Here is a 57,671-nt window from a genome sequence, read left to right on the forward strand (position 1 = left end):
CGCTTTTGAAGTGATTGTGGTAAACAACGACCCGAAAAACCGCGTGCCTGATAATTATACTTTGCAGCCTAATGTACAGGTACTGACAGAGGCTAAAACAGGTTCTTATGCAGCACGAAACCTGGGCTTAAGTATAGCCAAAGGCGAAGTGATCGGTTTCACGGATTCGGATTGTATTCCAGCCGTTAACTGGATCGAAGCAGCTGTTTCATACTTTAAAGCCAACCCGACTTTTGACAGGATAGGAGGAAAGGTAGAGTTATTTATAGCCGGCAAAAAACATACGCTGGCAGAAGCTTACGAAGTGGTATACGCTTTCCGGCAGGAAGATAATGTATCCAGGAGCACATCGGTTACGGCCAATATGTTTACCAAACGCAAGGTATTTGATGCAGTGGGCCCGTTTAATGCGGATATGTTTTCGGGTGGCGACTTTGAATGGGGGATGCGTGCCGGTGCCAAAAATTACAGGATCGGGTTTAGTGCCGATGTTGTTGTGAAGCATCCTGCGCGCCGGGAACTGAAGCAGCTCATCAACAAGATCAAGCGTGTGGCGGAAGGAAAAGCAAACGAGGGTACCCGCAGCCAGCAACCTGTTAAACGTTTCCTGGAGTTTTTGTACGAAGCCCGCCCGCCGGTAAACGAACTAAAGCAGATATATGCGCGGGGTAGCGCGTTAAGCTTTGCTCAAAAGATGCAGGTATTTATACTTCGCTACCGGATACGGGTACAGCGCGCGTACGAAGAAATGAAAATCTATAATGGCGCAAAGCCTTTCAGAGATATTGTAACATCTTAACATACCGTAAACGGGCAAATCTTGTGTGGAACTATACTTTGGCTCAATGAAAATATAGTTCTGCTAAAGTACAATATACGTGTGTTTAATATTATTTAATTTTAATCAGAATTACACTATTTAATTATCGTTAAGTGCCTTATTCAGCTTAATTTAATAGGTTGTAACACAAAAGAGAGTATATGGCTTAATAGCCTTTGTTTTAACTTTTTAAGGGAAAGTTTATAATTCAAATTGGGCCTTAACCTGTTAAAATGCTGTACTGCTTAACTAAATGTTGTAAGTCTACTTAAACTTTAGCTTTATGTTAAAACTTTTAGGAAACCTTGTTAGTACCATCACCAAAACTGGAAATGTAAAATATCATTCAAAATTCTCTGACCGGATCAGAAACAGGCACCGGCAGTTTTGGGAGGCAGCAGATGCTGAAATTGTTCGGAACACATTATTGCATGCACACGATCCGATCGAGAAATGGAAAGATGCAGAAAACTGGCAACGGAAGCTAAGCAACAAGTATAACTCCAGAGAGTTTGCCAAAAAGCATGGCTGCAAAGTAGCGGAACTGTATTGGAAAGGCAGAAACATAAACGAACTGCCTTTCGATAAATTACCTGATCATTACGTTATCCGGCCCACGATCGGGCATTCGTGCCAGCTTGTTTTCCTGATGAGCGGTACAACCAACCTGATGGATAAAAAAACGTACAGCCACTCCGAGATTGCAGCTTTGCTAAAAGAACAGGTTGCCAAAAATCCATACCTGGAGTTTCTGGTAGAAGAGTTTATCAGAACGGAAGATGGCGAGTACAGAATTCCGAAGGATTATAAATTTTATATGTTTTCCGGCCAGATTGCCCGTATTGAGGTAATCAACCGTATAAGCTCAAGCGAAGGCAGAACCAGCCTTTACAACGAGCATTGGGAGCAAATGGTAAACATTGGTAAGAAATATGGCCAGAACGCCGTTTACGAAGAGCCACCCCAGTGCCTGCCTGAACTGATAGAACAAGCAAAGACCCTGAGCAAGGCTTATGATATTTTTGTGAGGATAGATTTTTACGCTACCGATAAAGGAGCTGTATTCGGAGAGTTTACCCCGACACCTGGTGTAGGCAAATTTTTTACGAACGAAGCCGATGCCATGTTTGAAGGGTACTGGGCCAGGTACTGTAAAAATAAAATCTAACAACCATTTTTACGTTCGAATAGCAGATGCCAGACAATTTACTTGCTGATACCTTTCTTATATAAATCATTGCGGCCTGGCACCCAGAAGCCAGGCCGGTAAAAAACCTGCCCTAAACTATCATCAGCCTTTACGCCCGATTTTATTATGAATACTAACCACCCTGGCTTTACAGTTATTATCCCGGTGCATAATAAACTGCCGCACCTGGAGCGATCCATTCATTCCGTGCTCAACCAAACATATGCGGACGTTGAGCTTATACTTGTAGATGACGCTTCTACAGACGGCTCAACTGAGAAACTGGCAACATTTAACGATCCAAGGGTAAAAAAATTCAGGAGGGATGTGCCCGGACCGGGCGGGTATGCTGCCCGTAACGTAGGCATACACCATGCTACCAAGGAGTGGATCTGTTTTCTGGATGCCGATGATGAATGGGAATTAAATCTGTTGGAGACCTTGGCAGCTGAAATTAACAAGGACCAGGAGCTCGAAACCATTTGCTGGGGTTGGTATTTGACAACAGGCCAGAACAAAGTATTGAACCCGTATTCAGCCCAGAATAAGCAGGTAGCATCCAGAACCATAACGCTGGTTGATTTTCTGATCGGGCCGCAACAAATCTGGACCGGTGCCGTGGCATTTAAGAAATCGTTAATAATAAAAGCAGGTGGTTTTCCGGAACAGGGCTTTAAGCGTGGTGGCGATATGGATACCTGGACCAGGTGCTTGTGGTATAGCAAGAAAAGTATCTGGCTGAATAAAGCGATGTCGTACTACTACCTGGATTCTGTAAACATGGTAACGCAGCATACCGGCCGTAACATCGATTTTATTTTCTCGCCTTTTCTGGAGAGTCTGCTGCAAAAAGGCGACCCTGAAGTGAAAGAAGCCATCCATAATTACCGGAACCGGTATTTATACATTATGCTGAACGGGCAGGTATACGAGGGCAAAGGTATAAACTACGGTGTCCTGAAAAAGATGTATCTTAACAAACAGGCGGTGTGGCTAACGGCTAAGCTACACTTAAATAAACTGCGCCTCGCCGTAAAAGCCTGATCGTCTGAACTTATAAATCTGGGTAGTATAAAACATCTTTAGCATTACTTTCAGTTAAATATGTTACCGTTTACATCGTCAGACTAAATAAAAATTACGTCATTGCATACTGGCTGGTCCAGAACCGTACAAACAGTTAATAGGAACTGCTCCAATTAAATTAAAATGGTAAGAGAATATTTGGCTCAGACAGGACCTGAGATTGTGCTTGAGAACAGAAGAAAAATGCAGCTCGACTGGGGCTTCATTTTAACTATCCTGGCTGTGGCAAGTACGTTTTTAGGCAACTCGCTGGTGAGGCTGGATCTTGGCATTTTTACCTTGTACCCGCTGCGTTTACTTGGCTTTATGGGCGTGTTTTACATGCTCATTAACCAGAAGTGGGATGACCCTTTTCTGTCGTTTACCTCCAAGTTTATCTTCTTTATGATGATACTGGGGTTTATCAGTATTTTCTGGGCGCCCGACACAGTACTGGCTATTAAAGAATTTGGGGTACTGCAAACAGGCCTAACCTTAACCTGGCTCCTAACCAAGTACATTAACACTGAAAAGCGCGTGGAGCTGGTCTTGCTGATCTGGGTGCTGGGAGCCATACTTGTAAACATGATCGGGCTTTGGGAAGTTGTAAACCAGAAATTCCTGATCGTGGAGAAAATGGGCGGCAAACTGGAAAGGGAAATCGAACGAATCGGGGCACTGGCACCACGTTCTATCTTTGTAAACCAGAACAATTATGCATTCTTTAATGCGATAACAGCACCGGTGCTGCTTGGTATGTTCGTTAAGAAAACACGCCCGTTGTGGCATTATTTAGTTACCGGCTTTAGCTTGGCGCTCAGTGTTTATCTGCTTATCAGCTCCTACTCCAGGGCTGCGATGGGAGGTTTTGCACTGGCACTAATCTTTTTTGCTGTCTTCACATTCTTTACTAAAAGTAATCATAAGATAAGTGTACTGAAGTTACTGGGCATTGCTGCTATAGCTATTGCACTGATCGTGGCAGTAAATACCTCATTACTGGATGTGATTACGAATAAACTAGACATGGTAGTCGAGAAAAATAACCAGCGCACCGATGAGAGTCGGGCAGATATCTATGCCGAAAACCTGGCGCTTGTAGCAAATAACCTTGGCATAGGCATGGGCCCGGGCTCGTCTTACGATAAAGTTGATAACCTGCCACCGCATAATTTTTTCCTGCAAATATTGGTAGAATACGGGCTTGTAACTGTATTGGGTTTTCTTTGGATCTTTTATAGGGTATTTAAAAGATACGGCTTGTATAAACAAGTTATGCCGGATGCTTTGCCCTATATCTTACGAGCTTCCATACTTGCTTTTCCGTTAATGAGCATCGGACCAAGCTCTATTGTAGGCGAGGGTATCTTCTGGTTATGGTTCGGATTTATCATTGCCTATAGCTCCATTATGCTGCGCAAATACTGCAGTGTATTGCCCCCAAAGGAGATTGATTAAAATGTAAAGAATTAAATCTCAGGTATATCTGCCTAGGCTCAAACTAAATTATAACATGAAGAAAATCTGCTTTTTTCCGGGCACGCTTGCGCTTGGGGGCATTGGAAAGCTATTTGTTAACCTGATCGAAGAATATGCAGCTCGCAACATAGCTGTTGACGTTTTCCTGACAAAAAAAGAAGGCGAATTTCTAGACCAGATTCCGGCCAATGTACGCATTATCGAGGGCAAGGGCCGTGCCCTTACCAGCATCCCGAAGTTTATTAAGTATCTGAATGCTGAACGCCCCGATGCTGTGATTTCTGCACGGGAGTTCCTTAATATCGTGAACATTGCTTGCTGCGCGTGTTCTTCGGCTCCGACGCTACCGGTCGTGTCGCTGCACACTAACCAAACTGCTCAGAACTTTTACACCAACACTGATAAGAGCCTCTACTCCAATTCTTACTTTATCAGAATGGCCAGGATGCTCTACAAGAAGCCGAAAAAGATCATTGCCGTATCGGGTGGCGTGGCCGATGACTTTGCTATGCGGATGGGGGTGCCGCGCCAGAAGATCGAGGTGATCTACAATCCGGTTTATAAAGAGTATGTAGAAGAAGCCGCGCCTGTTAACCAAACCTTCCAGACTTTCACTAAAGATGGGCGCAGATTCATAGTAGGTGTAGGCCGCTTTGCCCTGCAAAAGGACTTCAGCACCCTGCTTAAAGCCTTCCACCTGGTAAGGAAAACCGATGACATTACGTTGATCTTATTAGGAGAAGGCCCCTTGCGGCAGGAGCTTGAAGCAGAAATAAAATCGTTAGGCTTAACTGAAAATGTTTTGCTGCTGGGCTTTGTTGATAACCCGTTATATTACATAAAGCGGGCAGCAGCCATTGCCGTTTCCTCCAAGTTTGAAGGTTTTGGGAATATAATTGTAGAGGCATTAGGTGTAGGAACGCCAGTTGTTTCTACTGATTGCCCGAGCGGGCCGAGCGAGATTCTGGAAAATGGCAAGTATGGAAAACTGGTACCAGTAGGAGATCCGCAGGCTATGGCCACTGCTATAGTAGAAACACTCCACGAAACCCATAATCCGGCTGCCCTAATTGCCCGCGCACGGGATTTTGCTGTTCCTAAAATTGCGGACGAGTACCTGGCTTATATTTACAGCAATTAAAGAATCGCTTCATAAAGAAAAAATGCCTGCAACGTTAACGTTGCAGGCATTTTTTCTTTATGAGCATTTGTTAGTTAATGTACTAAGAGGTTTTTGCTGTCTACTGAAATAAGGGATGTAGTTGGATGGTTTAAATAAGATTCGAGTTCATGGGTTTTGTAAACATTTAAAGCCGTTTTAGCGAGAGGTAAAAATCCTTCCAGTTTAACGCCTCTTATCTCTTTGTATTCCCATTCTTTCTGGCCGTTAGCATAAGGTAACATCCATAAAAAGCCTTTTTTCAGGTTTTTGCCATCCTTCGAAGTATAATTCCAGATATCTACGCCAGCCTTATCGCCAATTTTAGCCAGGCTACTCCATCCGTTCAGGTTTTTTATACTATACGTCCAGGCTCTGGAGCGCTTCAGTTCGTACGGCTGGCGGCCTTCTTCATCAAACTGCTTATCAATTCTCTTTAGGGTAGTGTTGGTAAGGTATTTTCTGGCCAGTGGTTTGTTCCCCGAAAACATAGCGTAAGTAACAACCTGCAGGTCGTAAAATGTACCGATATTATTTGGTTCTTTTACGCCATCTTTGCCGACCTCGCTGGTCAGCATCCAGTTTACAAATTGCCCGAACCAGTTTTGCAGCGCTTTCTGGTTGGCTGCTGTCCACGCTTCCGAGCCTTGCAATAATTGCACACCATCAATTAACCGGGTAAAATGCTGGGTATCTATCAAACCAATCGCACGCCCGTCGTTCACTCCCCTGATCGACTGGCCAAAGTTCAGGTTCGGATTCATTTTAGTTTCGGCGTCTATAAAGAAAATGCATAACAGGTCAGCCGCTTTTTTAGCGTATTGTTCTCTGCCGGTAAAGTAATAGGCAAGGCCCAGTGTTTCTACATCTCTGCTGATATTTACCACATGCTTCTGATCCTTTACACTATTTACTTCCGGATTGGTCTTGCCGTCCTTATTAATATAAGGTAGTCCATCAGCCGTATAAGGGTTTGGCCACCAGTAAGGCGCCAGGCTCATATAATCGTTCTTGCTGCCGCTTGGAGGCGTAAGGGCTTTATCGGTAATGGTATACGGTTTTTTTTGCAGGATCTTATCTGCTTTAAAGATTAGCTCGTTAACAGCAACCTGGTGCGCTAAACTGCCGCGCTCCACCTTCAGCTTATTTTGCAGCAGTTGTTCGCCATTAAGTATAAAGGTTTCGGGTATGGCCTGTGCAGAAGCTGCCGGGAAGTATAAAAGTTGTAACAGAATAAAAAAGGGTACTATCTGAAGTATAAATTTCATATTATATTTTTGGGCTTATGCGTTGGGTCTGAATAAGTATACATACTTACAGAAACAAAACGCTTGTACTGCTTTATTTAGTCTCAAAACAAAACTTACAAAACTAAAAAACTGCTTCAGTAAAGCAGAAATACCTATACTCTATACAGCGCTTATAGTTATAAGTATAGCTCCTCTGTAAAGTTTCAGGCTTCAAAAGTATGTGCCTGTAGGTCAGCAAAAAAAGTAAGCAAATTTTGTGCGCAATTACAGAACAAAATATGCACAACATAAGTAAGGGTATACCTATACTACACCACCTGAATTTTTTTTATAAAAGATAGGTTTATAAAGAGTTTGCAGCCTATAAGAGCAATTACCAAACCAAACCGATCAGTACCTTACTAACAGTCTTTTAAAGTAAGAACGTGTGCTGTGCCCAAAATTTAAAGTTAATAACGATTAAGTAATCAAAGAATGAGAAAAACTTCTACTCCTGGTTTCAGGCAGTTGATACGTGTAACAGGCAGCCTCGCACTGTCTTTAAGCTTCCTGCTGTTTTTTACGATCAACGCACAGGCCGCAGGCAAAAAAACTGCTTCGCTTTGGCAATCAACTCAAACAGAATTCCTGGCATCACAGGCCTGGGCCGCGCCGCTGCTGGCTGTAGCCGGCGAGGAAATACGAATCAACTTTCAGCCATCCACTTCGTCGGTTCCTACAGGGTATAAAGCTGATACGGGCTTACCTTATGATGCCGGCCGTGGCTATGGCTGGATCGATCCGGTTACAAAAGCACCCGCTGATTTAACGCCTAACACCCGCATACGCTCTGGTTCTGATGCACTTCAGTTAAAGACCATTGTGCAGATGCAGGATAATACCAAAGGCCAGGTATACGGCACCTGGGAATACGCAGTGGCTAATGGTACTTATACGGTAACAGTAAGTGTAGGCGACCCTAGTTACTATGACAGCAAACACCAGGTAAACGTGGAAGGTGTAACAGCTATTACTGGTTTTGTGCCAACCTCCTCATTAAAGTATAAAACTGCAACGGTAGAGGTACAGGTGCAGGATGGTAAACTAACAGTGGATGCCAACGGCGGTACCAATACTAAAATGAACTACATTTCGATCACTTCTCAGGCAGATGAACCTGAAGTGCCACCAACCACTGGCAAAGAAGAGCTTGTTAACTTCCAGACAGCTGCTTCGGCTACGCCAACAGGGTATAAAGCTGATACGGGATCACCGTACGATGCTGCACGCGGTTTCGGCTGGATCGACCCGGTAACAAAAGCACCTGCCGATTTAACACCTAATACCCGTTTGCGCACAGGTTCTGATGCGCTTCAGTTAAGGACCATTGTGCAGATGCAGGACAATACCAAAGGCCAGGTGTACGGCACCTGGGAGCATGCCGTTTTAAATGGCACCTACCGTGTTACTGTCAGCGTAGGCGACCCTAGTTATTACGACAGCAAGCACCAGATAAACGTGGAAGGCGTAACAGCCATCTCCGGATTTGTACCAACATCTGCTTCGAAGTATAGATCTGCTACGGTGGATGTACAGGTGCAGGACGGCAAACTAACAGTGGATGCCAACGGCGGTACCAATACCAAGATGAATTATATCACCTTTACGCCGATATCAACGGAAGCAGATGTAACACCACCTGCGGTTACAATGAATGTTTCGGGTAATTTGCAATCGCCGGGTGTATATAACACGGAAGCACAGGTAGCCATCGCTGCCACGGATGTTAGTGGATCTGGTGTTGCCAAGATCGAGTACAGCGTTAACAATGGCGCTTACACGGCTTATACTTCTCCGGTGAAATTTACACAGATCGGAAGCTATACTGTAAAAGCGCGGGCCACTGATAATGCCGGTAACCAGGCTGTTAAAGAAGCCAGCTTCAGTGTTGCCGCAGCAACAAAATCGAATACGTACCTGGTGTTGCAGAACATGGATGGCTTCCTGGCAAGCGATGTGCTTACGTTCTCTAATATCCAGATTCCATGGAGACGTACCAACGATGACGGTACCTTTACGCCATACAACGAAAACCACAACAAAGTACGCCTGCGCCTTTATAACAAAGGAATAGGTACCCTGATGGTGAACAACCTGACTTTATCTGATGCAACTGCCTGGAAAATTGAGCTGCTTAATGGCGCAGCGTACGATCCTGCTACGGCAAAACCATTCTCCATCAGCTCGAAAGGCTATGCAGAACTGGTAGTTGAGTTTATAGCAAAAGACCAGGCAACACGTGTAAAAGTTGTACCGGGCACCCTGCGCATCTCATCCAACGATGACCTGGCTCCAGAAAAAGAAGTGAAACTGTATGGCCTGTGGCAGAAAGAAGGCGAAGGCAATTCGGAGCCCTGGGCTCAGGAGATCATCAATGCATTCGGGTTTAAGACAAGGGTTGGTTTCAACTCAAATGATGGCGCGTCGGATGGTAGAACGATCATTGCTAACTCCGATGAAGTAAACGTTTCATACTTCCTGCAGGCCGATCCAAGCAAGCCGGTGCGTGTGGTACAGATGGCAGCTTACCACGGTTGCTGCTCCTCCAGAGAAACACTGCAACGCTTTGATAAAGCAAGTGGTGCAATCACTACCGTTGTAACGCATAATGCGCTGGATGGCCAGTCGCTGTTGCCAAGACGGAATGGCTCTACTACTGCCGTTGCCGAAGCCTCTTTTACACCAACAGCTGCATTTGGCTTTAAGGTAACAAGCAATTACACAGACAGAACCAAGAACTCGGAAGGCAGATTAGGCGGGCGTGTATGGAAAGCCATTGATGCCAACGGAAACATAATTCCGAACACCTTTATTTTAGGGATGGATTATCTGGGTACTACATACACCAACTATGATTACCAGGATAACATTTACTACATCACCAATGTGAAGCCTGATGGCGGACCAGCCTTCTATTCTGAGTTGGTTGCAACACCTTCTGCGTTAACATTCGATGCCCAGACTATTGGCGGCAACCAGACTATAACAGTACCGCTTAAAAATGCCGGGCAAACTTATGCTACCGGAAGCGATCCTGCTATACAAGTAAAAAGTGTGGCATTGGTAGGCCCGGATGCAAACGACTTTAAATTGGGTACTTTCACTGCGACAACGCTCCCGGTACAAGGCACCATGAACCTGAATGTGAGCTTTAACCCAGCTACAAAAGGGTTGAAAAATGCTGCCTTGCTGGTTTATCATAACAACAGCGAGTCGCCGTTACGCATACCGTTGTATGGCATCGCAAACGAAAGTGGTACCACTACAACCATTGTAAAACGCATCAAAGGTGCGGCCGATGCAAACGTAACCATTGCGGGTAAAGTATGGGAAGCGGATATTAACTATAGAAAAGGCTCCATTAAACTGGATCAGCAGCTGGTAGCTTCACCGATTGCAGCAACAGATGAAGATGTGCTTTATCAGACCTACTTATCGGCGGCGGCTAACCTGGCCGAAACACGCTATGATATTCCGGTAGCCAACGGCACGTACCTGGTACGCATGCACCTGGTAGAGAACTTCTTTTCGGATGCAGGCAAGCGCGTGGTAAGTATAACCGCCGAAAATGTGCGCAAGATCACGAACCTGGATGTCTTCAGTGAAGTAGGTTACCGGACAGCGCTGGTGAAGGATATGGAAGTAACTGTGACCGATGGAATGCTTAACTTCAAATTTAACCCAACCGAAAACCGCGTAGCCATTGCAGGCCTGGAATTGTACCGTACTACAACAAGCAGTGCCTTAACTTCGCAAGAAAATTTGCAGTCTTTTGCTAAAACTATTGAAAGTGGCAAAGCACTGCAGGTTTATCCTAACCCATTGAGCGGTAATGTATTAAATGTGAATCTTGCAGGGTTCGAAGCCCAGGAAAATATCACCATTCAGTTGTATGATCTGTCCGGACGCTTAGTAAGGTCAGAAAATGTAAACGCTAACGGGCAAGGCACGTATAACTCCCCGATTTCACTTGGTAATACATTACGTAAGGGTTTATATATTATAAAGGCTAGTGCAGCTTCAGGCAGTGCCCGAACTAAACTTATACTTGAGTAAAGGTCTTTAATTGTTCAACCGGCTTACGTAAGCAATATAGCATAACAAGGGGTAGCCACTTAACAGGCTACCCATGTTATGTTTAAGTGCAGTATGAGAAGCTGATCAGATTAATTTTCCTTTTGCTTTTATAAGATCTTTTACCCGCTTTCGAGAGAAAGTAAAAAGTACACTTTATGCCACAACCTCTACTACCCAACCCAATTGCTTTAAAAAAACGTACCAGTTCAGCCTCAGACCTGGTAAAACGGCACACACGTTTATCCGGTGCCATTTATACTTTAGTTCTGCTGATGCTACAGGTGCTCTTGCTGCCTGTAACTGCTAATGCGCAGGGCTGTCCGTCTATCAGTACATTGCCTTGCAGCAGTGTAGAAGTAGCCTTACCCTATAACCTTACCTTTGGCGGGAATGTAGATGGTACCATGGCCGATAAAAATGGTGCCGGTACAGGTTTTACCATGGTGGCCGATTATTCAGGCACGCGCCTGGCAGCAGATGGCGCTGTTGTAAACCCATCGGTGCCGGGCCATGTGCCTTCTAAACTTACAATTGGCAACGGCAAACTGCAAGTGGTAACCAATAAAGGCATTGCCTGGGTTGGTAACGACAATCAACTGAATGCCATGGGAGTTGGTGTACGCACCAATCAGAATCTCCAGATCGAAACTACACTGGAAAACCCTTTTTCAGGAACCCAGAGCCAGCAGGCTGGTCTGTGGTTCGGTTTAAGCGATAAAACCTTCGTGAAACTGGTAGTGGTAGATAATAAAATTGAAATGCGCCGCGAGGTAAACAATGTATCCAGCACAACGTCCGGCACATCTAACCCCGATCAGCGTGCAACTGCTGCTATTTCGGGCCTGAGCTCCCGTGTTGTTCGTTTAAGGTTAGTAGTTAATGCCAATGCAGGCACTGTTGAAGGCTTTTATTCTTTTGATGGCGCTACTTACACCAATGTAGGCGCTAACTACAGTACACGCACCCTGAGCATAGCAGGAACCGGTCTTGTAAATGCGTCAGCTTATGCCGGTATCTTTGCCACGCACCGTAATGCCTCTTCAGCTGTAACCTATACATTTGATGGCTTCTCAGTTAAGTCACTTACACCACCTGCAGAGCCTACCACTGCTTTGATAAAGAATGTTACCGCTACTACATCAAGCCCGTACGCCTTAAGCAAACTGACCGTTGGCACACTTACCTATACTGACCGTACTTCTAAAGTAACCAGTGTGCCCGATCAGTATAAGGATGCAGACTTTATTCGCACGCCAAATGCAGATAAATTCAACACAAGTACCTCGTTGCTTAAATTTGAGCTGACACAACCAGCTACCGTTTACATTGCCTACGACCCACGCGCAACCGTACTACCAGCCTGGTTATCTACCTGGCAGAAAACAAGCGATCGTATTGGCATTGAGGACAGCAAAATTTCCTACCTCGAAGTATACAGAAAAGCCTTTGACGCCGGACAGGTACAGATAGGGGCTAACCTGGCAAGCCCGGGCAAAGGCCCTCAGACAAACTACATGGTGTTGGCAAAAGTAGCCGGCAACCAGCCACCGGTAGCCAATGCAGGCCCGGATAAAAACGTTAGTTTACCAACCAACACTGTCACGCTAAACGGCGAGGGCACGGATTCGGACGGAACAATAGAAAGTTACACCTGGAGCCAGGTAAGCGGACCAAATACAGCTACTTTCAGCAGTAAAACAGTTCAGGCTCCGGTGGTAAGCAACCTGGTATCTGGCAAGTATATTTTCAGTCTTGTGGTGAAAGACAATTCGACAGCTAGCAGTGCGCCGGACGAAGTTGCCGTTAATGTAACAGCTCCTTCTGCATCAGCTTGTTCCCCAATCAGTACTTTGGCCTGCAGCCAGTTACAGGTACAGTTACCTTATACTTTATCGTTTTCCTCTAATGTCGAAAATACGTTAGGAGATAAAAATGGCACAGGTACAGGCTTTACAATGGTAGCCGATTATTCCGGCTCGCGTTTAGCCGAGGATGGAGCTGTCTCTAACCCACAAGTGCCAGGTTATGAGCCTTCCCGCATCACACTAAGCGCAGGTAAGTTACAGCTGGCAACCAATAAGGGAATTAGTTGGCTGACAAACAACAACCAGATAAATGCATTAGGTGTTGGCGTAACTACCAATGGCATCATTCAGGTAGAAACATCGCTTGTAAACCCTTATGCTGGCACAGCAGGTCAGCAGGCTGGTGTCTGGCTTGGTCTGGATGATAAAACTTATGTAAAACTGGTAGTGACAGGTGGTAAAGTAGAGCTTCGCCGCGAGGTGAAAGATGCTTCCAGTTCTGCATCAGCGGCCACAAACCCTGACCAGCGCATTACCAGCACTATTGCCGGCCTGAATGCAAACACAGTATACTTACGCCTGGTGCTTGATGAAAACGCCGGAACGGTAGAAGGCTTTTACTCGCTGGATGGCAACATGTTCTCCAACGTAGGTGCAACGTACAGCACCCGTACCTTAAGTATAGCCGGTACTGGTTTGGCTGGCGCATCGGCTTACGCAGGTATTCTGGCAACGCATCGTAACGGAACATCTTCGGTAACTTATTCTTTTGATGATTTCTCGGTAACAAGCGGGGTTTCTGCTGAAGAGCTGCGCCCTTATGTAACAGTTGTTCGTCCTGAAAATGGAAAAACCGGCGTTGCCCTGGATCAGTCTATCTCAGTAGATCTGCAGTACCCGAGCGGTAAATCAATTGACGGCAGCACTGTTAACCCTGGCACCGTAAAACTTTATACTATTATAAACGGAAGTAAAGCCGAAGTTTTTGGTACAGCTGTAAACACAACCGCTGCCGGCGATGCCATTACGCTTACTGCTACCCTGGAGCCTACTTCAACCTACGAATTTGAAATTTCAGACAGAGTAAAGGATCTGAATGGCTATAGAATGATTCCGTTTACATCACGGTTTACGACAGCACAGGCACCTGTTGGTACACCTAATGGCTTCGAAGGTGTTTCGTTTACAGAAGTTAAGCTAATCGACAGCAGCCTGGGCCATTACGGCATCACAACTTTGGTTATTGGTCCGGACAGAAGGTTATATGCTGCCACATCCGGCGGTATAATTGAGCGCTGGGATATTAAAGCAGACGGCACCCTCGAAAACCGTGTAACGATGGCACCTTTCGGTAACACGCCACGCCTGCTTATTGGCTTGCGCTTCGATCCTGCTTCTACCAGCTCCAACCTGATTTTATGGGCTAGCCATTCTTCCGGTGAGTTTTATTCTGTTCCGGAATGGTCCAGTAAAGTTTCCAGGATTAATGTGAGCAACCCGAACGATGTGAAGGTACAGGATGTGCTTGTAAATCTGCCACGCTCGTTTAAAGACCACTCTGTTAACTCGATTGATTTCGGACCGGATGGCGCTTTATACTTTGCAATGGGTAGTAACACAGCCATGGGTGCCGCAGATGCAGCATGGGGACAGCGCTCCGAAAAATTACTGAATGCAGCTGTACTAAGGCTGGATGTAAGCAGCGTACTTAACGGGACACTGCCATTGGATGTGAAGACAGAAGAAGGCGGAAACTATAACCCGTATGCTGCTAATGCACCGCTAACCCTGTATGCAACCGGCATCCGTAATGCGTATGACCTGGTATGGCACTCGAACGGGCAACTGTATGTACCAACCAACGGATCTGCTGCAGGTGGTAACATCCCAGGTTTGCAAAACGGGGCCAAATGGTCGAATGGCCAGACATATACCGGCCCAACCATAGAAGCCATCAACGATGCACGCGATACACAGAATGATTACCTGTTCAGGGTAGAAAAAGGCGGTTACTATGGCCACCCGAATACGCTGCGCAACGAGTACATCATGCTGGGTGGTAACCCGACTTCCGGTATCGACCCGGGAGAAGTTGTGTGGTCTGAAAACGGTATTGTGAAAGGATACCCGGTTGGCACACCGGCAGAACCAAATTTCAGAGGCTGGTCTTATGATTTTGGTACAAACATTTCGCCTAACGGTGTGATCGAATACAAAAGCAACGCCTTTGGCGGTAAACTGAAAGGGAAGCTTTTTGTATGCCGTTTCAGTGGAGGAGACGACCTGATTGTAATGGAGCCGGGCGGAACGAGCAAAGACATTGTGCGCGCTACCGAGGGTATCAGAATACCAGGTTTACGCCGGCCATTCTCTAACCCGCTTGATATAATTGAAGATGTAGAGACAGGTAATTTATACTTAACAGAATACACAGAAGGTAACGGACCTGGCGTACCAAGTATCGTTTTACTTAGAGCAGACGTACCAGCCACGGCACAAAGCCAGCAGCAACTGGATGTTGTAGAAAGCTTACCTGAGAAAGTGCAGGCTGCCGATAAACTGGTTATTTATCCAAACCCGGCAGAAGGTGAGAAGCTGTTTGTTACCTTAAATGGTTTTGAGGCAAACGAAGAAGTAGAGCTAAGTATAGTAGATGCAACCGGCACCCAGATCTACAGCAAAACTGTGAAAGCGGATAGCAAAGGCGCTTCTAATGCAGAAGTTAACTTCAATCAGCAGGTAAGAGCGGGTCTGTACATTGTGCGTGCAAAATCAGCTTCAGCAATCGAAACTAAAAAGCTGATCGTTAAATAAGTTATACTTCGCCAGGCCTTTGCAAGGCTTGTTGCAAAGTATAACATCTACTTACAAAGTATAAAAGGCTACTGTTACCTGAAAAGGGCAGTAGCCTTTTTAATTTATACAAGGGGTAACTGCCAAGTGCCTATTGTTTACTAAAGCGGACCAGCATCCCATACTTTACAGATTCTCATTCGGTTCTGTAGAGCATTTTAGCAGGCAGTGTATCTATAGTTCTAGCTCGTATATAACCTGCTTCCTGTTTTTAAGCATGCGACTGGGTAATATTGTGTATTTGTAAGTATAAATTATAACTTAACTGTTTTCTACTGAATGCTGTGCAAATTTTTATCTTAAAAATGATTGTTATCAGCAAGCTCCCGTATAAAAGTCTATTCAAATCGGAAGCGGCATCTGGCCCTCCGGCTGCCGGCAGGTCCGGCCATAACAAATCCATACTTCCTGCCTGTTTTAGGTAGCCTGCTATATGCTTTAGACCATCTAAAAAAGGGAGTACCAATTAAAGTCAGCAGGAATGTTAACTAAATATAGGTGTACTGCTGCACAAGAGTAGAAAAAACAGAAGAAAGAATAGCTTAAGCGACTTAAACCTAATGCAAGATGGAAAAAAACTTTACGCTTGATTTAAACAGACCGGTATTTCTGAGAGATAGGCTTATAAAATGGGCGGGTATTATGCTGCTCTTAATTATGGGCTTACAGGCCGGTAACATACTATTTGCTGAAAAAGCTGGTAATTTATTTTCGTTGAAGCAAGCTGCTACTCCTATAGCAGCCATACCAGGCAGTGATATTGCCATCTGCAGTCCTGGCGATCTCTATGGTGAAAACGGCCTGAACCAATCCTTTAATCCCGGTTTCGTTGCCCAGGAATCAGCCACCTCAGCTACTACAATCAGTTGGGGAACTGCTGCCAGCCAGCCTTATAATGTAAGTGAGGCACAAGGCGAAGTGGTAAATGGAAAATTGTATAGTTTCGGAGGGTTCGATAGCCAGAAAACAGGTTTTACGCCAACAAGTCGTGCATACGTATTTGATCCGGCGGCCAATACCTGGAAAGCCCTGGCTGCCATGCCCCCAATGAACAGTACCAATTATGGCGGCGTAACACATGCTGGTTTTGCAACCGATGGCAAGGATATTTATTTTGCCGGAGGTTATACTTCTAATGCCACAGGTACAGGCCAGATTTTCGGATCAAAGGAAGCCTGGAAATATATTGTAGCTGAAAACCGTTATGTGCGTCTGCCAAATCTGCCGATTCAGATTGCGGCCGGGCAGATGGAATATTTGAACGGCAAACTCCACCATATAGGCGGGACCAACCTTTCGCGCACACAGGATCTGGGCAACCATTATGTACTTGATCTGAGCAACACCAGTGCCGGCTGGAAAACACTGGCACCAGTGCCGAATGCAAGGCAACACGCCGGCTCGGCAGTATTAGGCGGAAAGATCTATTACATTGGTGGCCAGACCGGCCATGATAGTAAACTGGTGGCTCAAAAATATGTGCATAGTTATAACCCAAGCACCAACACCTGGACACGTGTAGCAGACCTTCCGGTGCCAAGTGGCGCAACCGGCCGTGGGCACATATCATCTGCAGTAGTGGTGTATAACAACCGCATTTTAGTTTTAGCCGGCGAAACAGTTTTTAATGCCGGCTATACCAACATGGTATCTGCTTATTCACCATCCACCAACACCTGGGAAAACCTAACACCTATGCCTGTTGCCCGCTATTCCGGAGTGGCAGCTTATATCAATGGCAATTTATATTATACAGGCGGTTCCAAAACAAGAACTACCTACAAAGGAAAAATCACCGAAACAACTTCGCCGGATCCAACTACAGATCTGCTATCCGGTGTATCTGCAACCAGCAGCCGTAGCTATACTTTAGCTAAACTGGCAACCGGAGCTGCTACCTACACCGACAGAACGTATAAAATTACCAATGTGCCTTCTTTACTTTCCGGGGCAGAATACATCCGTACACCAAATGATGATAAGTCCAGCACAGCGGCATCGCTTGTAACGGTTAAGCTTAGTAAAAAAGCTACCTTATATGCCGCTTACGATCCACGTGCCACAGCAAGGCCATCCTGGTTATCAACCTGGACAAAGCGCACCGAAAGGTTAGGAGTGGAGGATTCCAAAATTTCATACTTAGACCTGTATAGTAAAACCTACGAAGCCGGAACCATTACTTTTGGCGGCAATATGGCTTCGCCGGCAGCAGGTTCTCAGACCAACTACATTATTATAGCAAAAGCAACCACTACAGCAACCGAGGAAGAGCCTGCCCCTGAAGACCCACCGGTAATGGCAGGTTCAGGTGATGCTAAAATTAATTTCCAGACCTCATCCAGTGGTTCTGTTTCAGGTTACCTGGCAGATACAGGCCAGCCGTTTGATACCAACCGTGGCTATGGCTGGGTTAACCCAAGTACAAAAGCACCGGTAAACTTATCTGCAAACATGCGTTTGCGTTCAGGTACAACCGATCTGAGACTCCGAACTTTGGTGCAGATGCAGGACAATACGAACGGGCAGGTACCGGGCACCTGGGAATATGTAATTCCGAACGGTACTTATAATGTAGGCGTGAGCGTAGGCGATCCGAACTATTACGATAGCAGCCACCGCATTAATGTAGAGGGTAAAACTGCCATCTCAGGCTTTGTTCCTTCGTCTCAAACCAAGTTCAGAGCAGCTACGGTTCAGGTACAGGTAAGCGACGGCCGACTGACCATAGATGCAGCCGGTGGCACCAATACCAAGCTAAACTATGTAACAATTGCGTCTGCAACGCCAACTGCGGCCAGCACCAATGGCTTCCTTGTTCTCGAGAACATGGATAAATTCCCGGCAGCAGACCAACTGACGTTCTCAAAAATACAAACGCCATGGAGACGTACAAGCCCGTCGGTAACGCCTTACAATGCCAACCACGATAAAGTAAGACTGCGCCTGCATAACAAAGGCACGGGTGCGCTTAAAATAAACGGATTATCCTTATCTAATACAGCACTTTGGAAAATCAGCGCACTAAACGGAGCGGCTTACAGCAGCAGTGCGCTCCCGTTAACGATTAACTCGAAAGCATATGCAGAACTGGAAATTGAGTTTATTGCCAAAGACCAGGCAACACGTGTAAAAGTGCTGCAGGGCTCACTCCGTATATCATCTAACGACAGCGAAGCACCGGAAAAAGATGTAACTCTGTATGGCTTGTGGCAGCTGAAAGGCGAAGGCAGTTCGGAGCCGTGGGCAAATGAGATCATAAGCGCGTTCGGGTTTAAAACGAGAGTTGGCTTTAACTCCAACGATGGCACCTCTGATGGAAAAACCATTGTAGCTAATTCAGACGAAATTATATCAGCTTACTTTGTACGGGCAAACCCAAGCTTGCCGGTGCGTGTGGTGCAGATGGCTGCCTACCACGGTTGCTGTTCATCCACGGAAACGATACAGTGGCACGCCAAAGGAAGTACAACCAACACCACCATCTTCTCTCACAACCCGCTGGATGGCCAGTCGCTTTTACCAAGAAAAAGTGGTTCTTCAACTGTTGTGGCAGAAGGTTCTTTTTCACCTTCCGGCGCTTTTGGCCTGAAAATGCAGAAATCTTATACCGACAGGACCAAGAATTATGACGGAAGAATTGCAGTGCGTATCTGGAAAGCGAAAGATGCAAGCGGCAGAGTAATTCCGAATGCTTACCTGATGGGTATGGATTACTTAGGGACGACTTATACCAACTACGATTACCAGGATAACATCTATTTTGTAAGTAACATTAAACCTGAAACCGGGCCTGCACACTATTCAGAATTGAGTGCCACGCCTTCAGCCTTTACCTTTAATACACTTGCTGTAGGCGCAAATCAGGTAAAAGCCATTTCGCTTAAGAACCTGGGCAAATCTTACACAAGTGGCAGCGATCCGAGTGTGCAGATCAGTAGCATCCAGATAGCAGGGCCAAATGCAAGCGACTTCACGGCAGGATCTCCAGGTACAACTACGCTTGGCGTGCAAAGTACGACCAGCATCAATGTAACCTTTAAACCTGGCAGCCCGGGACTTAAAAATGCGGTGTTGCTGGTATACTATAATAATGCCGGTTCGCCGCTACGCGTACCGCTCTACGGTATAGCCCAGAATGGAAGTACAACCTTCTCATTAGCGAAGCGCATCAAAGGTGCAGCCAACTCGAATGTTACTATTGCAGGTAAAGTATGGGAAGCGGATATTAACTATAGAAAAGGCTCCATTAAACTGGATAAGCAAATTGTTGCCGGGCCAATTGCAGCAACTGATGAAGATGTGCTTTACCAGACCTACTTATCTGCAGCAGCTAACCTGGCCGAAACCCGCTACGATATTCCGGTGGCAAATGGCAATTACCGTGTACGCATGCACCTCGTGGAAAACTACTTTAATGCAAGCGGGTCACGTGTATTTAGTGTAACTGCTGAGGGCAAATTAGCTGTACCGTATGTTGATATTTTCAGTGAAGTAGGATACCGCTCAGCGTACGTGAAAGACATAGCAGTTACTGTAACAGATGGTGTCATGAACTTCCGTTTCAACCCGACCGCAGACCGTGTTGCCATAGCCGGACTTGAAATTTATAAAGTGAATGGCACAAATCCGGCAGCTGTGCAGCAGGCATATAGCAGTATACTGGATGCCCCGGTTACCAGAAACTTACAAGTATATCCTAATCCGGCGCAGGGCAAGGAAGTGAACCTTGCTTTGGAAGGATTTGAAGCACAGGAAAAAGTTTCTGTTCAGGTATTCGATATGGCTGGCCGTGTCGTACAAACAATTGAAATAATAACAGATGAACTGGGTGCTTATAACGCCAGCCTCCAGTTAAGCAATAGTTTACAAGGCGGCATTTATCTTATCAAGGCAAGCGCTGCTTCTGGCGGTTCCAGTACCAAACTAATTCTGGAGTAATATAGCAGCCGGGAGCTCATTTCTGGAAAGCCTCCGGCTGCTATACTTTTCTGAAAACTAACATTTAAACTTATAAAGTAGACGTTAACGGCATACAATTCCGGATGCATTACTGTGCCAGTTATGGAGCATAGTCTGATGAAAAAGCAAACAGGCTTTTAGCAGATTTCCTTAACACACTCCAAATCAAAGCCCAATGGAAACAAACATTACAACCTTTCGCTTACTAACCAGAAAAATTTCAGCTATATGGCATGGCCATACTTTAATGGCTGGTCTGGTTGCCGCACTTTATCTTTTACCTGCTCCAGCAGCAACTGCACAAAGCTGTAGTCCTATCAGTACCCTGCCATGTTCTCAGTTACAGGTTGCTGTTCCTTTTAATTTCCCGTTTACAAGCCATATTTCCGCTTCCGTAACCGATAGAAACGGCATAGGGACCGGCTTTAAAATGATTGCGTCTTACTCTGGTACAAGGCTGGCAACAGATGGTAAACCTGTATCTTCGGGCGTGCCAGGCTACGACCGTTCCAAATTAAGATTAGCAAATGGCAGACTGCAGATCACGACAAATAAGGGCATCGCATTTCAGAGAAATAACAACCAGATAAATACCCTGGGGGTGCGCGTAGATTCCAGAACTGCACTGATGGTAGAAGCCACCATTGTTAGCCCTTATTATGGCACGCAAAGCCAGCAGGCAGGAATATGGTTTGGCCTGAATGATAAAACGTTCCTGAAATTAGTGGTAGTAGGCAATAAACTGGAGTTCAGGAAAGAACTGAATGATGTATCGAGCACTGCCACGGGTAATGCTAACCCGGACGCCCGTATAACCGGTGTTATTTCCGGACTTAATACCAAGTTGGTGAGGTTACGAATGATCATAAATCCGGCTACAAACAAAGCCGAAGCATTTTACTCCACTGATGGCACTAATTATACAAATGTAGGAGCGGCTTATACTTCCCCGGCGGTAAGTATACAAGGTATGGGAATTACCAGCAGTACCGCCTATACGGGCATATTTGCCACTCACCGGAATGCATCTACACCTGTTACGTATTCTTTCGAAAATTTCAGTGTTAAAAAAGCGCCTGCACCATCTTTAAGACCGTATGTTACTACTGTACGCCCTGCCAACGGCGAAACCAATGTAGCGCTCGATAAATCTGTATCTGTTGATATGGCATTCCCAAGCGGTAAATCCATAAATGGCAATACAGTAAACACAGCAAACGTTAAGCTTTACCGGAAAACCAGCACAGGCCGCACTGAAATACTGGGTACTTCTGTTAATGCCACTGCCGGCGGAGATGCCATCACACTTTCTGCTACGCTACAATCTTCTGTTACGTATGAATTTGAGATCACAGATCGGGTAAAAGACTTAAATGGGTATGCCATGATCCCGTTTAAATCAACGTTTAAAACAACATCCGATGCATTACCTAAGCCACCTGCAAACTTAGAAGGGGTTGCATTTGAAGATAAAGTGTTAATTACCAACAGTTTTGGGACTGATGGATTTACAACGCTGGTGATCGGTCCGGATCACAGGTTATATGCAACCACCTCTGGCGGTAAGATTGAACGCTGGGATATAAATGCAGATGGAACACTTAAAAACCATGTAAGTATTGCACCGTTCGGAACGACGCGTCGTCTGCTGATCGGACTGCGCTTTGATCCGAAAGCTACTGCCAGTAACCTTATTGCGTGGGTAAGCCACTCTTCCGGCGAGTTCAGCAATGCACCTGAATGGTCTGGTAGAATATCAAGAGTAAACCTGACAAACCCATCAAGCCCGGCGCTGAAAACGTATATCGTTAATTTGCCGCGCTCTCATAAAGACCATGCTACCAACTCCATAGATTTTGGTCCGGATGGTGCTTTATACTTTACACAAGGTAGTAATACGGCCATGGGGGCTGCAGATGCTTCGTGGGGCAACCGCTCCGAAAAATTGCTGGCCGCTGCTGTTCTCCGCCTTGATATTGGTTTGGCTGAACAACGTACCTTACCTATAGATGTTAAAACAAGTGAAGGCGGTACGTATAACCCATATGCCAGTGGGGCACCGCTTACCATTTATGCTACCGGAGTTAGGAACGCGTATGACCTGGTATGGCACTCGAACGGGCAATTATATGTGCCAACCAATGGCTCTGCAGCAGGCGGTAATACGCCGCAACTAGATTATGGTTCCAAATGGTCTAACGGGCAAATTTATACAGGCTCTACTATACCAGCCATGACGGATGTGCGTGATTCGCAGAACGATTATCTGTTCCGGGTAGTGAAAGGCGGCTACTATGGCCATCCCAACCCACTGCGTAACGAATACATTCTGAATGGCGGTAACCCGACTACAAATAACGACCCTGGCGAAGTAACCTGGGAAGTTGACGGAGTAATGTATGGCTATAAAGTGGGCACGCCCAAGGAGCCCAATTACAGAGGCTGGTCTTTCGACTTTGGCTTGAATATGTCGCCGAATGGCATCCTGGAGTACAAAAGCAGTACGTTTGGTGGTAAGCTAAAAGGCAAGATGCTGGTTTGCCGTTTCAGTGGAGGCGATGATCTGATCATACTGGAGCCATCAGCTACCACGAAAGAAATTTACAGAGCCACAGAAGGTATAAAGATACCTGGTTTCAGGAGGCCATATGCCAACCCGCTCGATATTGTGGAAGACCGTGTAAACGGCAACCTGTACATGTCAGAGTATTTTGATGGCAACGGCGATGGTAGACCACAGATCACCCTGCTCAAAGTAAAAGAAGGCACATCTGCTCTGAGCAGTGCAATAACCACTAATATGGAGGCCATCGTACCCGAAAACAGAATGCTGGTATATCCGAACCCGGCAGAAGGCAGCGATTTTTCTGTTAGCTTAACGGGTTTTGCCCCTAACGAAAACGTAGAAATAAGTATAACCGACCCAGCAGGCAGGATAGTGCACCAGCTGCAAGTGCAGACAACCAGCCAGGGCACACTTGAAACCGTGATCGCAACTGATTTTGCTGCAGACCGTGGCATTTATATAGTGAGAGCGCAATCAGAGTCGGCAAGCGAAGTCAGGAAATTAATGATTAATTAAGTATACCTTTTTAACACGTATATGCTAACAGCCAGCCTCCTCCAGGCTGGCTGTTAGCATATAAGAGGCCATCTGTTTAACATAACTTTTACTTATACTTCGCCAGCTTTGCAGCGCTATGTTATGGTACTGTTATGGAGTTTTTATGAACTTTCTGATGTATGTGTTTACTATTTTAAACAGAGTTTAAAAAGTATAAACCTTCGTTCCGCATTTACGTTATTAGCCTGAGTTCCGAATATTGTGAAAACCTAATAGAAGCTTGTCAAGAAGACATAAACCCATACTCAAGTCCTTTTCAGAAGGATGAAAGTATACTTTAAGACATCGTTTCTAAGTTAAATAAAAGTATCCTTTACAAAAAGGAGGCTTTAAAGTCCAAAAGTTAATAAGCGTATTTTATGAAAGTGTTATTTGTTTTCGAGTTTGGTTTGTTGCACTACAGACTTCCTATTCTGGAAAGAATAGCGGCAGATGCCAGTGTGGAGAAGTTGGATATCATGCATACGCTGGATCATTCAAATAAAGAATATGGTTTTACAGAACTTAAAGTTAAGACCAAAACTTTCTGGAAATTTAAACTCATACCTGAAGTAAATAACCTTCTCGATAAGTATGATGTCATCGTGTTTTCGTTTAATCTATGGCGGCCAAGCTGGTTTTATGCGCTGGGCAAACCCCGCAAAGCCAAATATATTTTATGGGGACAAGGTTTTGGCAGAGGCAAGAATTACCTGGTAGCACAGCTGGTGAGAATATACTTTGCCAAGTGGGCTGATGCGCTTATTTTTTATACGCCAACCGAGTGCGCTAGATTTACAAAGCACGGTATACCACGCGAAAAAATGTTCGTTGCCCAGAATACCCTGCACATTTCAAATGCAGCACCTACAACAGATTCTGCTAAAACTGATCTGCTGTATGTTGGCCGTATCCAGAAAAGAAAAGGACTAGACGATCTGCTGCGTGCCTTTGCCATGGTAAAGAACGAGATACCTGACGCAGTAACGATCCGGGTAGTAGGCGATGCTATTAACCCGGAAGATAAAACCGAATTGCAGCACCTGACAGCAGAACTTGGATTAGAGCAACGCGTTACATTTGAGCCGGGTGTTTTCGATGATGAAGCCCTGAAAGAAAAGTTTGCCAACTCCATTGCGTACGTTTCTCCTAACCACGTAGGGCTGGGCGTCGTGCACAGTTTTGCCTACGGTGTTCCGGTTATCACAAACAAAACGCGCAAGCATGCTCCCGAATTTGAGTATTGCAACGATGAGAACAGCGTGTTATACGAAGGCGAATTAAAAGAACTGGCAGCTTCTATCAAGCTGCTTTGCAACAACCCGACTTTGCAGAAACAGCTGGGCCAAGCAGCCTACCAATACTATGATAATAACCTGCGCGTACATAACATGGTAAACGGTTTCCTGGATTCGTTTCACTATGCATTAAATGAAAAGAGTGTTTCTGTTTAAGACTATTAGCGGTTAAAGCTTTTTCATATTTATACCTACCTCTACTTATTAATTATAAGGATACGCTAATAATTACATGAAAATATTATATATACATCAATATTTCAAAACTCCTCAGCAACCTGGAGGAACTAGATCCTACTGGTTTGCAAAAGAGCTTATAGAAAACGGGCATGAAGTTGTAATGCTAACTTCTAGCCCTACCCAAGAAAACTTTATTGAAAAGAAAACAATAGACGGTATTCAGGTAATTTATGTAAGAAATTATTACAGCAACTACATGGGGATTTTTGAGCGGCTATGGGCCTTTATAAAATTCATGCTTGCATCTACCTGGATTGGCCTCTTCCAGAAAGATATTGACTTAGTGTATGCAACTTCTACACCGCTCTCTGTAGGCGTTCCAGCCTTAATCTTAAAAAAGCTAAAAGGTATAAAATATATTTTCGAGGTAAGAGATCTGTGGCCTGAAGTGCCGATACAGATGGGGGCTATCAAAAATAAATGGATTATAAGGTTTCTTAGGTTATTTGAGAAAACAATCTACGATAATGCTACTCACGTTGTGGCTCTTTCGCCGGGTATGCAGGATGGCGTTATTGCAGCCGGAACATTACCCGATAAAGTAACGATGATTCCTAACATGTCTAAAAAAGATGAGTTTTTTAAGCGCCCTAAGAATGCTGCAATAGCGGAAGAGTTTGGTATAAACCTCAATAATTTCAATGCCGTACATTTTGGATCGATGGGTATTGCAAACGGACTAAATTATATTATTGATGCTGCAGAGCAACTGAAACTAAACAAGGCCGATCATATCAATATTATTTTCTTGGGTATAGGCAAAACTCAGGAAGAGTTAATGGATAGGTGCACAGAGAAAGGGTTGGACAATGTTAAGTTTCTGGGTCGCCACCCAATGGAGACCGTTTCAGAAGTGGTTAATATTTGTGACGCTTCTATCATATCGTTTCAGGATATTCCAATTCTGTATACAAATTCCCCTAATAAATTATTTGACTCTTTATCGGCCGAAATGCCCCTGATCGTAAACTCAGCAGGCTGGACCAAAGATATCGTAGAACAGCACGCATGTGGAATATATGTAGATCCTCATAAACCTCAGGAACTTGCCGAAGCGCTGGTTAACCTGTCCGTAAATCCGGAATGGGTAAAAGAAATGTCAAAAAATTCCAGAAAGTTAGCCGAAGAGGTATATGACAAAACTATACTTTGTAAGCAGTTCGTTAAAGTAATAGAAAATAGAAATGTACAAAAATCTGTTGAAGCGGTTTATTGATTTCGTGCTTGCTTTAGGAGCTTTTATCCTATTTTCGCCCGTTTTTCTGATTTTAACCTTGTTTTTATACTTTGCAAATCAGGGCAAGCCATTTTTCTTTCAGCCGCGTCCTGGCAAAGGCGGAAGAATCTTCAGGGTGATAAAATTTAAAACCATGAACGATCTGACAGACGAAAACGGCCAGCTCTTGCCAAACGAAATGCGGATCACGCCTATTGGTAATTTTATCCGTAAAACATCACTCGACGAAATACCACAATTGCTGAATGTACTGAAAGGCGATATGAGCCTGGTAGGGCCGAGGCCTTTGCTGGTACAGTACCTGCCGCTTTACAACGAAGTACAGGCGCGCCGCCACGAAGTGCGTCCCGGCATAACAGGCTGGGCACAGGTAAACGGACGGAATGCCATCAGTTGGGATAAGAAATTTGAGTATGATGTGTGGTACGTAGATAACCAATCTTTCTGGCTCGATATAAAGATCTTATATAAAACGGTCCTGAAAGTCATACGCCCGGAAGGTATAAACATGAGTGAGAACGTTACCATGCCTCCGTTCAGAGGATAGAAGTATAAAATTACTAATCTGACTGGGCATACTTGTGGTAAGGTTAGTTTAGTTAATAACAAAGCATAAACAGTGTAACATACACTGGCTATCAGCAGCAAAGCAAGGCCTGAACCAGGTAGCCCGAAAAGTGGAATCCAAACCGGTACGTGTTGCTCAAAAATATTAACTCATCATTATAAAAACTTATAGTTATGTACTTATACGGCGCCAGTGGGCATGCAAAAGTTGTGATCGATATTCTGGAAAGTGAAGCTATACAAGTTTCAGGAGTGTTCGACGATAACCCTGATCTCAAGGAGGTAGGAAGTATCAAAGTTTTAGGAAAGTACGAAGGGCAGGAACTGAACGAGCCCGTAATTATAAGTATCGGCGATAACCGCACCCGTGCTACCCTGGCGCAGCAACTGCCGGTAACTTTTGGCTCGGCTATCCATCAGTCGGTTTTTATATCGCCGAATGCCGAAGTTAAAAAAGAAGGTTCTGTTATATCGAACGGAGCTTTCATTCAGGCTTATGCTAAAGTGGGCAAGCATGTTATTGTTGGGATGCGCGCCCTGATCTGCCATGATAGTGTTGTAGGGGATTATACCCATATATCGCCGGGATCTATACTTTGTGGAGGCGTGCACGTGGGAGAAGGTACCCAAATAGGAGCCGGTGCAGTAGTTATCCCGAATATCAAAATAGGGAAGTGGTGCAAAATAGGAGCGGGCTCCGTAATCGTAAAAGATGTTCCTGATTACTCTACAGTTGTAGGTAACCCAGGTAGAATTATAAAAACTAACCAAGATGAATTCAAAAATATGGCTCTCGTCTCCGCACATGGGGAACAACGAGTTTAACTTCGTAAAAGAAGCATTTGATACCAACTGGATCGCGCCGCTAGGCCCGAATGTAGACGGCTTCGAAAAAGACCTTGAAACTTTTCTGGGAAATGAGGTACACGTTGCAGCGCTAAGTTCTGGCACAGCTGCCTTGCATCTGGCTTTGATCATACTTGGTGTGAAAGCAGGTGACGAAGTAATCTGCCAGTCCATGACCTTTTCTGCTTCGGCCAACCCGATTGCGTACCAGGGCGCATTGCCTGTTTTTGTTGATAGTGAAGACCGCACCTGGAACATGTCGCCGGAGTTGCTGGAGGTAGCCATCCAGGACCGTATCAGCAATGGTAAAAAGCCGAAAGCAATTATTGTGGTGCACTTATATGGCATGCCTGCCGAGATGGACCGCATCATGGAAATTGCGAAACGCTATGAGATCCCTGTGGTGGAAGATGCCGCCGAAGCGCTTGGCTCTACTTATAAAGGCCAGGCCCTGGGGACATTCGGAGATATGGCCATACTTTCGTTTAACGGAAATAAGATCATTACCACCTCAGGTGGTGGCGCATTGGTTTCGGCTAACGAAGCATGGATCAAAAAAGCACGTTTCCTGGCTACGCAGGCCCGCGATAACGCGCCGCATTACCAGCACTCCGAAATCGGCTACAACTACCGCATGAGTAATATTTGTGCCGGTATAGGCCGTGGCCAGATGGAAGTGCTAAAAGACCGTGTGGAAAAACGCCGCGCTAATTTCGATTTTTATAAAAAGGCCTTTGCTGCCAACACAGATATCTCTTTTGCTGATGAGCCTTCTGAAGCTTATTATTCCAACAGGTGGTTATCGACAGTTCTGGTAGAGGAAACAAACGGCGTAAGCCGCGAAAGTATACGCCTGGCCCTTGAAAAAGAGAACATCGAATGCCGGCCGCTCTGGAAACCGATGCACCTGCAGCCTGTATTTGCAAACGCACCCTATTACGGCGACGGAACAAGCGAAAAACTATTCGAGAAAGGGCTTTGCCTGCCATCAGGTTCTAACTTAACAGAGGATGAACTCCACAAAGTAGCAACTCATATTCAAGAATGTTTTAAAGTAAGTGCCGATCCGGTAGTTTAATACTTTATAACAGACCATAAAAGCCCGTATGGTAAGCGCTAAAATTAGCGTTTGCCATACGGGCTTTTGCTTTATAATATCGTATGAGAATTAACGCATAAAAGTAGCATATAAAGCCTCTTTTTTTGTCCCCTTTCAGGCTGGTTAGCAACGCAAAGCAGCGTTGAAATTTTGCATCATAGAAAGGGGTTTTTCTGATAAAAAAAATTGTGCTTCTATAGAGAAACGGCCTTTTTAAATAAACTATAACGAATTCAATACTTATTTAATATATAGTTGGTTTAATATATATAATTTCTATGCATAATATAAAAACTTAAGAAAGAGCTGACTATGTTTTTTTGAAATAATCAAATAGTAGATTTGATTACATTTATGGTAAGTATAAAATTAGAATGGAATTAGTAAAGGAAACGGAAGGAAGTGGGTAAAATTGCACTGAAATTTAACACTAAATTAACATGCATCTGATTGTAAAATAGTGAGTATTAGTAATTTAAAATATTAACAAGATTTTTGCAAACAATTTATCAGATAACTCCGTTAAGACCACTATCTAAACAGAGACTGCATACCTGACTCTCTCAAAATTTACGATGTAATCATGAAACTTTTTTTACTCAATAGATCTCTACCTAAGTGGATAATACTGCTGATTGACCAGATCATTTCCAGCTGGGCGTTTATCCTATCCTTCTTGTTAATAAAGCAATTCGAGTTTGAAACCATTCTGCGTGGCCACTTCTTTATCTACATTGGTTTATACTGTCTTTCTTCTGTAACTATTTTTTATCTGATGCGCCTGCACACTGGCCTGATCAGATACTCTAGTATACAGGATGTGTACAGAATATTTACCGCTGTACTGGCATGTAGCTTATTCTACAGTGCGCTGGTTGGTTTCCTGGTATCGCCTGTTTACCACATCGAGTCTGTTAATATCTATGTTGTTCTTATCCTGAACTTCTTTATATCAGCCTCTTTGCTTACGATGGTACGCATCGGTGCTAAAAGCCTGTTCTATTTCCTGAAGCGTAACAACACAACCGAAGTAAAAGAGACTGTATTGATTTACGGTTCTGATAGCTACTCGATGCTGGTAAAGCAAGCGCTTGAAACAAGCGGAATGGGCAAGTTCATTATCGCTGGTTTTGTGGATACCAACCTGAACATGGTAAACAAAGAGATAGACCAGGTTAGGGTATATGCAGCCAATAAGATCGAAAGCCTGCAAGCCAGAATGCAGATTGATAAACTGGTAGTGCTGAGCGAAGACTTACAGTCTGATGCTAAAAAGAAAGTGATTGAGAAGTGTATAGAGTTGGGTATAAAGGTTTTAACTGTTCCGCCAACCGACCAGTGGATGTCCGGGCAGTTACGCATGAACCAGATCAAAGATCTTAAAATTGAAGATCTGCTGCAAAGACCTCCGATTGTGATCGAGAACAGCAAAATATCAAATGACATTTCTGGCAAGCGTGTGCTGGTAACAGGTGGTGCAGGTTCTATTGGTTCAGAGATTGTAAGACAGATATTAGGTTACGGCCCTGAGATGGTGATTATCTGCGACCAGGCAGAGTCTCCGTTACACGAATTACAGCTGGAAATTGAAGAAGAATACCCGGATGCAAACATCAAGCTTTACGTAGGCGACATTCAGAATTTTAACAGAATGTACTCTATGTTTAAGTCTTACTCGCCTCAGATTGTTTACCACGCGGCTGCCTACAAGCACGTACCAATGATGGAAAACAATCCGTGCGAAGCCATCATGACAAACGTATTAGGTACTAAAAACCTGGCCGATCTGTCGATGAGTTTTGATGTAGAGAAGTTTGTGATGATCTCAACTGATAAAGCGGTTAACCCAACCAACATCATGGGGGCATCCAAGCGTATCGCCGAGATTTACATCCAATCGCTTAACACCATCAACCCAGCTGATCTGAATAACAATTCGCTTAGCCAGAGTTTGTTGCCAGAAACCAAGTTTATCACTACCCGCTTTGGTAACGTGCTGGGTTCTAATGGCTCTGTTATTCCAAGATTCCGTTCGCAGATTGAAAAAGGCGGACCAATTACCGTAACGCACCCGGATATCACACGTTATTTCATGACAATACCGGAAGCGGTGCAACTGGTACTGGAAGCAGGCACGATGGGTAACGGTGGCGAGATCTTTATTTTTGATATGGGTGAGCCGGTTAAGATTGTAGACCTGGCCCGTAAGATGGTAAAACTGGCAGGCTTAACGCCAGATGTAGATATCGAGATTGTATACTCTGGCCTAAGACCAGGTGAGAAATTATACGAAGAACTGCTGAACGAAGAAGAAAAAACAATTCCGACACACCACAGCAAGATCAAAATTTCGAAAGTAAGACAGTACCCTTACGACCAGGTTGTATCTGATATTAACGAACTGGTTGCCCTGAACAAGAATGGCGACGACCTGAAAATCGTTTCTAAAATGAAGAAGATCGTACCGGAGTTCTTGAGCAAAAACTCGCGCTTCGAGAAGCTTGATTCCGTAGCGAATTAATAAGGATTTACCTCCTAACAAAAAAGCCGGCAAGTATACTTGCCGGCTTTTTTGTTATGTTGAAAGTATAAAATTAAAGTGCAGGCAGCACTTTGCCTTTCACTTCTCCAAAACCAATCCGGATGCCGTTGCGCTCGCCGTGGCCACGCATAATAACGGTATCATCGTCGTTTATAAATTTGCGCTCCGAGCCATCTGCTAACGTAATAGGCTCCGTACCGCGCCAAGTAAGCTCCATCATAGACCCAAAGCTGCCTTTCTCTGGTCCACTGATTGTACCTGACGCATACATATCACCAACTTGGATGTTACAACCGTTGCTGCTCTGGTGAGTTAGCTGCTGCACCATGTTCCAGTACATATACTTGTAATTGGAGTTGCAGATGGTTTGTGGCTCGCCTTGTTCCGGCTTCAAAAGTACTTCCAGGTTAATATCATAGTTGTGGCTGCCTGTGTATTCTAAGTATGGAAGCGGTTTAGGATCCTGCACCTGGCCTTTCACTTTAAAGGGTTCCAGCGCATCCAGCGTAACTACCCACGGCGAAACGGAAGAGGCAAAACTCTTCGCCAGGAACGGCCCAAGCGGCACATATTCCCAGGTTTGCAGATCTCTCGCCGACCAGTCGTTGAACAGCACTAAGCCAAAGATATAATCTTCGGCTTCGTCTGTAGTTATACTTTCGCCGAGCCTGGTTTCTTTGCCAGTGATGAACGCAACTTCCAATTCAAAATCCAGCAGGCGGCACGGGCCAAAAACAGGTGCATCGGCATCAGCAGCTTTGCTCTGGCCGTTTGGTCTGCGGATATCCGTACCCGAAATAACAATAGAAGATGCCCGCCCATGGTAACCGATCGGAATGTGTTTCCAGTTAGGCGAAAGTGCATTTTTCGGGTCGCGGATCATGGTGCCGATATTCACGGCATGGTCCAGGCTCGAATAAAAGTCGGTGTAGTTCTGTACTTTAACCGGCATCAGCATCTGCGCTTCGCTCATTTTTACCAGGCATACATCGATCAACTCGCTGTTGCCGCTGATTTCGGTATTGTCGTTGCGCAGCAGTTCGGAAACGCGGTTGCGTACGGCACGCCAGATCGGTTTGCCCAGCGCGATAAAATCGTTTAAGTACGGCCTGTGAAAAATATTCGGGTCCAGGTCGATCAGCTCAAAGAAATTACGCCGGCCTAATTCGCACATATCCAGTACATAATCGCCGATGGCCACACCTACGCGCGGGTCTTTGTTTTCGGTCTGAAAAATACCAAAAGGCAGGTTCTGAATCGGGAAATCGCTTTGCGGATCTATTTCTATCCAGGAATGGAGGGTGGGGTCGTTCGCTTTGATCATAGTTCTCTGAAAAAGGTTTGCTACACAAATATAGCCTTTTCAGAAAGCTTCGGAAAGTATAAAGTAGAATGAGTAGGAGAGAAGCTATTAAAAGTATGGCCATACTTCCAAAGTATAAATCCTGTTTGCTATCATTTTATACTTTGGGGTAAATGATAGCAAAGTATAAAATGCAGAAAAGGCGTTAACCCAAGTATGAGCCAACGCCTTTTTTATACTTTAATGTATGATGCTATGCCAACGGCGTCATATTGATCGCTTCAACGGCTTTAATTTCGGGCACAGCTTTCAGCACAGATTGTTCTACACCGGCCTTCAGCGTCATGGCAGACATGGGGCACGTACCGCAAGCACCTAAAAGCTCGAGTCGCAAAACCATATCGTCTGTTACTTCCAGTACCTTAACGTTGCCGCCATCTGCCTCCAGGTAAGGCCTGATCTGGTCGAGGGCACCTTCGATGCGTAACAGAAATTGTGGATCGATGTTCGTAACTGTCGTCATTTGTTTCTAGCTTTTAATTTCTACGGGTTGCGTTTTGGCGATAGTGGCGTTGCGCACAGAAACCTGTTGCGCCACAGCTTGTGCCAGTTCTTTGAAAACACGCCCCGCCGGAGAATCGTTCTGTAAAATAACCGGGCTGCCGGCATCACCGCTTTCGCGTATACTTTGCACCAAAGGTACCTGGCCTAAAAACGGCACTTCATACTTCTCTGCCAGGGCTATACCGCCACCTTCCCCGAAAATATAATACTTGTTATCCGGAAGCTCAGCAGGAGTAAAATACGCCATATTTTCGACAACGCCTAAAACAGGTACGTTAATCTGTGGCTGACGGAACATTTGCAGGCCTTTCATGGCATCGGCCAAAGCTACTTTTTGTGGCGTCGTAACAATAACGGCACCCGTAACCGGCAACGATTGTACCATGGTTAAATGTATGTCTGATGTTCCGGGAGGTAAATCCAGGAGCAGGTAATCCAGTTCGCCCCAATCCACATCCGAAATAAACTGGCGTAAAGCTGAACTGGCCATCGGGCCACGCCAGATCACAGCGCCATCCGGAGGGGTAAGGAAGCCGATCGACATCATTTTAACACCATACTTCTCTACCGGTACAATGTAGTTTTTGCCGTGGTCGCCTTGCACCATGCCCGGTCTTTCCTGCTCTACGCCAAACATGGTAGGCATAGATGGCCCTGAAATATCAGCATCAATTAACCCGACGCGCGCGCCTGTTTGTGCCAGTGCAACCGCCAAGTTAGCCGTAACCGTAGATTTGCCCACGCCACCTTTGCCGGAAGCGATAGCCAGAATATTTTTAACACCGTTTACCACACCCGAATTATCGCCACGGCCCGATGTTACGCGCGAAGTCATGTTCACGGTAACGTCAGCTTCTTTATCAACCATGGTATGGATGGCCGTAATGCAGGCGTTGCGGATAAGGTCTTTAAGCGGGCATGCTGGTGTGGTCAGGATAACGGTAAAGCTTACATTTTTACCATCCACCTGTACATCCTCGATCATATTAAGCGTTACCAGATCTTTGCCAAGGTCCGGCTCCTCTACATAGCTGAGGGCTTTCAGTATATTTTCTCTTGTAATTGCCATAAGTATAATGCGAATCGCGGAGCAAAGATACGAACAAAAAATTTCTTATCTCAGAAGGCCGCCGCCTTTGATGGTTAAACAAGCAAGTATAACTTTAAGTTTGTTTAGTATAAGGTAACACAATAGCAGGTTATAAATTAAGCAAGTATAAAAGTATGAGCTGTTTTCGTACAGCAAACAATCAGCAATTACACTTATCTTTGTAGCCCCTTACGTTTAGCGCCATGTCCCTTATCCCCAAAGAAACCGTTGACCAGATACTTGCCCAGGCCGATATTACGGAAGTGGTAGGCGATTTTGTGTCTTTGAAGAAAAAGGGACAGAACATGTGGGCCTGCTGCCCATTCCATCACGAAAAATCACCTTCCTTCTCGGTTTCTCCGGCCAAAGGTATTTATAAGTGTTTTGGTTGTGGCAAAGCTGGTAACTCGGTGCAGTTTATCATGGATGTGGAGGGTACCAGCTTTCCGGAGGCCTTAAAATACCTGGCCAAAAAGTATGGCATCGAGATTCCGGAAGAAAAACCGACGGCAGAGTATACCCAGCAGCAAAGCGAGCGCGACAGTTTATACATTGTTTCTGATTTTGCGAGCAAGCATTTTCATAACCGCTTGCTGCACCACGAGCAGGGCAACATCGGGCAATCCTACTTAAAACAACGCGGCCTGAGTGCGCAAACCATACAGAAATTTGAGTTGGGCTATAGCCTCGATGAATGGACCGACCTGACAGATATAGCGCTTAAAGCAGGCTATCAGCAGAAGTTCCTGGAGGCAACGGGTCTTACCATAGCCAAAGAAGACGGCAAAAAGTATGACCGTTTCCGGGCACGTGTCATGTTTCCGATCCACAACCTGTCGGGGCGCGTGGTAGGCTTCGGAGCGCGTACACTAAAATCAAACGACAAGAAAAGCCCGAAATACCTGAACTCCCCCGAGTCGGATATTTACCACAAAAGCAGCGTACTCTACGGCCTTTTTCAGGCTAGGCAGGCCATCCGGATGCAGGATATGTGTTATATGGTGGAAGGGTATCTGGATGTACTTTCCCTGCATCAGGGCGGCATCGAGAACGTAGTTTCTTCGTCGGGTACCTCGCTTACCGAAGGGCAGATCAAGCTGATTTCGCGTTATACCCAGAATATTACGGTACTATACGACGGCGATGCAGCAGGTATAAAAGCCTCCTTGCGCGGCATCGACCTGATCCTGGAAAATGGCCTGAACGTGAATGTGGTTACGTTTCCGGAAGGCGAAGATCCGGACTCCTACATCCACAAAGTTGGCGATACAGCTTTTAAAAAGTATGTACAGGAGCAGGCCCAGGACTTTATTTCTTTCAAAACCAGCCTTTACGCCTCCGAAACCAAGCACAACCCGGTCAAAAAAGCCGAGGCTATCCGCGAAATCGTTACCTCTATCTCTAAAATTCCGGACTCAATCAAGCGTACGGTATTCTTTAGAAGCTGCAGCCTTATTTTTGATATTGACGAGCAGGTACTTATTTCAGAGTACAACAAAATGCAGCTGCAGGAGCGCCAGCCCACCCGTACCGGCAGTCCTGCAACAGATGCAGCTGCTACCTCGGAACCTGCACCTGCTCCCGACAAACCGGTAACGGACAACGATCTTTTAAAGCGCTACGAACGCGAAATTGTACGGATGCTGCTGCATTACCCGGATTCTCTGTTGGATGAAGGCATCACGACCAGCCAATACATGTTGCAGGAACTTGATGATATTGAGTTTGTAACGCCGCTTTATATCCAGATAATCGAGTTCGTAAAACAGAAGCTGAGCCAAGGTGTGCTGCCGGTTGCCGATGATTTTATCAACTACCCGAAGGAAGAGATCAGAACCGAAGCAATTTCGCTGCTTTCGGAACCCTACGAGCTCAGCCACAACTGGGAAACCCACGAAATTTTTGTACCTAGGGAAACCGATTTGTTGCCTTACGGGGCAGAACGCGCTGTGCTGCGGTTAAAATGGCGCAATGCAGATATTTTACTTAAAGCCGAACGCGAAAAACTACGCCTTGTATCAGACCCGGCTGAAGTAGACCGTGTGCTCAATACCATTCTCGCTTTAAATACTTATTACAAAGAGCTGGGCAATATGCTGGGCATTGTCGTGAACAGGTAATTTATACTTCAGCACTAATTTTTAAAGTATAATGCTGTATATAATTTGTGCTTGTATTAAGTTATTTGTCTTCCTGCGTTATTCTTCAATCCCCCTATAACGCTTCCTCACATAAACTGTTAGCCAAATAAAGCGGCAATGCGCCGGAATCTTTGTAATTTTGTGGCAATTTAGAAAAAAGCACATTTGCCTGTGTGCGTTGCTGAAACCGCACAGGCTTAATTATACTTGTATGGAAACCAATACAACTGAAAATGCCAGACCGTTAGATTCTATCGAATCAGCGATTGAAGCGATACGAGAAGGAAAAGTAATTATAGTGGTAGACGATGACGACCGCGAAAATGAAGGCGACTTTGTTTGTGCTGCCGAAATGATCACACCCGAGATCGTCAACTTTATGGCTACACACGGCCGTGGCCTGATTTGCACGCCGCTTACAGAGGAGCGCTGCGATGAGCTTGGCCTCGAACTGATGGTAGGGCGAAATACAGCCCTGCATGCCACGCCTTTCACAGTTTCTGTTGACCTGATCGGGCACGGTTGTACCACCGGTATTTCTGCTTCGGACCGTTCTAAAACAATACAGGCGTTGGTTGATCCCAACACAGATCCGCACTCACTAGGCAAGCCGGGCCATATCTTCCCGCTTAAAGCGAAGAAAGAAGGCGTTTTACGTAGAGCCGGCCACACCGAAGCAGCTGTAGACTTAGCACAATTAGCTGGACTTGCTCCGGCCGGCGTGCTGGTTGAGATCATGAACGAAGATGGTACCATGGCCCGCCTGCCGGACCTGTTTAAAGTAGCCGAGCGTTTCGATCTGAAGCTGATCTCAATTAAAGACCTGATCGCGTACCGTTTGCAGAAAGAAAGCCTGATCGAGCGTGAAATTGCCGTGCAGTTACCAACCGATTTTGGCGTTTTTGATTTGTATGCCTTTACGCAGCGCAGCAACGGCGCCAAGCATTTAGCACTGGTAAAAGGCACCTGGGAGCCAGGAGAACCGGTTCTGGTACGCGTACATTCTTCATGCGTAACAGGTGATATCTTCGGATCCTGCCGTTGCGATTGCGGACCACAATTACACGGTGCCATGCAGATGATCGAGCAGGAAGGCAAAGGCGTCATCGTATACATGAACCAGGAAGGGCGTGGCATCGGCCTCATCAATAAACTGAAAGCCTACAAGTTGCAGGAGCAGGGTATGGATACCGTAGAAGCGAACCTGGAACTTGGTTTTGGTATGGATGAGCGCGATTATGGCGTTGGTGCCCAGATTCTGCGTGACCTTGGCGTAAATAAAATGCGACTGATCTCGAACAACCCGAAAAAACGTTCCGGCCTGATGGGCTATGGCCTGGAAGTAGTGGAACGTGTTCCGATCGAGATCAACCCAAACGAGCATAACCAGAAGTACCTGACCACGAAGCGCGATAAGCTCGGACACCAGATTTTGGGAGACATGAGAGCCGAGTAATTCAGTTAAAAATTTTCTCAAAAAGCCCGGGGCAGCGATCAAGCTGTTTCGGGCTTTTTTTATGATAGTACAAGTATAAATAGTAGCTACTTTATTTTATATTTTATCGTATTATAAGTATAATATTTGTGTTGTGAGTATATAAGTATAGGGTTTGCAACTTATAAAGTGGGGCTAATTTATGGATATTAACAGAAGGTGGAAGTTGCTGGGAATGTGTCTGATGCTTTTGCTCACATGCAGTATTTATAAAACAAGTGCGCAGGCCCGAACAGAAATTGATGTGCAGGAGTGGGCGGAAGGAACTGTGTTTTTACTTTCAGGCGATACGGTTAAAGGGCCAGTTACCTTTTACCGCACCCAGGAAGTGTTAAACGTGCATCATGCTGATGGAAGTATGAGCACTTATACGCCGGTTACAGTTTCACACTTCATTTTAAAAAGTATGCCTGAAGGCTTTCAATATACTTTTGTGTCGCTGCCCTGGGACCTGGGCAAACCTAATTCCGATTTTAAAAAGCCTACTTTTTTTGAGCAGTTAAACAATGGCCCTGTTACCTTAGTGATGCGGGAAAACTATGTAAAGCGCGATATGAACAACTATTATTCAGGCCGCTATGCCTATTATCACCCTAACTATTATGGCTTGCCCAATAACATGTGGATGGATGAAGTAAGGGAACTCTACTATGCCCTGCTACCGGACGGCGATATTTTGGAACTCCGGAATCTGCGCAAAGACCTGCAAGAGCTTTTCGGGAAAAAGGCCGGGCAGGTAAAAGCCTTCGCTAAAAAAAATAACCTGCAATACGACCGCCCTAACGAAGTGGTAAGAATTGTTAACTATTTCAATTCACTTCATTCTAAAGGTCACGTAGCTTCAGAATAGCATACGAAAGCAGCAGAAAAAGCCCGATATAACCTATAGCCGGAAGCGTAGCCCAGATCGGCGAAAGCAACTCGGTGGGTGATGTAAGCTGGTCAATCAGTTTCTGGCCGGGCATCGGCGATAAACTTCCCAACACCTTCATCGGGAAATATTTATCAACCTCATCGGGCAAACTGTAATGTATGAGCGGCTCTACAATTTTTGCGTACGCGATAAAGGCAATAATAGCCAGCCCGCTTTTCCTGATCAGGAAACCCGAAAGCATAGCCAGTGCCATATAACCCGTGGCCTGCACAAAATAATAGCTCAGAAAATCAATCTGCCCCAGTATGGCTTCGCCGGTTTTAACGCTGCTGTATAGCAATCCAAAGTATAAACCCAACGCCAGCAAGTATAACGTACTGATTGCCGCTAACCCAAGTACCACGTAGAATTTTGCCAATACCAGATCTGCCCGCGAAAGACCGCTGATAACCTGTTGCCGCAAAGTCCGGAACGTATATTCATCTGTAATAAGCACGATGATCAATATACCCAGCAGCAAATTGAAGTAAGATGCTACATAAGTAATAGTTTGCCAGATGTTGGGGAAACGGTACACATCGGAGCCGATGGCAGATCCGTTTATACTAAAATTGCTGGCCGCATAAAGTACCAGTAAAAGCAAGCCGGTAAAAATACCAAGTATAACCCAGGCCGTGCGGTAAGGGAGTATTTTTCGGAGCTCAATCCGGAGTAAGTTCATCAGGCGTTGTTTTTTGTGATTTCTAGGAATTGCGCTTCGAGGCTCTTGCGGCGCACCACCAACTGCGAAAGCACAATTTGCTGGGCAAACATATCGCGGTTCAGGTCGGCGCTGGTGTAATTCTCTTGCAACGTAACGGCAATGCACTCTTTTTCGGAAGCAAAGCTGGTTACGTAGGGCAAATGTTCGAGCAACTGCAGGGCGCGGCCAGCCTCATCAGTGCTAATAAGCACCTGTTCGGTTTTTGCCAGAATGTTGGTAACAGGCCCGTTTACTTTTAACTTACCGGCTTGCAGTACCGCTACGTGCGTGCATACTTTCTCGACCTCATCCAGTAAATGACTAGCCAGTATAATAGTTTTGCCCTGTGCCGCTATCCGAAGTATAAGGTCGCGCACTTCGGCAATTCCCTGCGGGTCGAGGCCGTTAGTGGGTTCATCCAGTACCAAAACTTCGGGGTTTGCGAGCATAGCAGCAGCCAGTGCGAGCCGTTGTTTCATGCCCAGCGAAAAACCACTGAATGCAGAATGGCTGCGTGTGCCCAAGCCTACCAGATCCAGCATTTCGTTTATACTGGCTGGGTCAGCGCCTTTGATGGAAGCATACAATCGCAGGTTCTGGCTGGCCGAAAGGTAGGGGTAAAAGTTCGGGGTTTCGAGCAGGGCACCAATACGGCGTTTTGTGTCGCGGCTAACCGGTTTTCCGAACCAGGTAAAGCTGCCACTGCTTGGGTTTATCACATCCAGCACCATACCCAGCGTAGTAGTTTTGCCGCTTCCGTTCGGGCCAAGCAGGCCATATATACTACCGGCCTCTACTTGCAGCGTCAGGTTATCAACTGCCTGCAGGCTGCCATACTTTTTAGAAAGGTGCTGTATATCTAATACAATTGCCACAGATGTTTGTGTTAAAAAGTTATGGACGAAGTAAACCGTTTGATCAAAGTATAAAGTTACTCTGGCCAGCTTGTTCTTCTTGACTCAGCCTAAGCAAATATAGCTTTTTTATTTAAAGCCGATGAAGCTAAAGCGCAAGGACAAAGTATAAGCGGGAAAACCCACATTCATACTGAGCATTGTGGAAACCATTATACAATGCCAACTTACGAAGTATAAAATCCTGGCTGTTTGTGATATGCTACTGTGCTGTGTTATTCTTCGTGAAATCAAAGTTATAAGTAAAGCCAGCTTGCAGTAAGTGGTTGCGCTCAAACACCAGGCCGTTCGCCCGTTGCACAATCTGGTGCATGTAGCCTACTTCAGCTGTAGCGGCTTTACTGAACCGGTACCCAAAGGCAAATGCAAGCCTGTTCTGGTCGAAAATGTTTTGCTGTACGTTTTCCCCGAAGTTTACAAAGATTTCGTTGGAGGCAGTAAGGTAAGGGTAGGCCTGTGTGGTGTTTTCGGCAGCAGAAAGCGGCAAAGTAGCCCGCACCATGTAACGCGAGCGGTTAGTATAAGTATGTTTTTGCCCGCCTTCTGGTTTTACCCAGCGTTGCTCCTGGCGGTAGCGGTGAGTAAGCTCAAATATTGAGAGACTGTTTTTTAACTGCAGCTGCTGGTAAAGCCGGTTTTCGTGGGTAATGGCTGCTGCAGGATAATCGCCGAACGGATGCGTTTTGGCATATACATAGCCTGCGGTCAGCATTGCATTATCCGTCAGAAAATAATTGATGCCGTTCCGAACTAAAAGCTGCATTGGGTTCTTCAGAAAATCAGCGCGGCGGTACTGAACCTCGGTATGGAGCCCCCATTTACTTGTAATTTTATGGTCGCCGTTGTAAGCAAGCCACACATTTCGGTTATAATCCTGGAGACGTTTGGCCGGTGCTTGTGCCTGAACCTGGCCCTGGCCCGAAAATGCAATAGAATGTAAAAAAATCGTCGTTAAAAGTACGAAAAAACGCATGCTATTAAACTTTACCATACTTCAAATATAAAGTATAATGTTTAAACGGGTATATTTATTCAACCACATTTAGTTAGCTTTTATGCCAGAACCACGCTACCAACAAGTAGAAGAAACCATGAGCGCTGCCAGAGCTAATGTGTATGCCATACTTTTTCTGGTGCCTATTTTTATACTTTATGTGCCGCCTTATCTTATTTTGTGGCAGGAGCAATTTGCGTTGGATAACCTGAAAGCGGCCGTAAAACTTTATAAAACACTGCTTTTATTTTCGCCGGTTGTGCTGGTTGGTGTGCTTGTTTTCGGGGTGATACTACATGAATTATTACATGGTTTAACCTGGGCGGCGTTCTGCAAAAACGGGCTAAAATCTATTTCCTACGGCATCCACTGGAAACTGCTGACGCCCTATTGCCATTGCAAAGAAATGCTGCCTCTGCGGGCCTACATGCTAGGCGGCGCTATGCCCGGCCTGATAATGGGTTTGCTGCCAGCGCTGCTGGGGCTTGCTTTCGGAAATATTATACTTTTGCTGTTAGGCTTGTTTTTCTCGTTTGCAGCAGGCGGCGACTTACTGATACTCTGGATGCTGCGCAAGTATAAACCCGAAGATAGAGTGCAGGATCATCCCGATAAAATTGGCTGTTATGTGTTTGTGAAGGAAAGTTGAAGTATGAAAGTGTAGTTGTTAAGAAGTTTAATAATTTTACTAAATCAGCCAAATCAAAATATGCTAATGAATTTAAAAACTTGCTTTCTGATTTTTACACTAACATTATTTTTCAATACTTGCTTTGCTCAAATCAGTCTCCAAGACTTAAATTCACTTCATAATGCGGCAAGTTATACTGGTAGTAAAAATGAATTAATTGAAGTTTTTTCAAAGAATGTAAGATACCCAAAGGCAGCTTTTTCGGCTAAAAAAATAAGTACAATAATAGGTGTGTTAAAAATCTCCAGGAGTGGTGATATTATTGAAACAGGCGCCTTAAACAAGGCAGATGAAGTTTTTGTAAATGAATTTAACCGGGTTGCCAAAACGACTAAAGGCAAGTGGAAAGTAACCAATGATTCTGCAGAACATTTTTACGCTGTAATTCCTATCCAGTTTAACTTACATGAAGCAGGGTATGATTTATCAACTGAGAAGATGCCTTCTTTTTTTCAGGATGTAGTGGTGATTACTGCTGTTGGTGCCTCTGGAGCATTTCAGCAATTATATGAGAAAAAAGAAGGTGCACTTGCAATGAAAGTAAATGAGTTGGTTCAGAAAGAAGCTTATACAGAAGCAATAATTCCGATGACTGAACTTTTTAATCTTCAGCCTTTCCATACCGGTTACTATGAACCACTTATAAGTTTACTAAACAAAGCAGGTAAATCGACTGATTATGAATACTATTTGAGACTGAAAAATATGCTCAGAAACTAACTAAAATATAAAATTGCCTTTAAATACAGGCACATCATCCAAACTAAGCAACCCATACTTCCATAAACCAGAAAAGCCACTGCAATGGCAGTGGCTTTTCTGGTTTAGCTTAAGTTATACTTAGGCAATGGTTAAGAAAAGCTCTTCCTTGTTGCGTCGTACTTTTTTAGCAGTTGCCAGGAAATCAGTTTCGGTATTGCGGTAACCCAGCGGCATCATTGTTACACTTCTTAAGCCTTTTTCTTTCAGGTTAAGCAGCTCATCTACACCAGCCGGATCAAAGCCTTCCATAGGCGTAGCATCCACACCTTGTTCGGCGGCTGCGGCAAGGGCAGTACCCAAAGCGATATAGGCCTGGCGGGCTGCCCATTCATACTTTTGCTCCTGCGTACGGCTCACCACAGAGCCCATTAAACTGCCTTTAAAATCAGCCAACGTCTCTACCGGAACGCCACGTACAGTTGCAATATTCTGCATATAAGCATCCACCTGCGCTTCGGTCACATCATCCCAGGCTGCAAAAATAAGCAGGTGCGATGCTTCCACAATTTGCGGTTGGTTATAAGCTACTTTCTGAATCTGCTTGCGCAGTTCAATATCCTCTACTACTAAAATAGTATAAGGCTGCAGCCCCATCGAAGAAGCCGACAAACGGGTTGCTTCCAGAATGTAGTCTACTTTTTCCTGTGGTACTTGTTCGCCAGTCATGCGTTTGGTGGCGTATCTCCAGTTTAAATTTTCTAAAAGGCTCATATTTTAGGGATAATTGTTGTTACCTATACAATTAATGTATGTACATGCAAATATAAACAATAACTGCTTACGCTATTAATAAGTTTCAGGAATTTTTTTGTGAGGCTTTTAATACCTGTACATAAAGTATAAATGCCACCTGATTTAGTGGCATTTATACTTTTAATAACTTAAGACTTACAGCGGCAGCTTTACATTTTGCATCAGTCTGCCAACCGGGTACATGTTATGAGTTGGTTCGTAGTGCGGCGAGTTGCGGTAAACAAAATCGAGTTGGGCGCGGCCGTTCTTGGCAAATTCTGGTTCTGCTTTTTTACGGGCCTCCAGTTGCTCGCGCAGCTCCGGGTTTTGCTTCAGAATGTCGGCTGCCAGGTCTTCGAATACATAACTCGAAAAATACTCTTTCTGCATCAGAATAGAGTCGAAGAAGTTCCAGGCGAAGTAGGAGTCGATAGCCTGCGGCTCAAGTGTTTCCACTAAAAAGCGGTTAGCCTCCTGGTTCAGGTATACCACGTAATCGCCTTTTAAAAACTGGCGTGCCATACTTCGCTTTTCCACTTTGATATCCGAATGAATGTAGTGGCCTTCGTACGCGCGCGGACTGGTTTTATAGTCGGTAATGTAGTACGTATCAACCGTCACGGTGGTGTCGCGGATCAGTTGCTGCATTTCTACTTTATTTGTTTTCAGGCGATCGATCACTTCGTGCCAGGCGTACGGAATAATGTAGGCAACCGGTTTTTGTACGGTAGTGGTAGGGTTGAAGGAGTTGTAGTAATTGATGTTTTTGCTGTAAGGCGCTTTACGATCATAGTATAAACGCTCGGTGCCGCTTACTTCGCTGGTTTTATACTTGGCCGCATATCCCAGGAAAGGAATTTTATCAACTTTGGTCGTATCGAGTTTCCAGTTGAGGTGGAAATCCTGTTGCTGCAAGGTTTCCTTTTTGGCCTGCGCGCGCAGTCTGCCAATTTCGTCGGCATCACGGTGAACCGTTTCGATCATGTTTTCCATCAGCTTATAGGTAGCCTGCACGCGCTGGTCGAAGGGCTTGAGCATGTGCGTTTCCGGCACAAAACCGATGGTATTGTAAAGGGCCGTGTAGCCCGTTGCATAGCGCGGCGATTCCATAAACCCTTCAATGCCTTTGTCGGGCGTTTCGGCAATAGTGTTCATGTAGGGCACCATCGGGAATTTGGCCTGCTGCATGCCTTTATACAGTGTGGGCACCATTTTGCCGGTCAGGTACTTGGCCAGTGTCGGGTTCAGTTTGTTGTGCTGCGTGGCAATCAATGTCATCACGTGCTGGTAATCAGCTCCGTTCGACGTATGGTTATCCATGAACACATCCGGGTCCCAATCTCTGAAAATAAGGTGGAACAGTTTGGCGTTGCGCGAGTCGGTTTTTATGTAATCGCGGTTCAGGTCGAGGTTGCGGGCATTGCCCCGGAAACCGTATGTTTCGGGCCCGTTCTGGTTGGTACGTGTGTGGCTGTTTCGGTTTAGCGCGCCGCCAATGTTGTATACCGGAATAATAGCCAGCACCACATTATCGAGTTGTTTGCGCTTGTTTTTATCCTGCAGGTAATCGCGGGCAAGCATCATGGTCGCGTCAATGCCTTCGGGCTCGCCAGGGTGGATGCCGTTCTGGATCAGTAGTACGCGTTTGTTTTTTGTTTTGATGGATGCCGGGTCGAAATCCTTATCCGTGGAAACAATAACCAGGTGCAGCAAGCGCCCCGAATCGGTGTAACCGTAAGGTACCATTTTTACTTCGTCGTAAGCCTTGTCGAAGCTTTTGTACCAGTTGATGGCTTCTTCGTAAGTGGCGGTCTGGTTGCCGTTTCCTTTTTCGTAGGGTGTTTTAAGGTCTGTTTTATCAGGCGCACCCGTAAAGAGGAGAGAGGCCAGAAGCAGTGTTTTCAGCATAATAAGTTGCGTGGTGATGTAGCTGTAATAATAAGGATTTATAGCCAGAAAAGTAAAACTGCAGCAAAACGTAGCATTAAAAACAGGTTTTTAAAGTATAAACTTGCCCTTGCTGTGTGTTTTCACCAGCAAGCATAGAAGGGTGAAGTATAGTTGTCGGATATAACACCAACAACGACAGGTTCAGGTTATATTATTCAGAACACGAGGCAGTTTCAAAGTATAAATCCGATATAATATAGTATAGAATGGCCTTTCCACCCTCGCTTGCGTCCCGCGAGTGTGCGTTACCTGTGGCGTCCCGCCACGTTTGTGATAAACATGCAGCTAAAGCAGCCAGAGGCCGATGGTAGCTTACACTCGCGGGACGCAAGCGAGGGCGATTAGCAAATCCGGAAGAGACAAAGCAAGTTGTTGGTCAGAAGACGCAACAACGGCGCATAAAATCCCTAAGTTGATGGCATTGGGGATTGGGGTGGGTTAATCGCGACTTAAGTAGAATTGTTGCCAATCAAAAAGCCCGGACCTTGCAGCCCGGGCTTCTGTTTATACTTTCAGAAATAGTTATCTGTACTTGTTGCGGTCTTTTTCGCTCCGGAAAAAATTATAATCCAGGCTATACTTGCCGGGGCCGATAAAGAGCAGCGAGAAAAACACAATCGCCGCTTCCAGGGCATGCGAATAGCCGCCAAACCCATCGCCGCCAAAAGCGTGTTTTGCCGCAGCCACCAGCATCGTTATAAAAAGTAAGAAACAGGCCGGCCTGAAAAGCAAACCCAGCATCAGCAGCAAGCCACCCACCGTCTCAGCAAAAGCAGCCATAAAGCCCCAGAACATAGGTGCAAACCCGACCCCGAACAATTCCATGCTTTGCCCGATCATTTCCCAACGCGGTGCACCGCCCATCATTTTGGGCCAGCCATGTAGTATAAACATAAAGCCAATGCCAACCCGTAACAGCAATAAACCTGTGTTTTTGGCAGCGTAGCGATGTCTGATTATCATCATAAAAGCAAGTATACTGTTTTGTTGCAATATCACAAAATGTTAATATACCAAAATGCCTTCTACAAGGGTATTGGCTGGTACATCGGCAGGCTTTAACTTGTGTAACCTATGCTTGGGTAGTTGCGCGGTATCAAGTATAAACGAAAAGCCGGCCTCTTCCGAAACTGCTACAAAAATGCCCTCGCCCAAGCCAACAAAACTGATCGGGTAGCGGGCCTGCACCTCGCCATACTTGGAGCCAATGCCAATGCCGGCTGCTGTTTTGTAAGCCGGACTATTAACTGCAATGCGCCATACCTTGCAATCCGGTTCGCAGGTTTGTTCTATTACAATGCCTTTGCTTTCGGTTTCAGGGCGGAGTACATAGGCAGTGGCTTCCGTGCCTTCCTGTAGCAGAACGGTATCTTTTATGGTAAAACCTGCCGGAATATTGCTACGGATTTCGGTAACGGGCCTCCCGATTTTTATACTTCCGGCGCGGCCTTTTGCCAGTATAAATTCCAAAGGATCTGGCTCAGGTTTTATACTTTCTTCGGCCACCATTTCTTCTGGTTGTGGGGTGGTGGCTGTGGTATTTTCTGATTCGCTTTCGGAAAGGCAGGCGGCCATGCCCACACCCAGCAAAATAGCGTAGCCTATGTTCTTGAGCATGTTATGGTTTTCATCTTTTTATTTTAAGGTTAAACCTTGATGTGCAGTGGCAGGTTGTCGTATCTTAGCACGAAATCTTTATTCGTTTATTTTATTATCCCTCACATAAAAATAATAGAATGGCAAAACCATTGATCTTAGTTTCGAACGACGACGGCATAACGGCTCCCGGCATACGCATGCTGGTAGAAGTGGCCATGCGCATAGGAGAAGTTGTAGTTGTAGCGCCGGATAGTCCGCAGTCGGGAATGGGGCACGCCATTACCATCGGCAATACGCTGCGCCTCGATAAATCCATTGCTTTTGCTGACCTGGGTGTGGAAGCCTACGAATGCTCCGGCACACCTGCCGACTGTGTGAAACTGGCAAAATATTATGTACTGAAAGACCGCACACCGGATTTAGTTGTGAGCGGCATTAACCACGGTTCTAACTCCAGTATCAGCGTTTTATATTCCGGTACGATGTCGGCTGCCATTGAAGCTGCGATAGAAGGCTTGCCAGCGATTGGTTTCTCACTTTGCGATTACGGCCACGACGCTGATTTTTCGCATATCCCAGATTATGTAGAGCAGATCATCCGCCAGGCGCTGGAGCATAAAATACCAAGCAATACCACGCTTAACGTAAACTTCCCGAAGAAAAGCAACGAGCCGATTAAAGGTATAAAAGTATGCAGGCAGGCACACGCCAAATGGCAGGAAGAGTTTGACGAGCGCCTCGACCCGAACAACCGCCGCTATTTCTGGATGACGGGCAGCTTCGTGAACTTCGATAAAGGAGAAGATACGGACGAGTGGGCATTGGTAAACAATTACATATCGGTAGTGCCCTGCCAGTACGACCTGACCGCCCACCACGCCATTGTGCGTTTAAATGAATGGAATTTTTAACGTATAAAAAAGCCCCGGCAAGTATAGCCGGGGCTTTTTTATGAATACCGGTAGACCACTTTAACTACCGTAGTTTGGCGATTGCTGGCCTGCTAAGTTGGGGTTAGCAATAATTTCACTTTGTGGTATGGGCCATACCCATTCTCTTGCATCTGGTGGTAACGTACAGGAAGCTTCATCTGGAGCAGAGCAATCCACTCTGACCAGATTTCTTGTAGTTCGCTTCAGGTCAAACCATCTGTGGCCTTCCCCGATAAGCTCCTTCCGGCGCTCCAGCTCAATAGCATTGAGTAGTGGCTGGCCCGTTAATACAACAGGTACATAATTGCTTATTCTGGCAGCGCGTAATGTGTTCAGATCTTGTGAAGCACCTGCTGCGTTAGATCCTGCGCGTGCTCTTGCTTCTGCGCGGATCAGGTACATTTCAGCTACACGCAAAACTTTAAAATTAACAAGGTTATCGCGCGCTGTACCTCTGCCAATGTATTTACTGAATACTAATCTTGGAGTTCCTCTGAATGCAATCTCCCTGAAATAAGTAGGATACCGGACATCCGTATTTTCTGAGTAAGCTTCCACAACTTCAGAGGAGGGTGCATACGAATTGCGGTTGCCACTTGCGAAGTATAAATTCTGAGCCGGGCTGCCTTCTCCCGCATTAAAAGCGATAGACCATAAAACCTCAGCGTTGGAAGCATCCGTCCAGATCGTAGGGAAAGTTTCGCGGGAGGCAAGCGGCACAGCATCTATTACAAGCGAGGCATAGCGCTCTGCTTCAGTATAGTTTCCGGCATATAAATTTACCCTGGCCAGGATGCCTCTAACTGCAGTCAGGTCGATACGAGATTTGCTTGCGGCAGTATTGATAGGCGCGTTCACATCCTGTAACAATTCTTCGGCTTGCTCCAGATCTGCAAAAATCCTGTCATAGGTCTCTTTAACAGTTAGCCTGGATGGTAGTTCTTCATAATCAGTTGTTGTAACGTAAGGAATACCTAACTCACTTGAATTACGCTCAAAAGCTACTCCCCAGTACCTTAGAATATCGAAATGTACAAAACCGCGTATCGCCAGCGCCTGCCCTTTAATGCTGTTAACACGTTGAGGGTCTTCTGTTGCCAGGGCATCAATGTTGTTTAGTACTACGTTTGCCTGGTTTACGACTGAATATGTTGCCAGCCAGGTCTGATCGATTAAGGAGTTATCAGCTGCGTAAAACCAATCAGTCAGAACAGTGTAGTTAGCTAATGATTCACCGGTTTCTACAAAGTTATCAGCCATAGCATCCGGCATTTGGGAGTAGGAGCCCGGGCCATTGTTGTTGGTACTGAAATAGCCACTTTGTCGGAATCGTGCATAGGCACCGGTTAGTGCAAATTCGTAATCCTCTAACGTGTTAAAAAGATCTTGCCTCTCTTTTGCATACTCAGGCTGTACATCAAGTACATCATCACAGGACGAAACGCCCACTGTGCTGCTTAGTATGAATGCTATTAAGATATGTTTGATTTTCATTTTTTTATCTCCTTATGATTAGAAGCCGACATTTAAACCAAAAGTTATTGTTCGTAAGGCCGGATATTGCGCGCCAACCAACGTACCAGTTGCTATTTCCGGATCAAAGCCCTTAAAATCTGTCCAGGTTTTTAAGTTCTGGCCCTGAGCAAACACCCTAATGTTCTCGATCTTCAATCTGGATGTTAGTGTCTTTGGTAAAGTATATGAGATATTGACGTTACGGAGACGCAGGAAATTGCCACTTTCAATAAATCGGGTAGTTTCAGGATTGAAAGCATTAAAGGGGCTTGGGATATCGGTAACATCTCCCGGGTTTTGCCATTCGCGCAGCAAATCTCTCGATAAGTTATCAAAGAGGTAATTCGGGTTTTCAATATTTGCGCGGTCGTTATTATAGATTTCGTTTCCTCTTACAAAGCTAAAGAATGCATCTACCGTTATTCCTTTGTAACTAAGAGCGGTACCAAAGCCGCCGAAGAATGGTGCTTCTGCAGAACCGGCTATTACTCTGTCGTTCGGGTCATACACATTGGTTTCTTCGCCGTTCTGATTCAGGTAAAGCGCATCTCCATTATCAGGGTCAACGCCTGCATAACGAACCAGGAAGTATGAATTAAGCGACTCGCCAACCCTGTTAATGAAAAGGCCGTCTTCAATCTGGTTTTGCTCTCCTACTAGCTTCGTGATTTCGTTTTTGTTATAAGTTAAGCTGACATTGGCACTCCACGTAAAATCAGTAGACTCGACAATATCCCCTTCAAGGCTAAATTCGAAACCTCTGTTGCGCAGCTCACCAACATTCGAAATTAAAGACTCAAAGCCAGATGTTCTGGATAATTGCCTGTCTAGGAACAGGTCAGAAGTTATACTATTGTAAAACTCTGCTGTAGCTCCTAAACGGCCGTTAAAGAAAGTGAACTCCAGGCCTGTATTAAAGGTGGTTTTTCTTTCCCATTGCAGGGTTGGATTAGGCAGGTTTGTAAGCACAAGACCGCTTACGCCACCATAAACTGAACGGGTATATAGCTCTCTGGAAGCAAAATCATCGGTTATTGACTGGTTGCCCGATGAGCCATAGCTGATCTTGAATTTACCTTGATTAAGGAAACCACTCTGAAGATTAGAGAAAAATACTTCGTCCGTGAATATCCAGCTCAGGCCAACCGCTCCAAAATTTGCGTATCTTCTGTCTGCACCAAAGCGCGACGAGCCATCTCGTCTGGCACCAAGTGTTAAGAAATAACGGTTTTTGAAGCCATAATTGATATCAGCAAAGTATGATAACAACGCGTTTTCTGTTCCTGAACCATTTACAGCCGGTATAAATCCGTTATCAGCACTTCCGGGGGTTATGCCTGCTTCGTTTTCGAAAGGCCCTCTTAAGCCGTAACCTGTAAACCCGAAGTTATTTACAGTGCCTTTTACTACTTCGTTAAATAATGCTACAGTTAACGTATGGTCTTCGTTAAAAGAAGTGGAATAGGAAACAGAAGTTGTTCCGGTATACCTGAATCGTTTTAGATAGGAGCGGGCCAGGCTACCAGCACGGCCTACTGCAATCTGGCCGCTATAAGTTGTCGGGTCTATAAAGGTGAAGAACTCGTTCGATGTAAAATCTCCGCCCCAGCTTGTGCGTAAGCTCAAGCCTTCTAAGAATGGTGCCTTGTAGTTAACAAAAATGTTACCTATGCCCCGCATCTGCTGTCGTTCGCGTCGGTTCTCTAAAAGTTCCTGTAAGGCGTTGGGCTGTCCGGATGTGATTACGGTATAATTTCCTTCATCATCGTAGGGCGTTTCGTACGGGTTTGTCCAGCGGATGGCGTTTAGCGGGCTTCCAATAAAGGCATCGTTTTCGGTAGTGTTGTTAAATTCAGAATAACCGAAAGTAGAATTAATGCCAAAATCAAAATTGCCGGCAGAAGACTCTACATTTGCGCGGGCAGTATATCTGTTCAACTCAGTATTCCTGACAATACCAGACTGGTTAAATACAGAGCCAGATAAGAAGAAAGTAGTTTTATCAGAGCCACCTGAAGCGCTTAGCGTATGATTTTGGGTTTTTCCTGTTCTAAAGAAAACATCTTCCCAACTAGTGTTTACCTGGCTTAGTTCTGCAACATCCGCATCAGACCAGTCATAAGGGTTTCCGTTTCTTACTTCGTAATCCAGCTTTTCTGCAGAGCTCATAACTTCCAGTTTGTTATCAGGAGCGTTTGAGAATCCGAATTGGGTGTCGTAAGTTATAAGTGTTTTACCGGTTCGTCCTCTTTTAGTAGTAATTACAATCACACCGTTAGCACCTCTTGAGCCATAAATAGAAGTAGAAGCTGCATCTTTTAAAACGGAAATGCTTTCAAAATCCTGTGGGTTTAAGGTGGCAAAGTCTGCAGCAGTAATTTGTACGCCATCCATAATATAGAGGGGATCACTATCACCAAGTATAGAACCTCGCCCACGGATGATCACATTGGCAGCAGCGCCTGGCTGCCCGGATTGTGCCTGAATTAAAAGCCCGGGGGCTCTTCCCTGGAGTGCCTGGTCAAATGAGCCGATCGGTACCTGGCTTATTTCTGCTGATTTTACAGTTGAGATAGAGCCTGAAACCTCCCGTTGGTTCTGAACAGTATAACCTGTTACCACCACTTCCTCTAACTGCCTTTGGTCCGGAGCGAGTTGCACATTTATACTTGTGCGGCCGCCAACAGGTATTTCCTGAGCTGTCATGCCAATAAACCGGAACACGAGCGTAGCATTGGGTTGTACCGTCAGGCTGAACTCTCCGTTAGCTCCTGTGGTAATTCCGTTGGTAGTCCCTTTTTCCAGCACGGTAACTCCGGGTAACGCACTCCCATCGGAGGTGCTTGTAACCCTGCCCGTTACAGTCTGGGTTTGTGCCCATACGCTTCCTATAAGCGCAAAACACAAGATTATACTTAAGAGTAAAATCTTTTTCATTGGTTGTGTGGGTTTTAAATTTAGTGAAGTGGGTAAAGCCTGTAGCGTAATGTATCAAACTCTTACCTGCTAAGAATTTGGCAGGAACCGTAGGGCAGGAAGACCATGGAGGGAAATACTGTCTTCCTTAAATAGTAAAATAAAATGTAGATAAAGTTATCATATCCTTTATACTTTAAGCTTATAGAGGAGGTTTCGTTCCGGAAAATTTATTAGTACAGGAAAATAAGGTGTAAACCGTTCTGAATAAGAAGTCTATGCTTTTTTGACTACTACATTTACAGCTACAAAGCCGTGCCCTTCTTTCAGGTTATCGGTCCAGCCCAGTTTCAGCAACTCCCTCCTGATAAAATGATTAAGTAAACCGTGCGCCACCAGTATGGTGTTTTGGTTGGTTTGTGCATCCTGGGCAAGCAGCAGGGCACACCTTCGGGCACGCTGGCGGGCTTGCTTAAAACTTTCGATGCCGCGTTTATTAAAGCCCAGAAACCACAATACGCGTGCAAGCACCAACCAGAGCTTAATAGGCAGGCGCAGCCAGGGCAGTGGAGCTATTTTACGTTCAAACTCCCTGAATTCGGGGCTGGCAACCAGTGTTACCTGCTCCCCAAAAATAGCCTTCGCCGTTAACTGAGACCTTATTAAAGAACTGCAATATACTTTGGTGATGTGCTGATAAGGAATGGACTCGTGCTGCAAGACAAACGCTTCTACAGCGGCGGCATCGTAGTCATTAATATAGGTGCGGGCAGTGCTGGCACTAAACCAGCCTTGGTCAGGTACCAGCGGCCGGGCATGGCGGATCAGGAAAATTCGAAGTTCAGAGGCTTGTTCTTCCACGCACAGGGCATTTTTTTATTCGGGGAAGTATACGCAGAAACCGGCGTGGCAACTAACCGGCAAGCAGATCAGCGAAAATAGTTTGTTTGATGGTTTCCCATTCGGGTTTTAAAATGCTGTAATAAATGGTATCGCGCCTTCTGCCGTCGTGCATCAAGGTATGGCTCCTGAGTATACCTTCTTCGGTGGCACCCACTTTCAGCATGGCCTTGCGGGAGCGCAGGTTCAGCACATCGGTTTTAAGTTCGGCACGCTCAAACTGCAGCGTCTCAAAAACATACGAAAACAAAAGAAATTTACAGATCCTGTTCAGGCCGCTGCCCTGGCAGGCTTTGCCCAGAAAAGTAGAACCGATCTCGAGGCGCTTATCCTGCTCCGAAATATGCAGAAAACCGGTGCTGCCTACTACTTTACCGGATTGCTTTTCCACTATCACAAACGTATAGCGCTGGCGCTGCAAGCGGTTTTCAGAAACAGATTTGCCCCATTCTAACAGCTGCTGCGGGTTATTTATACTTGTAACGGTATGCTGCCAAAGCGATTGGTCTAAAGCTATACTTTCCAGATCAGCTAAATCGTGCATCCGGAAGGGGCGAAGCAAAACGGCAGGATGTTCTAAAATGATGTCTTTTTCAAAAACGAAGGCAGCCATATAACACAAGAGAAACGCTGAAATAAGTAAAACATTTTAGTACGAAGAAAGCCAGTGAACAGCCTTTTTAAATTAATCCAAAATTTTTGGGCCAAGAAGTATCAGAAGCCATAACCCTTGCTAAACATACTACGTTTTAGCTTACATTACTACGAAATTGAATAATAATTAGAATTTTATAGTTTTTCCCGGAAAGTACACCATATCATCCAACTAAATTAAATAAGGCAAGGCACTTACAACTGTAGCGCTGCCTTTTTAAAGAAGCATCAGAATTAAGAATAGAACGAACTATCGGACAAACTTTACAAAACATAATCTCATGGAAGCACATCATCCTTCAAAGATCTTAATGACTACTGACACCGTTGGCGGTGTATGGAATTATTCGCTGGAGCTTATCCGGGCACTGGCACCTTTCGGCACCAAAGTAGCCCTGGCTACCATGGGCGCACCGCTCAGCGAGGAACAAAGGCAGCAGGCAGAAGAAATAGGAACCGTTACCCTGCATGAAAGCAAGTATAAACTGGAGTGGATGGATAACCCCTGGGAGGATGTGGAAAAGGCCGGCGAATGGCTGCTGCAGTTAAAGCAGGAAGTACAGCCCGACATCGTGCACCTGAACAACATGGTGCATGGCAGCCTGAACTGGGGCGTGCCGGTAGTGGTGGTGGTGCATTCGTGTGTGATGTCGTGGTGGCGCGCCGTGAAAGGAGAAGAAGCCCCGAAAGAATGGGGCACCTACCGTGAAATGGTAACCAAAGGACTGCAGGCAGCCAATATGGTGGTGGCCCCTACGCAGGCGCTTATGAGCCAGGCGGAAGAACTTTACGGACCATTTAAAGCCCGTACTGTAATTTACAACGGCCGCGGGCAGCATAGTTTCCAGTTCGGTAAAAAAGAGCCGTTCGTGTTTAGCATAGGCCGCGTCTGGGACGAAGCTAAAAATATTTCAACGCTGGCGCATATTGCTTCGGACCTTAGCTGGCCGGTGTACATTGCCGGAGACGACAAGCACCCTGTAACAGGCCAGACCATGGACCTGGAGAACGTACATTTTCTGGGTCAGCTTTCCGAAAAAGAAGTTTCCGATTGGTTATCCCGGGCATCTATTTATGCATTGCCTGCCAAGTATGAGCCATTTGGTTTAACAGTGCTGGAGGCAGCCATGTCAGGGTGCGCGCTGGTGGTGGGCAAAACAGATACGCTGGCCGAAGTATGGGGCAACGCCGCCAAGTATGTAAACCCGAACGATGCAGACGAAATACGGGACACGATTAACAACCTGATCGAAGATGAGTTCAGCCGCAATATCATGGCTTGCCGCTCCGTAAAACGCTCGCATGGCTATACTTCTGACCCGATGGTGCAGGACTACGACCACGTGTACCGCCAACTGATGCGTACCGCCGTTACCGCGTAATCAATAAAATTAGTGAGGGCCAGAAAGTATAAACTGGGTTAGAACAACTCAGTTTATACTTCCTGGCCTTTTGCTTTTCTATCCTTTAAAGTCTCTATCAGGTATAAAACCTGGATTGCTACTGCTGTCATTTTCCGGAGGCAGCAATTGAAATAGAAATTGCTTAACTAAAAAGAATCTTGGTGATGGCAGGTGCAGCGGTAACGTTTTGTGCTGTATACTTGCAGCGTTTTTAAAAGTATAAAAAGTATGAAACACGAACCTCTGCCCTGGAAAACACTGAAATCGGAACTGGTAGTGGATGAGAAGTGGTACAGACTGCGCCGCGACCATGTAGAATTACCAAATGGTATGGTGCTGGATGATTATTATGTGAGCGTTCGGCCTGATGTGGTGCTTACTTTTCCGGTTACGGCCGACGGGCAGGTTATTTTTGTGCGGCAATACAAACACGCTGCGGCAAATATCTTTACAGAACTGCCCGGCGGTGTAATTGATGAAGGCGAAACAAACCCAGCCGAAGCTGCCGGCCGCGAGTTGCTGGAAGAAACCGGTTATACTTCCGAAAGTATGGAATTGCTGCTCGAAGTGATCGATAACCCTACCAAAGACACCAACAAGATTTATTTCTACCTGGCGCGCAACTGCCACAAAATTGCTGAACAGGACCTGGACGAATCTGAAAGTATAGAAGTGCTGCAGGTGCCGCTTGCCGAAGTAGAAAGTATGGTGCTGCAGGGTAAAATAAATGTGTCGGGTTCGGTGGCACTTTGCCTGCTGGCGCTCACTAAATTAAACGCCACTAAACACGAAAGTATCCATTAAAAAAACCAACGGCCATCTATAAGTTAGATGGCCGTTGGTGTAAATGTATCACAATGCTTTCCAGACGGTGGCGGCTACCACAGGCGTACCGTTCCAGCATAACGTATAGCCGGCTCCATTTGGCACTACACTAAAGTTAGCGTGAAGCTGCAAAGTGCCTATTAACTGTTCTGGCGTTGCTGTAACAGCAGCGCCAGAAAAACCGGTTCGTACCAGGCGCCTTTGCCAGGCTTCGTTGCGCTCGTGCCGCTCTACACGCTCACTTCCTTCACAGGAAATAACATTGATGATCTCTCTGCCAAAAAACTCCTGCTCAATTACGCGGCGCTCCGGCAACTCAGCGGGCAGTAAGGTATCCAGCACATCAAAAACAGTATAGTAATGGCGCAACGATTCGCGCAGGCGTGGCATAAACTGTAGTTTGTTGTGTTCAGAATCCGGTTCTGTTAAGGTAAAAACGGCAGGCTTTAAAGCAGCAATCTGTTTCAGAACGCGGTCGCGCTGGTCTGGTAAAGCTACCAGTTGGTCCGGGATATGGTGCAGGGTGAAAGCTGAATTCACAACAAGCGTTTCGTCAACATCAAATACCAGCTCCTGCAGGTTCACAGCTTCCAAAGGTGCCGCCAGGAAAGTATAACTGAAATTAAGGCCAAGTGCCTGCGCATGATGTGCCAGGCGATCGCCGGTTTCGCGCAGCCTCAGACCCGGATCCTCGCCTGCAGCCGGAATATCGATACCGGTTAGTTTTATAGTCAGGTCAGCGTCTTTTCTTTCAGCCAGCCTATCGAGCAAGTGCAGCCATTGCAGGCCACTGCCAATCCCCAGGTCCAGGATGTGGATGTTGGTAGCCTGTGCAGTTGCTTCGTAAATAGTGAGGTTCGAGAACAGGTGGCCGAACGTAACCAATGGTGTCTGTTTGATAAAAACGCCAAAAGCGGAGATCATATCGGTTACGCCATAAGTACTGCTGTACAGGTTGCCGGAGTGGTTGGTATCTGATTGCAGGCAGGCACTAAAAGCACGCGCAAAAGCCAATGCAATGCGTTCCTGGGCCGTACCATTATCCGAA

At 45.5% G+C, this 57,671-nt stretch carries 39 protein-coding genes (2 of these 39 only partly in view); 23 read left to right on the forward strand and 16 right to left on the reverse strand.

Translation table 11 applies throughout. The features are described 5' to 3' along the window. From DP923_RS11560 to DP923_RS11580, 5 genes are all read left to right on the forward strand, one after another. Window positions 1–799 carry the 3' portion of a glycosyltransferase gene (locus tag DP923_RS11560; protein ID WP_112306007.1) on the forward strand. The gene continues 107 nt to the left of window position 1, outside the view, so 799 of the gene's 906 nt are visible here — the last part of the coding sequence; its start codon lies beyond the left edge, outside the window; the stop codon is at window positions 797–799. Between the two features lie 304 nt (window positions 800–1,103). Then, window positions 1,104–1,988 (forward strand): ATP-grasp fold amidoligase family protein, encoded by an 885-nt coding sequence (locus DP923_RS11565; RefSeq protein WP_112306008.1) that lies wholly within the window; start codon window positions 1,104–1,106, stop codon window positions 1,986–1,988. Window positions 1,989–2,135: 147 nt separating this feature from the next. Then, entirely contained in the window at window positions 2,136–3,053 is a 918-nt protein-coding gene (locus DP923_RS11570; protein ID WP_112306009.1) for a glycosyltransferase family A protein, read from the forward strand. Between the two features lie 165 nt (window positions 3,054–3,218). Beyond that, on the forward strand, window positions 3,219–4,532 hold the full coding sequence (locus tag DP923_RS11575; protein ID WP_112306010.1) for an O-antigen ligase family protein: 1,314 nt from the start codon (window positions 3,219–3,221) through the stop codon (window positions 4,530–4,532). Window positions 4,533–4,587: 55 nt separating this feature from the next. Further along, window positions 4,588–5,694, forward strand: a complete 1,107-nt coding sequence (locus DP923_RS11580) for a glycosyltransferase (protein ID WP_112306011.1) — start codon at window positions 4,588–4,590, stop codon at window positions 5,692–5,694. Window positions 5,695–5,768: 74 nt separating this feature from the next. Here the strand turns inward: DP923_RS11580 and DP923_RS11585 are convergent, their stop codons facing one another. After that, complete coding sequence (locus DP923_RS11585) at window positions 5,769–6,980, reverse strand: alginate lyase family protein (RefSeq protein ID WP_112306012.1); 1,212 nt, start codon at window positions 6,978–6,980, stop codon at window positions 5,769–5,771. A gap of 456 nt (window positions 6,981–7,436) precedes the next feature. Here DP923_RS11585 and DP923_RS11590 point away from each other — a divergent pair, with 456 nt between their 5' ends. The 10 genes from DP923_RS11590 to DP923_RS11640 all read left to right on the forward strand — a co-directional run bounded on the left by DP923_RS11590 (window position 7,437) and on the right by DP923_RS11640 (window position 31,606). After that, the gene (locus DP923_RS11590) at window positions 7,437–11,057 is read left to right on the forward strand and encodes a malectin domain-containing carbohydrate-binding protein (protein WP_112306013.1); all 3,621 of its coding nucleotides are present in this window, start codon (window positions 7,437–7,439) and stop codon (window positions 11,055–11,057) included. Between the two features lie 176 nt (window positions 11,058–11,233). Then, window positions 11,234–15,697 (forward strand): PKD domain-containing protein, encoded by a 4,464-nt coding sequence (locus DP923_RS11595; RefSeq protein WP_112306014.1) that lies wholly within the window; start codon window positions 11,234–11,236, stop codon window positions 15,695–15,697. A 606-nt stretch (window positions 15,698–16,303) separates the two neighbouring features. Then, window positions 16,304–20,674: a malectin domain-containing carbohydrate-binding protein gene (locus DP923_RS11605; RefSeq protein WP_112306016.1), complete on the forward strand. Its 4,371-nt coding sequence runs from the start codon at window positions 16,304–16,306 to the stop codon at window positions 20,672–20,674. A 196-nt stretch (window positions 20,675–20,870) separates the two neighbouring features. Further along, the gene (locus DP923_RS11610; protein ID WP_112306017.1) at window positions 20,871–23,777 is read left to right on the forward strand and encodes an Ig-like domain-containing protein; all 2,907 of its coding nucleotides are present in this window, start codon (window positions 20,871–20,873) and stop codon (window positions 23,775–23,777) included. Between the two features lie 401 nt (window positions 23,778–24,178). Beyond that, complete coding sequence (locus DP923_RS11615; RefSeq protein ID WP_112306018.1) at window positions 24,179–25,252, forward strand: glycosyltransferase family 4 protein; 1,074 nt, start codon at window positions 24,179–24,181, stop codon at window positions 25,250–25,252. A gap of 76 nt (window positions 25,253–25,328) precedes the next feature. Continuing rightward, a complete protein-coding gene (locus tag DP923_RS11620; RefSeq protein ID WP_112306019.1) occupies window positions 25,329–26,552 on the forward strand; it encodes a glycosyltransferase family 4 protein in 1,224 nt (407 codons plus the stop codon). After that, window positions 26,521–27,120: a sugar transferase gene (locus tag DP923_RS11625; RefSeq protein WP_112306020.1), complete on the forward strand. Its 600-nt coding sequence runs from the start codon at window positions 26,521–26,523 to the stop codon at window positions 27,118–27,120. The genes DP923_RS11620 and DP923_RS11625 overlap by 32 nt, the downstream gene beginning before the upstream one ends. 194 nt (window positions 27,121–27,314) lie before the next feature. Next, the gene (locus DP923_RS11630; protein WP_112306021.1) at window positions 27,315–27,965 is read left to right on the forward strand and encodes an acetyltransferase; all 651 of its coding nucleotides are present in this window, start codon (window positions 27,315–27,317) and stop codon (window positions 27,963–27,965) included. After that, on the forward strand, window positions 27,913–29,064 hold the full coding sequence (locus DP923_RS11635) for a DegT/DnrJ/EryC1/StrS family aminotransferase (RefSeq protein ID WP_112306022.1): 1,152 nt from the start codon (window positions 27,913–27,915) through the stop codon (window positions 29,062–29,064). Before DP923_RS11630 ends, DP923_RS11635 begins: the two co-directional genes overlap by 53 nt. A gap of 604 nt (window positions 29,065–29,668) precedes the next feature. Further along, the gene (locus DP923_RS11640) at window positions 29,669–31,606 is read left to right on the forward strand and encodes a polysaccharide biosynthesis protein (RefSeq protein ID WP_112306023.1); all 1,938 of its coding nucleotides are present in this window, start codon (window positions 29,669–29,671) and stop codon (window positions 31,604–31,606) included. A gap of 73 nt (window positions 31,607–31,679) precedes the next feature. Here the strand turns inward: DP923_RS11640 and fahA are convergent, their stop codons facing one another. From fahA to DP923_RS11655, 3 genes are all read right to left on the reverse strand, one after another. Continuing rightward, window positions 31,680–32,951, reverse strand: coding sequence for a fumarylacetoacetase (gene fahA / locus DP923_RS11645; RefSeq protein ID WP_112306024.1), 1,272 nt, complete (start codon window positions 32,949–32,951; stop codon window positions 31,680–31,682). A 232-nt stretch (window positions 32,952–33,183) separates the two neighbouring features. Beyond that, window positions 33,184–33,453 (reverse strand): NifU family protein, encoded by a 270-nt coding sequence (locus tag DP923_RS11650; RefSeq protein ID WP_112306025.1) that lies wholly within the window; start codon window positions 33,451–33,453, stop codon window positions 33,184–33,186. 6 nt (window positions 33,454–33,459) lie between these two features. After that, the gene (locus DP923_RS11655) at window positions 33,460–34,563 is read right to left on the reverse strand and encodes an Mrp/NBP35 family ATP-binding protein (RefSeq protein WP_112306026.1); all 1,104 of its coding nucleotides are present in this window, start codon (window positions 34,561–34,563) and stop codon (window positions 33,460–33,462) included. Between the two features lie 224 nt (window positions 34,564–34,787). On the opposite strand from DP923_RS11655, the gene dnaG reads away from it, so the two are divergent. The 3 genes from dnaG (at window position 34,788) to DP923_RS11670 (ending at window position 39,070) form a co-directional block, all read left to right on the forward strand. Then, window positions 34,788–36,704: a DNA primase gene (gene dnaG / locus DP923_RS11660; RefSeq protein ID WP_112306027.1), complete on the forward strand. Its 1,917-nt coding sequence runs from the start codon at window positions 34,788–34,790 to the stop codon at window positions 36,702–36,704. A 232-nt stretch (window positions 36,705–36,936) separates the two neighbouring features. Beyond that, window positions 36,937–38,181 carry a bifunctional 3,4-dihydroxy-2-butanone-4-phosphate synthase/GTP cyclohydrolase II gene (locus DP923_RS11665; protein WP_112306028.1) on the forward strand — a complete coding sequence of 415 codons (1,245 nt, stop codon included), beginning with the start codon at window positions 36,937–36,939 and terminating at the stop codon, window positions 38,179–38,181. Window positions 38,182–38,362: 181 nt separating this feature from the next. Beyond that, window positions 38,363–39,070, forward strand: a complete 708-nt coding sequence (locus DP923_RS11670) for a hypothetical protein (RefSeq protein WP_112306029.1) — start codon at window positions 38,363–38,365, stop codon at window positions 39,068–39,070. Here DP923_RS11670 and DP923_RS11675 read toward each other — a convergent pair. The 3 genes from DP923_RS11675 to DP923_RS11685 all read right to left on the reverse strand — a co-directional run bounded on the left by DP923_RS11675 (window position 39,045) and on the right by DP923_RS11685 (window position 41,723). Next, window positions 39,045–39,815, reverse strand: coding sequence for an ABC transporter permease (locus tag DP923_RS11675; protein ID WP_112306030.1), 771 nt, complete (start codon window positions 39,813–39,815; stop codon window positions 39,045–39,047). The genes DP923_RS11670 and DP923_RS11675 overlap by 26 nt on opposite strands. Continuing rightward, a complete protein-coding gene (locus DP923_RS11680; RefSeq protein ID WP_112306031.1) occupies window positions 39,815–40,711 on the reverse strand; it encodes an ABC transporter ATP-binding protein in 897 nt (298 codons plus the stop codon). Before DP923_RS11680 ends, DP923_RS11675 begins: the two co-directional genes overlap by 1 nt. Window positions 40,712–40,952: 241 nt before the next feature. Beyond that, window positions 40,953–41,723, reverse strand: coding sequence for a DUF2490 domain-containing protein (locus DP923_RS11685; RefSeq protein WP_165838183.1), 771 nt, complete (start codon window positions 41,721–41,723; stop codon window positions 40,953–40,955). 82 nt (window positions 41,724–41,805) lie between these two features. Here DP923_RS11685 and DP923_RS11690 point away from each other — a divergent pair, with 82 nt between their 5' ends. Together DP923_RS11690 and DP923_RS11695 are read left to right on the forward strand one after the other, a co-directional pair. Further along, window positions 41,806–42,393 (forward strand): DUF3267 domain-containing protein, encoded by a 588-nt coding sequence (locus DP923_RS11690; protein ID WP_112306033.1) that lies wholly within the window; start codon window positions 41,806–41,808, stop codon window positions 42,391–42,393. A gap of 66 nt (window positions 42,394–42,459) precedes the next feature. Beyond that, the gene (locus tag DP923_RS11695; protein WP_112306034.1) at window positions 42,460–43,155 is read left to right on the forward strand and encodes a hypothetical protein; all 696 of its coding nucleotides are present in this window, start codon (window positions 42,460–42,462) and stop codon (window positions 43,153–43,155) included. A 120-nt stretch (window positions 43,156–43,275) separates the two neighbouring features. On the opposite strand, the gene DP923_RS11700 is transcribed toward DP923_RS11695, so the two are convergent. The 4 genes from DP923_RS11700 to DP923_RS11715 all read right to left on the reverse strand — a co-directional run bounded on the left by DP923_RS11700 (window position 43,276) and on the right by DP923_RS11715 (window position 47,496). Next, window positions 43,276–43,908, reverse strand: a complete 633-nt coding sequence (locus DP923_RS11700) for a nitroreductase family protein (RefSeq protein WP_112306035.1) — start codon at window positions 43,906–43,908, stop codon at window positions 43,276–43,278. Window positions 43,909–44,085: 177 nt separating this feature from the next. Beyond that, the gene (locus tag DP923_RS11705; protein ID WP_112306036.1) at window positions 44,086–45,837 is read right to left on the reverse strand and encodes a M14 family zinc carboxypeptidase; all 1,752 of its coding nucleotides are present in this window, start codon (window positions 45,835–45,837) and stop codon (window positions 44,086–44,088) included. 564 nt (window positions 45,838–46,401) lie between these two features. Beyond that, on the reverse strand, window positions 46,402–46,845 hold the full coding sequence (locus tag DP923_RS11710; protein ID WP_112306037.1) for a DoxX family protein: 444 nt from the start codon (window positions 46,843–46,845) through the stop codon (window positions 46,402–46,404). A gap of 39 nt (window positions 46,846–46,884) precedes the next feature. Beyond that, window positions 46,885–47,496, reverse strand: coding sequence for a mechanosensitive ion channel protein MscS (locus DP923_RS11715; RefSeq protein ID WP_112306038.1), 612 nt, complete (start codon window positions 47,494–47,496; stop codon window positions 46,885–46,887). A 119-nt stretch (window positions 47,497–47,615) separates the two neighbouring features. On the opposite strand from DP923_RS11715, the gene surE reads away from it, so the two are divergent. Further along, on the forward strand, window positions 47,616–48,389 hold the full coding sequence (surE, locus tag DP923_RS11720) for a 5'/3'-nucleotidase SurE (RefSeq protein ID WP_112306039.1): 774 nt from the start codon (window positions 47,616–47,618) through the stop codon (window positions 48,387–48,389). A 60-nt stretch (window positions 48,390–48,449) separates the two neighbouring features. Here surE and DP923_RS11725 read toward each other — a convergent pair whose 3' ends face one another. The 4 genes from DP923_RS11725 to DP923_RS11740 form a co-directional block, all read right to left on the reverse strand. Then, entirely contained in the window at window positions 48,450–49,904 is a 1,455-nt protein-coding gene (locus tag DP923_RS11725) for a RagB/SusD family nutrient uptake outer membrane protein (protein WP_112306040.1), read from the reverse strand. A gap of 18 nt (window positions 49,905–49,922) precedes the next feature. Further along, complete coding sequence (locus tag DP923_RS11730; protein WP_112306041.1) at window positions 49,923–52,862, reverse strand: SusC/RagA family TonB-linked outer membrane protein; 2,940 nt, start codon at window positions 52,860–52,862, stop codon at window positions 49,923–49,925. Between the two features lie 255 nt (window positions 52,863–53,117). Then, window positions 53,118–53,702, reverse strand: coding sequence for a histidine phosphatase family protein (locus DP923_RS11735; protein WP_239021018.1), 585 nt, complete (start codon window positions 53,700–53,702; stop codon window positions 53,118–53,120). A gap of 52 nt (window positions 53,703–53,754) precedes the next feature. Then, complete coding sequence (locus DP923_RS11740) at window positions 53,755–54,354, reverse strand: GNAT family N-acetyltransferase (protein WP_112306043.1); 600 nt, start codon at window positions 54,352–54,354, stop codon at window positions 53,755–53,757. A 352-nt stretch (window positions 54,355–54,706) separates the two neighbouring features. Between DP923_RS11740 and DP923_RS11745 the strand changes: the two genes are divergently transcribed. Further along, window positions 54,707–55,777: a glycosyltransferase family 4 protein gene (locus DP923_RS11745; protein ID WP_112306255.1), complete on the forward strand. Its 1,071-nt coding sequence runs from the start codon at window positions 54,707–54,709 to the stop codon at window positions 55,775–55,777. Window positions 55,778–56,026: 249 nt separating this feature from the next. Further along, window positions 56,027–56,602, forward strand: a complete 576-nt coding sequence (locus DP923_RS11750) for an NUDIX hydrolase (RefSeq protein WP_112306044.1) — start codon at window positions 56,027–56,029, stop codon at window positions 56,600–56,602. A gap of 48 nt (window positions 56,603–56,650) precedes the next feature. Here DP923_RS11750 and hisC read toward each other — a convergent pair whose 3' ends face one another. Further along, window positions 56,651–57,671, reverse strand: the 3' portion of a protein-coding gene (hisC, locus tag DP923_RS11755; RefSeq protein ID WP_112306045.1) for a histidinol-phosphate transaminase. It continues 1,127 nt past the right edge of the window; only the last 1,021 of its 2,148 coding nucleotides appear in the window; the start codon falls outside the window, past its right edge; it ends in the stop codon at window positions 56,651–56,653.

The sequence above is a fragment of the Pontibacter arcticus genome (genome assembly GCF_003284895.1).
Taxonomy (GTDB): domain Bacteria; phylum Bacteroidota; class Bacteroidia; order Cytophagales; family Hymenobacteraceae; genus Pontibacter; species Pontibacter arcticus.

What these genes read in the sequence shown, in the direction of transcription:
- dnaG (WP_112306027.1), top strand. Translation starts at nt 34,788, where the DNA reads ATGTCCCTTATCCCCAAAGAAACCGTTGACCAGATACTTGCCCAGGCC.
- DP923_RS11565 (WP_112306008.1), top strand. Translation starts at nt 1,104, where the DNA reads ATGTTAAAACTTTTAGGAAACCTTGTTAGTACCATCACCAAAACTGGA.
- DP923_RS11715 (WP_112306038.1), bottom strand. Translation starts at nt 47,496, where the DNA reads ATGCTCAAGAACATAGGCTACGCTATTTTGCTGGGTGTGGGCATGGCC.
- DP923_RS11740 (WP_112306043.1), bottom strand. Translation starts at nt 54,354, where the DNA reads ATGGCTGCCTTCGTTTTTGAAAAAGACATCATTTTAGAACATCCTGCC.
- DP923_RS11615 (WP_112306018.1), top strand. Translation starts at nt 24,179, where the DNA reads ATGAAAGTGTTATTTGTTTTCGAGTTTGGTTTGTTGCACTACAGACTT.
- DP923_RS11705 (WP_112306036.1), bottom strand. Translation starts at nt 45,837, where the DNA reads ATGCTGAAAACACTGCTTCTGGCCTCTCTCCTCTTTACGGGTGCGCCT.
- DP923_RS11580 (WP_112306011.1), top strand. Translation starts at nt 4,588, where the DNA reads ATGAAGAAAATCTGCTTTTTTCCGGGCACGCTTGCGCTTGGGGGCATT.
- DP923_RS11610 (WP_112306017.1), top strand. Translation starts at nt 20,871, where the DNA reads ATGGAAACAAACATTACAACCTTTCGCTTACTAACCAGAAAAATTTCA.
- DP923_RS11700 (WP_112306035.1), bottom strand. Translation starts at nt 43,908, where the DNA reads ATGAGCCTTTTAGAAAATTTAAACTGGAGATACGCCACCAAACGCATG.
- DP923_RS11575 (WP_112306010.1), top strand. Translation starts at nt 3,219, where the DNA reads ATGGTAAGAGAATATTTGGCTCAGACAGGACCTGAGATTGTGCTTGAG.
- DP923_RS11690 (WP_112306033.1), top strand. Translation starts at nt 41,806, where the DNA reads ATGCCAGAACCACGCTACCAACAAGTAGAAGAAACCATGAGCGCTGCC.
- DP923_RS11695 (WP_112306034.1), top strand. Translation starts at nt 42,460, where the DNA reads ATGAATTTAAAAACTTGCTTTCTGATTTTTACACTAACATTATTTTTC.
- DP923_RS11675 (WP_112306030.1), bottom strand. Translation starts at nt 39,815, where the DNA reads ATGAACTTACTCCGGATTGAGCTCCGAAAAATACTCCCTTACCGCACG.
- DP923_RS11635 (WP_112306022.1), top strand. Translation starts at nt 27,913, where the DNA reads ATGAATTCAAAAATATGGCTCTCGTCTCCGCACATGGGGAACAACGAG.
- DP923_RS11640 (WP_112306023.1), top strand. Translation starts at nt 29,669, where the DNA reads ATGAAACTTTTTTTACTCAATAGATCTCTACCTAAGTGGATAATACTG.
- DP923_RS11620 (WP_112306019.1), top strand. Translation starts at nt 25,329, where the DNA reads ATGAAAATATTATATATACATCAATATTTCAAAACTCCTCAGCAACCT.
- DP923_RS11730 (WP_112306041.1), bottom strand. Translation starts at nt 52,862, where the DNA reads ATGAAAAAGATTTTACTCTTAAGTATAATCTTGTGTTTTGCGCTTATA.
- DP923_RS11750 (WP_112306044.1), top strand. Translation starts at nt 56,027, where the DNA reads ATGAAACACGAACCTCTGCCCTGGAAAACACTGAAATCGGAACTGGTA.
- DP923_RS11710 (WP_112306037.1), bottom strand. Translation starts at nt 46,845, where the DNA reads ATGATGATAATCAGACATCGCTACGCTGCCAAAAACACAGGTTTATTG.
- DP923_RS11595 (WP_112306014.1), top strand. Translation starts at nt 11,234, where the DNA reads ATGCCACAACCTCTACTACCCAACCCAATTGCTTTAAAAAAACGTACC.
- DP923_RS11625 (WP_112306020.1), top strand. Translation starts at nt 26,521, where the DNA reads ATGTACAAAAATCTGTTGAAGCGGTTTATTGATTTCGTGCTTGCTTTA.
- DP923_RS11670 (WP_112306029.1), top strand. Translation starts at nt 38,363, where the DNA reads ATGGATATTAACAGAAGGTGGAAGTTGCTGGGAATGTGTCTGATGCTT.
- DP923_RS11590 (WP_112306013.1), top strand. Translation starts at nt 7,437, where the DNA reads ATGAGAAAAACTTCTACTCCTGGTTTCAGGCAGTTGATACGTGTAACA.
- DP923_RS11570 (WP_112306009.1), top strand. Translation starts at nt 2,136, where the DNA reads ATGAATACTAACCACCCTGGCTTTACAGTTATTATCCCGGTGCATAAT.
- DP923_RS11685 (WP_165838183.1), bottom strand. Translation starts at nt 41,723, where the DNA reads ATGCGTTTTTTCGTACTTTTAACGACGATTTTTTTACATTCTATTGCA.
- DP923_RS11665 (WP_112306028.1), top strand. Translation starts at nt 36,937, where the DNA reads ATGGAAACCAATACAACTGAAAATGCCAGACCGTTAGATTCTATCGAA.
- fahA (WP_112306024.1), bottom strand. Translation starts at nt 32,951, where the DNA reads ATGATCAAAGCGAACGACCCCACCCTCCATTCCTGGATAGAAATAGAT.
- DP923_RS11725 (WP_112306040.1), bottom strand. Translation starts at nt 49,904, where the DNA reads ATGAAAATCAAACATATCTTAATAGCATTCATACTAAGCAGCACAGTG.
- DP923_RS11745 (WP_112306255.1), top strand. Translation starts at nt 54,707, where the DNA reads ATGACTACTGACACCGTTGGCGGTGTATGGAATTATTCGCTGGAGCTT.
- DP923_RS11585 (WP_112306012.1), bottom strand. Translation starts at nt 6,980, where the DNA reads ATGAAATTTATACTTCAGATAGTACCCTTTTTTATTCTGTTACAACTT.
- DP923_RS11655 (WP_112306026.1), bottom strand. Translation starts at nt 34,563, where the DNA reads ATGGCAATTACAAGAGAAAATATACTGAAAGCCCTCAGCTATGTAGAG.
- DP923_RS11605 (WP_112306016.1), top strand. Translation starts at nt 16,304, where the DNA reads ATGGAAAAAAACTTTACGCTTGATTTAAACAGACCGGTATTTCTGAGA.
- surE (WP_112306039.1), top strand. Translation starts at nt 47,616, where the DNA reads ATGGCAAAACCATTGATCTTAGTTTCGAACGACGACGGCATAACGGCT.
- DP923_RS11650 (WP_112306025.1), bottom strand. Translation starts at nt 33,453, where the DNA reads ATGACGACAGTTACGAACATCGATCCACAATTTCTGTTACGCATCGAA.
- DP923_RS11630 (WP_112306021.1), top strand. Translation starts at nt 27,315, where the DNA reads ATGTACTTATACGGCGCCAGTGGGCATGCAAAAGTTGTGATCGATATT.